Genomic DNA, 57,186 nt, shown 5'->3' on the forward strand with positions numbered 1-57,186 from the left:
GACGGCAAGAAGCGAACCTCGTGTGCGGCGATTGTCTCGCATGTACTTTCGTGATAGTACACGGTTGTTCATAAACCTACCGACGAGTGGCAATCGTTGCTGACGGATGTCCACCGATCGTGGTAACTCAACTCATGGTTCGTAGACCACGATAGCGGCGTCGAGGCGGCCATAGGGGATGTCGTAGCGTTCGACCGGTTCCAGCGGCAGGAATTCCGGTTTCGTCGTGAGCGCAACGGCGCGGTCGACCGGCCCCTCCACCAGTCGGTCGGCGAAGGCCTCGTAGAGGTTCCGCAAATCCTCGTCGACGCGGACGCCGAACGGGAGGTTCGTGACGACACAATCGGCATCCAGCGTCGCCTCGCGGGCGTCGGCCTCGACGACGGCGATTTCGTCCCCCAGCCCGGCGGCATCCCGATTCTTTCGGGCACAATCGAGCCACTCCTCGCGCCGGTCGCGGGCCTCGATATCTAGCGTCGATACTCGGAGTTCGTGGGCGTCTCGACGCTCAGCGAACGCCTCGGCGTCGTATCGCGGGAGGACGCCGAAAGCCGGGTCGTGGTCGGGACACGGCGGCCGGGCGGTCGCCGCCAGCGCGGCCTCGATGGGGATGGTCCCCGACCCGGCCATCGGGTCGATGAGGCTATCGTCTGCCGAATAGCCGGCAATGCGAAGCATCGAGTAGGCCATCGTCGGCCGAATCGGCGACTCGTGCTCACAGACGCGATACGGACGTTTGTGAAGCGATTCGCCAGTCAAATCCACCGCGAGCGTGAATCGGTCGTCGTAGAGATACGCCTCCAGTCGAACCGTCGGGTCGTCGAGGTCGACCGGCAGGCGCTCGCCGGTCGCCTCCCGATACTCGTCGATGACCGCCTGCCCGACCCGTTCGCTAACGTCCATACTCGTGAACTCGTGGTGGCCGTGGCGCGTGCTGACGACGCCGAAGTCCTCGAAGGGGAGGTGGGTGGCGACGTCGATTTCGCGGGTGCGGTCGTAGACGTCTTCGAGGTCGTCGATGGAGGCGTCGACCAGCACCTCCATGAATCGGTGGCAGGTCCGCGAGCGGTAGTGGAGGTCGTAGACCGCCTCCCGGTCGGCCTCGAACTCCACGACGCCGCGGTGGTGGCGCTCGGCGTCGGCGCCGGCGAGTTCGTCGAGTTCGCCGGCCGTCACCGACTCCAGTCCGCCGTTCGTCGTTGCCAGAAGATGCACACGCTCGCTTGTGTTGGTGGGAGGAAAAGGGTAGCGTGGCGAGGGTCGGAGCGACCGTAGGGAACGAGAGCCAGAGTTAGCGGAGAAAACCATCCAAAACATCTCACAACACCTTGAGAAGTTTTGTGAGTGGTGCGACGAGTGGCACATCGCCACGTAGGGTTCATTTTACTGGCAGTTGATTGTTGCTCCATGTATGAGGAGACACCAAACAAAGAAGAGATCGACTGGTTAGCCGAGCGGGTGAGAGAGATCTATGACTACGAGAGATTGAAGGATTGTGACATTGATTACCTCTATAATCAAGAGTACGGGATGCAGGCTGACGCTAAAATATTTGAGATGTTATTTCCAGACGACGAGAGCGCCCTCCAAGGCCCTATGCGAGCATTCATAATGGACGAAGAGAACGCCGACAGAGAAGCACTAACCCAGGCAGAAAGAGTTCGTCTACAAATGCTGAAGAAGGAGGCTGAAATAGAGATTCACCGCGCTTTTGGACATCGGAAAGAACTCCACCGAAAGCACAGAAGCAAACTTTCTAATGCAGTCTCAGATGCGCTAAGCGCCCTCGAATCGATATTCTCTTGGGGCTAATCAGGGATAAGGTGAGGCAGCGAAGGTTTTTATCGGTGGTATTCCACCGAAATACAAATGGCGGATAGGGGTGTCAGAGAGCGAGTTGATGAAGACATCAACAATCGTATAGATACTACAAGAGAACGGATACACTTGTTCTACAGTGCAATCAAACGGATGCCAGAGGGCCCACTACGGGTAGCACGTTGGAGCAAGAAAAATATATACAAACTCGGAAATGATTTGTCTGCTTTCATAAGCTCGATAGTTATTGTAACACTTCCTATAGGATTTCTATTCATAGGAGGGGCCGTGCCTATCTTAATATTTGACTTTCCGATCCCCGACTGGTTTGAGACAGTTTTTGGACACTTTAAACTCTTCACAGGAATCGCTTTATTCGCGGTTGCTGGAATATATGCAGTCAGAACATGGAATCGGATTCGCAATCTACTCACATCACCCGCGGAAGCCAAACAGCCAAGATTTCAGACAGAACAAGATTATGAAATAGAGGATTTAGAACATTCAACGGGAAATCAGCTCCAGTTGAAATATCGATACTGGCTCTGGGGAATTCTCTGCCATTTTATTTTCATTACTGTCTTCGATAGGCTCCAACAATGGGGATATTCAGTAACAGAGTGGAGATTCCCATACTCCATTCCCTCATTCGTAGGCAGTTTTACAAAAGAGATGAGCGTAATCTGGATTGTCGACGGTCTTCGTGCGGTAGCGACTGGACTTACACTTGGTCAAGCAATCGGCATTCTGCTAATCTTCGCTATTCCCGCAGGCCTCATTGCATATGGTTTACAGATTCACATAGAATACTTGAAATCAAGAGAAGATTGGAATATCATTGATGGGATTTTCGAACTTGGAAAATTACTCTGGACAACTGGCTTCGTAATAGTTGTATTAGCTTCGTAATATCTTCTTGAATCTCCAGGCGTCACTTGATTATTGACTCAGTATATCACTTCTAATCGTCTATGTTCTCGATATTCACGGGAATCGCATGACGGAGCGGACTAGTGGCACGATAGATGCCGAATACACATCCCCGAAAGCCCCGTGTTTATCAGAGGATTCTGAAGATTCGATTATCGTCCACCATCAAAATCGCCCTACACTGCCAACAACAGCACCAGCGCGATCGCAATCCAGAGAATCTTCAGCGCGGTGTTGACCACGACCACCTTCCCACCGAACTCGGCGCCCCAGATACCGAACTGGAAGGGAATCGACCGCTTGAACGTTGAGACGGTAAAGGAGACGATACCGCCGACGAGCATCGTCGCGACCGCGGTCCGGGCGGTGAAGATGCCGTCCTCGATGAGCGGTGCAATCGTCAGTGCGCCACTGGTCGTATCGAAGGCGTAGACGACGATGACGGGCACCGCGGCGGCGGGCAGGCCCGTCAGGCTCTGCAGGGGGTCGGCTGCCCCACCAGTCATCGACTGGATGTCGTAGTAGGTCGTCGCCACGACGACGAGCGTGTAGACGACCGCAAGTCGGGGCAGAATCTCCCACGTCTTTTCGAGGGCCGACCGGACGGCCTCGCGAATCTTCTCTTCGGCAGTCTCCGCGTCGCCGCCGTCGGGGCGGGCCTCGGGGTCGGATTCGACCACCGTGTCGGGATTCACGTTCCGGTCGGAGAGCAACACCGCACCCGCGAGGACGCCCGTGATGGTAATCGCCAGCGAGACGCCTGCACGGACGCCGACGTACAGCAGGCCGACCCGGAGTCCGAGAATCGGGATGAGCACCGGCGCGTAGAAGGTGAAGATGTGCTGGACGAAGCCGAAGAAGGTGTTGATGGTGACAGCGACGAGCGTCGCCCGGTCGTCGAGCAGCCCCGAATCGCGGTATTCGGCGAGCATCCCGTAGCCCGCCGTCGTGGAGGCCGCCGTCGTCAGGATGGCGCTGCCCACCTCGTCGGGCAGGTTCGCCGGCCGCGTCAGCGGCTTGGAGAGCGCCGCGATGTACTGGATGGCGCCGAAGGCGACGAGAATGTTGGCGAAGGCGACACCGCCCGCGATGGCGAGGGCGATACCCAGAATACGGGGTAGCACCTCGCCGACGAGCAGGCTCCCGAGCGACGGGTCCATCGGCGGAAGGAAGGGCCGCCGGCAGGGAAACGGTTTCCCTTCCGGTCAGTCGTGGGTGTCGAAGGCCCGCCAGTAGTCGGAGTCGTCCGGGATGCCTCGGGTCCGGAGTTCGGCGCTGTCGGCGCCCTCCCGGACCTCGATGCGGCCGTCGCAGAACTGGCTGGCGGTGCTGATGGTGCGGTCGTCGTGCATTCCGGGGTCGATGAGGAACAGGCCGATGCCGCCGGTCTTGCCGATGCGACCCGCCAGCGTGTGGACGAACCGCGAGGCGGTCTGCAGGTCGCTGAAGGAAAGCAGCGTCGACAGCGAGAAGACGCCGGTTCGGACCCGCTTGATATCCTCGCTGGCGAACTTCCGGTAGGCGTCCGAAAACCGGATGCCGATACCAGTGAGGTCCTCGGGGCCGGAGACCGACAGCACCCGCGCCTCCGCGACATCGCCGCTGCCGTCCGTACAGTCGACGATGGAGAGTGTATCCGGGCCGACGTCGGCCCCGGAGTCCCGGTAATCCCGGACCAGTCGCTCGGCGCTTTTGTTCGTCGTCACGACGATGGCGCCCTCGCCGTTTGGACTGCGAATCATCCGGCTGGCGAGGTCGCGGACGCCGCCGTGTGTCGGCCCCGCCACCAGCAGACTCGTCCCGGGAGCGATATCCGGCAGCGGGAGGTCCGGAAAGACGTAGTCGTCGCTCATGCGGTCTCACCTCGGGCCTGCTGCTGGAGTTCCATGCCGGCGATGGCTTCGTCGGCCAGCGTCGAGAGCAGTTCGCGGTTCCGCTCGGAGAAGGACCGCGGTTCGGAATCGTACAGACAGAAGGTGCCGATGGCGTGGCCCTCGCTGGTGACGAGCGGCGCGCTGGCGTAGAAACCGATGTCAGCCTCGATGAGCCCCTCGTTCCCCTCGAACCTGGGGTCCGCCTGCACGTCCTCGATGACCGTCACGTCGTGGTCGAGCAGCGCGTACGTACAGATGGTCTCTTCGCGGTCGATTCGGCCGAACGACCGACCGCGACAGGCGACGAACTGCTCCTCGTGGGCATCGACGAGGCCGACCGCCGCCGCTTCGAGGTCGAACAGTTCGGTCGCGATTTCGGTCAGTCGGTCGACGGAGTCGCTGAATGCGCCCGGGTTCTTCGCGTACGGTTCGAGGGCCTCGATTCGCGCCTGCTCGTCGTCGGGCAAGGGATAGGCCGTCTGAGTTCGACTGACGGCGCTGAACTCGACGAAATCCACGACACCATCCGGGCCCGCCTCCTTGGGGAGGTATTCGACGACGACATCGCCGAACGCCTCGGTATCGATTTCGGCGAACGACGCGTCAGTATAGAGCGCACAGGCCGCATCCGGCGACGTATTCCGTGCGTGCTCGACGAGTTCCAGCCCCGTGCCGTCGGGCAGTTCGTGTTCGGTGACGAGACAATCGACCGGCCCCCACGAGTCGAGCGTGTCGCTCGCTTCCGCGAGGGACTCCGCCTCCCGAACCGTATATCCGGCATCCCCCAGAGCCTCCCGAACGGCGGTCCTGTCGCCGGGAGACGGGTCGGCACAGAGAATCTTCATATACCTCGCTTGGAGGTTGCCACGAAAAGCCTGACGGAGGTTTCACGGCTAATAGTGGGTCTCCGACCCGAAAAGGGCCGGCAGGAACCGCCGACACCGCTATGGGGGGGCGCCAACACGAGTGCCGCATGGACGTTTCGGAGGCGGCCGAGACCGCCGAATCGGTCCTCGAATCGGTCTCGGGCGCCGTCATCACGCGGGAGTCGTTCCTCGAAACACTCGTCACCGGCGTCGTCGCCGGCGGCCACGTCCTGCTGGAGGACGTCCCCGGCACCGGCAAGACGCTGACCGCACAGTCGCTGGCGACCGCGCTCGGTCTGGAGTTCTCGCGAGTGCAGTTCACCCCCGACCTCCTGCCGGCGGACGTGACCGGTTCGTACGTCTACAACGAACGGGACAGTTCCTTCGAGTTCCGCGAGGGGCCGGTCTTCGCGAACGTCGTGCTGGCCGACGAAATCAACCGCGCGCCGCCGAAGACACAGGCCGCCCTGCTCGAAGCGATGTCCGAAGAGCAGGTCACCGTCGACGGGACCACCCACCACCTGCCGGACCCCTTCATCGTGCTGGCGACGATGAATCCCGTCGAACAGGAGGGCACCTTCCCGCTACCGGAGGCCCAGCGGGACCGCTTCTGGCTGAAATCCTCCATCGGCTACCCCGAACCCGACCGCGAACGGGAGTTGCTCGACCGCCGGGCCGAACGCGAGACGAGCACGCCCTCCGCCTGGAAGGTACTCTCGCCCGATGCCGTCCGGGAGTTACAGGCCGTCCCCGAGACGGTCTCGGTCGATTCGGACCTCCGCGGCTACATGACCGAACTCGTCCAGCGCACCCGGCGCCACGAGGCCGTCGAGGTGGGCGTCTCACCCCGCGGCCTCCAGCGGCTTTTCGAACTCGCCCGTGCCCACGCGACCATCGAGGGCCGCGCGTACGTCATCCCCGCCGATATCGAGCGCGTCGCCGTTCCCACCCTCTCCCATCGGCTCGTCCTCACGCCGGAAGCCCGCGTCGGCGCGACCGACCCGGCCGACGTCATCGAGTCCGTCTTCGAGTCGGTTCCCGCGCCGACGGTTCAGCGATAGCGAGAAGCGGCACCGGGCTACCGCATCGCCAACCCGAGCGCGACGACGCCCGAAAGCAACAGCGCTCCGCCAAGACCGGGGTCGGCCGCCGGCACCCTGCCCGAAAGCGCCACCACAGCGACCGCGCCGACGCCGACGGCGCTGGCCGTCACGCCGATACGGGCGAGTTCCGTCCGCGGCGGTGGCTCGATTCCCTCCGTCGGCGCGAGCAACACCCACGCCAGCACCGCGAGCGACCCGGCAAGGGCTGTCACGGGCGCCGACTCCCCCGCAAGTGCGACGGCGACCAGCAAACAGCCGACGCCGACCCCGGCCGGCCGCCCGGCAACCGCGCGGCCGAGAACCGGCGTCCGAATCGGGACGACGAGCGCCAGTGCCAGTCCCGCGAGCGTCACCGCCGCGACGAAGGACCGAGCGGCGTCGCCCGGTGCCGTCTCCGCAATCGCGCCGACCGCACCGCTTGCGGGCGGCACTCCGGCGAGTATCAGCCGAACGAGAACACCTCCATCGAACGCGACGACGACAGCGAGCACCGTCGGGCCGGTCGCCACCGCCGCCCACATCGGCGGCCGTCGGTATCGGTGGTCCGTCGCCGCGACGGTTGCGGCGAGTGCGGTCGCCAACAACGCCATCGTCGCCGCCCACACCAGAGCGTAGGCGAGCGGCGCCGTTGCCACGATACCGGCGAGCAGCGCGTCGATGTTCGCGCCGTCCGCGGCCAGCATGGCCGCCCCGCCCGCCAGCGCGCCCGCCGGAGCGATGGTGAGCAGCAACGGCGGAAGGTCGGCATCCCGCCAGCCGCCGACCGCGACGGCGCCGGCACCGGCCGCGAGGATGCCAGGGACGACCAGAGCCACGAACCCGGGGCCGAGCCACGTAAGGCGGGCGCCGAGCAGGCTCCCCGCGGGTTGTGCCGAGGCGACCGATACCGCGAACCAGCCGACCGGAAGCAGACACAGCGCCGCCCACGCGCCGACGAGCGCGCCGACCGAGCCGCGCTGCCCGTCGCCGACCGCTGCGGCGAGACAGCCAGCGAGGCCGATAGCGGCCACCAGTGCCGCGAGGGTTCCGGCCGCCGTCGCGGCGCTCGGCGCGCCGAAGGCTGCCAGCAGAACCGCCGCCGAAAGCGCCAGACTCGCCGCCGCGGTCCCGGCAGTCCCGCGGTTGGCACCCCACGCGGCGACCGCACCGAGACCGCCAGCGGCGATGGCCGGGAGCGGCACACCGAGCAGCAGTACCGCGCCGACCGCCGCGAGCGTCCCCGCGGCGGCCGTAATCCGCCTCACGTCCACGTCTCGAACACCTCCGCGACGGCGCGTTCGAGCGGCGCCTCGACGTCCCAGTCGACGACCCGGATGCCGGCCCCCGAGAGCCGGTCCAGCCGTCCGGCGCGCTCGGCGCGTTCGATGACCGCACCCGGAGAATCACCGCCGATGGCGGGCGATAGCAGGCCGATATCGCCGCCGCTGCCGTGGACCGACTCGACGAACTCGACCGGCCGGTCGTCGAGGCAGGGCGAAAGCAGCACGACCCGACCCGTTCGACGAAGCCGCTCGGGAAGGCCGCCATCGGCCGTTGGTACCTCCGTCGGAGCGGAAACCTCGCCGTCACCCCACGGGAACGCGCCGTGTCGGTCGAGGAGTCGGCGGACCCGCTCGCGGTGCGGGCGTCCGCTTCCGGGCGGCACCGCGACCGGCGACTCCGGATACAGGCCGATACCGACCTCGATGCCACGGTTCGTCAGCGCCGCCGCCAACCGCTCGGCGGCGTCCGCACAGTAGGCCACCGCGGTCGGTTCGGCGGCGCCGCCCCGGACCGCACACAGCGGGCGCGCGTCCACGAGCAGGTGCAGCGACTCGGGGGCGTCCTCGCGGAACTCGACGGTCGTCAACTCCCCGGAGCGGGCGAATCGGCGCCAGTCGATACGCCGCTGGGAATCCGAGGGCCGGTATTCACGCACCGAGTGGAACTCGACGCCGCTGCCGGCAGTGTCGCTGCTCCGGTCGCCGGCCCGTCGGCGCACCGTCGGTCGCAGCGACAGCGGTCGGCTCTCGGGCCGACACCGAAACGTCGTTTCGACGGCCTCGGAGACCGACGCGTCGGCCGTCAGCCCCCGCGACGTGACCGTCACGTCGCCGAACGCGTACGTCCCGCGGCGAGCGACGACAGTGTATTCCAGCGTCGCCGTCGCCCCCGAGGGCAGGCGCACGCTCGTCTCAGTCGCGTCCAGCGCGCCGATAGCCGACGGCAGGTCGTCGGCGATATGGCAGTCGGCTATCGACCGCCCCTCGTTGGTGACCGCAACGCGGACGGTCACCCGCTCGCCGAGTTCGGGCGAGTCCGTCGAGAGCGTTCGCGAGACCGAGACGCTGGGCGTCCGCGGCGCCGTCAGCGACCCGGCAGCGAGGCCGGCAAGCGGTACCGCCGCGAGCAGAACGACGGCCGGCCGCCCGACGAACGCACCCACGCCGGCGATGCCGAGCGCCGCCGCGAGCAGGCCACTCCTCATATCATCCCCTCCAGCACGCGCGCAGTGTGTCTGGCACGCGAGACGGTCCGCGGCGTCGCCGACAGTGCCTCGCGCCACCGCACCGACGCCGGAGCACGCGGCGACCCGAGGAAGGCGGCCGCCACGGGGTCGTCGGTCCATTCGCCGCTGTCGACCCGACTGGCGGCCGCCTCCCGGTCGAGTCCCTCCCGTCGAGCGGTGGCGGCTATCGCGGCCTCCCGAAGGCGCTGGCGGACGTCTTCGGGCGCCTCGGAGCGCCGCAGTTCCGTGCTGCTCATTCGCTCGATTCGTGCCAGCGTCTCGTCGAACTCCGCGCCGAGCAGGTCGCCCGGCGGCGATTCGGACGTCGGGGACGCCTCCCCAGGGTTCTCGGCGTCCAGCGAGAGACCGAGGACGCCCGCGAGTGCGACTACACCGCCGAGTGCCGCGAGCATGGTCGGCGTGACAGCCGACGAGAATCCGCCGCCGAGGGACGGCGAAAGTGAGAAAACGGTGCCGGCGACCACCAGCGTCGCGCCAACGGCAGCGAGGTCCGTTCTCATGTCGCCTCCCGGATGTCCTCGATGGCCTCGCGAGCGCGCCGTTCGCGTTCCTCGGTCGGGTCGCCGTCGCCGTATCGTACCTCACGGAAGAGGGTCGTCAGTTCGGCCACCGCGTCGGCCGGCAGCCCGTGTTCGAGCGCCTCCTCGGCGACGGCCGCGGGCGTCCGTTGGGTACCGTCGAGACCGTCGGCGAGGGCCGCCCACGCCTGATACACGTCGTTGTCGTCGGCCGGTTCGACGAGAAACGGTCCCGTCACCTCGGCCGCCTCGTCGGGGCGGGGCGTCGGTGATGTACCCGCATCCCGCGTGGCGAGCAGGTCCGCGAAATCCGCGGCAAGCGTTTCGAGCGCGTCGCCAGCCGCGGCGAGGAGATGCCGCGGGTTTCGGGCGACGGCTCGAACCGACCCGCGCGTGCCGAAGACGGCGACGGCGGTGCCACAGACGATGAGCGCGAGCAGCCAGTAGACGGCCGGATAGCCGGCATGCGCCGACCCCGAGGCCGCGCCGCGTTCGACTGCGATAGTGAGTGACCCCGCCCTCGGGGGCACCCCCACGGTCGCCTCGCCGTTCGCGTCCGTCGTGCCGACGGCCTCACCGCCGGCCAGTATCGTCGCGTTCGCGACGGGCGCGCCGCCGAGCGTCGCCCGAACGTCGACGGTGCCGCCCGGATAGGCCAGCCCCCGGGTTTCGACAGCGATGTCGGTCGGCAGCACGGGCGTCAGTTCCGCGCGGGCCTCACCGCGCTCGACGACCACCGTAGTCGTTTCGGCGTAGGGTAACCGGATTCGGGCACCGCCAAGGGCGTCGGTTTCGGTGACGACCCCCCCGTCGATGGAGACCGTCGCGGCGCGCAGCGGGTAGTCGCCGACGCTCGCGCGGAGTCGGACGGACAGGCCCGGAACCGGCTCCGAGAGGTCGATGGAAGCCTCATCAACCCGCGGGCGAATCGGCCGAGAGGCCTCGAAGTCACCGCGCTGGACGGTGAAGCGGCCGGGGCCGTACGGCGCCGGAATCCGCGCCCGGCCGTCCGCGTCGGTCGTGGCCCGCTCGACGCCGTTGGTCACCGTCGCGTTCTCGACGGGCGCGCCCTCGACGGTCGCGGTGACCCGCCACGAGGCGCCGGGAGCCGGTTCGCCCTCGAACGTGGCGTCGAGCCGTCCCTGAACCGAAATCGATACGTTGCCGGAGGCGGCCCCGCGTTCGACGCGTATCTCGGCCGGGCGCTCGTAGGGGGTCGGGACGACCGCGACGCCCTCGGCGTTCGTCGTTGCCTCGGATTGGCCCGCCAGCACCGTCGCGTCGGCGACGGGTTCGCCTTCGATGGTGGCTTCGACCCGAAGCGGGCGGCCGGGCAGCACATCGAAACGTTCGTCGAATCGGACCGTCCCGTTCTCCTCGCGGCCGGGCGTCAGGGCGACGTCGATGGTCGTGTTCAACGCGAAGGTCCGCTCGCTACCGAGCGTCGCCGTCGTGCTCGCCCGTGGGTGTTCCCCGATGAGTGACGCCGCCACCGGAGTCGCGTCGTCCTCGGGCGTGCCGACCGCGCCGTCCTCGACCGGGTCGCCGCGCCGGACGACCGTTCCCTCGGTCACCGTCGCGCGGAAGAGCACCTCGTCGGAAAGGGCGGTGATGCTTCCCGAGAGACGCGCGTCGGGGCCAGCATACCGGAGGTCCTGAATGCTGTTCGAGCCGCCGGTTGCCGTCCCTGCCGAAGGGTCGCTACCGACGACCGGCGGCGGGTCACCCTCGCCCTCGTAGACGTAGGCCGCGACGGTGAGGTTCTCGGCGTAGGGGACCGTGGCAGTGACCATCCCCTCCGCGTCCGTCCGCCCGACCGGGTTCCCGTTGAACCGCACCTGCGCGTCCGATATCGGGTCGCCGGTCTCGGGGTCGCGGACGATGACCGTCGTTTCGGTACCGGGAACGAGCGAGCCATCGACTTCGATAGCGACGTCGAGTTGCCGCCAGCCCGATGACTCCTCGCCTTCCTGTGTCAGCGTCGAGAACCTGCCGCGGAGCGCCGATTCCTCGTCGGCAGCGTCTTCGGCGGTCGCGACGCCGCGGGCCGCCGCGCGCTCGGTTTCGGGCGTGGGGTCGAAGGGGATCCAGCCGACGCCCGGGAAGTAGACCTCGACCCACGTGTGGGCGTGCTTGCCCCGGATGACGTGCTCGCCCGCCCCGACCTGTTCGTACGGCGAGTAGCCGGTGACGTAGCGGGCGGGCACGCCCTCGGCGCGCAGCATGGCGGCCATCGTCGTCGCGAAGTAGGTACAGTAGCCGGCATCCATTTCGGTCGCGAAGGCCGTCGCGACGTCGCTTCGGGGACGGTCGACCGACAGCGAGTAGTTCTTCTCCTGCTGGAGCCAGCGGTTGACCGCGACGGCTTTCGCGTAGGGCGTTTCGGCGTCGGCTGTCGCCTCGCTGGCGACCGTATCGAGTTCCGCGGGCGTGTCGTCGGGGAGTTGCCGATACCGTTGGACTTCGGCAGGATAGTCGGTGCCCGCGTTCCGGAGGTCGCCCTCGGTCCAGACCGGCCGCCGCGAAGTGACGGTAAACTGGTCGCCCGGTTGCAGTTCCGCGACTGGTTCGGGCGCGCCGGCGAAGACGGCGACTTCGGGACCTTCGTAGGCCGTCGGTCGCCACAGTGCCGGTGTCGTCCGAACGGGCGCTTGCACCTCGTATCGGATAGTCACGCGGTCAGATTCCCCGGGCGGCGGGCCGAGCGCATCGGTCGTCGATGGCCCGCTGGTCCGTTCCCATCCCTGCCCGGTATAGCGGTCGTAACTCGCCACCCGGAAATACGACCCCTCGATAGGGCCGTAGTCGGGGGCGGCCTCGTCGTCGTCCTCACCGAAGGTGGCCGATAGCGGCGGCTCATCGGTCGCTATCTGCGGCGCGGCGAGGGCGAGTGCTGCGACACAGAGACCCACGACGACGAGCGAGGCGAGTCGCACTACCCACGTTGGGTTCACGGATACCCAAAGTGGTTACCCCGGGAAAGCGCGGGGAACGAAGTAGGCCCGCGGCTGGTCGGGGAGGAAACGGCTGCAGAAATGAGGGTCGAAGGGTTCCGCTTGTCGTTAGTCAGCGCCGGCACATTCGCGCCAGCCGCAGTCCGCACAGTAGCGGTTACCAGCGATGAACGCGGTCGGTGCGCCACAGCGGAGACAGGCCGCGACTTCCGTCGAGACGGCCATCAGTCGTCCTCGGTCTTGATGTCCGCCGAGAGACCCTGTGCCATCTCGATATCCGAGGAGTTGTTCAGCGTCCACGCCGTCCGTTCGGTGACGGCCTCGATGACCTCACGCGCGGAGGGGTAGCCGTTACCGGACTTCTTGACGCCGCCGAACGGCAACTGGACCTCGGCACCGATACACGGCAGGTTTCCGTAGGCGAGGCCGAGTTCCGCGTGGTCGCGGTAGTAGTTGATCTGCCGGTAGTCCTCGCTGATGATGGAGCCGGCGAGGCCGTACAGCGTCGCGTTCTGGAGTTCGACGCCGCGCTCGATGTCGCCCTCGTACTCGATGAGGGCGACGTGGGGGCCGAAGACCTCCTCGTGGATGCAGCGGAGGTCCGGGTCGTACTCCGTCTCGTAGACGAACGGGCCGATCCAGTGGCCGTCCTCGTGGCCGTCGGGTATCTCGTCGGCGCCGAGGTCGGCGCGGTCGACGAGCACGTCGACGCCCTCCTCGCGGGCGAGGTCGTTGTATTTCTGGACCTTCTCGCGGTGTTCGGCCTCGATGAGCGGCCCCATGAAGGTGCCCTCGTCGAGGGGGTCGCCGACCGCGACCTTCTCGGCGGCGGCGACGAAGCGCTCCTTGAACTCGTCGTAGACGTCCGTGTGGACGATGAGCCGTTCGCTGGAGACACAGCGCTGGCCGGTCGTCTTGAAACTCGACAGGGTCGCGGCGGGCACCGCGAGGTCGAGGTCCGCCTCGTCGGTGACCAGCACGGCGTTCTTGCCGCCCATCTCGCAGGCCGCGAGTTTGCCGGGCGTGCCGCCGACCTCGTCGGCGATGCCGTGGCCGACTTCGGCGCTGCCCGTAAAGAGGACCGTCTCGACGTCGCTGTCGACGATGGCGGCGCCGGCGTCGCCGTAGCCCTGAACCATGTTGAAGACGCCCTCGGGAATCCCGGCGTCGACCATCAGTTCCGCGATGGCGTGGGCGCACTTGGGCGTCTGTTCGGCGGGCTTCCAGACGACGGTGTTGCCCTCGACCAGCGCGACGGCCATGTGCCAGAAGGGGATGGCGATGGGGAAGTTCCACGGCGTGATACAGCCGACGACGCCGCGGGGTTTGCGGCGCATGTAGGCGTCCTTGCTCGCGATTTCCGAGGGGACGACATCGCCGTGGGGGTGGCGGCCGTTGCCGGCGGCCCATTCGACCATGTGGGCGGCCTCGACGATGTCGGCGCGGCCCTCCGAAATCTCCTTGCCGCACTCGCGGGTGACGAGTTCGCCGAGTTCGTCGGTGCGGGCCTTCAGTTCCTCGTAGACGTCCCAGAGGTACTCGGCGCGGTTCGGGTAGGAGAGTTCGCGCCATTCCTCGAAGGCCTCCTCGGCAGCGTCGACCGCCGCGGCCACGTCGTCTTCGGTCCCTCGTGGGAACTCCCCGAGCGACTCGCCGGTCGCCGGGTTCGTACTCTCGAAGGTCTCCTCGCCGGATACCCACTCGCCGTCGATGTAGTGTGCGTGTTGCTCCATACGGTGACGTCGTCTCGGATGACCCAGTATCCCATCCCGCCCATGGACGGGTGGAACCAATCCGACCACAGTGCGCCGAAAAGCCTCGAAAGTAGCACCACCCTACCATGGTCGGGCCGATTTTGAACCATCGGCAACCTCATACTGGTTGATACCCTTTCCAATACGATGAGTAACGCACAGTCCGGGTCTGGAACACGGCTCACGCTCGATTTGTGGCATCCGAACTGTTGGGCCTGCGAGTCGACGTCGGAGGTACCGGGCGGTGTGCTGGCACACGCGATTTATAATACGCCGAAGGCGGACATCGAACGGGACTCCGTCAACGGCCTGTTTACGGCGTTTGCCGACAGCACCGAGGAAATCGAGGAGTTGCTGTCGACCATCGAATCCTCGCCACACAGCGGCGAGTTGCTCGAACTACAGGAGCGATTCGGCACCGGCCACGCGGCGCCGGGCAACGTCGTCCGGGAGTTCTTCCTCGAATACGACCCCGGCGACATGGTCTGTCCGGTGTTGCTCGAACACGGTTTCGTCCACAGCCAGCCGGTCCGCATCCAGAACGGCCGCGAGTACTGGCAGGTGAGTTTCGCCGGCGAGCGCGGCGACATCCAATCGGCCCTCGACGGCGTCCGCGAGGACGCGAGCGCTGAGGTCACCATCGAACGCATCGCCTCCGCGGGCGAGACCGGCAGTCGTGAGCGGAACCGCCGCCTCGACGCCCTGACGCCGACCCAGCGGAAGGTCTTCGACCTCGCACGCGAGATGGGCTACTACGAGTGGCCCCGTGGCTGTTCGACGCGCGACTTGGCGGACGAACTCGACGTCTCGAAGACGACGCTTCTGGAACACCTGCGAAAGGCCGAAGCGAAACTGCTGGACCCGTCTAGCGACCGATAACCGCACGCAGTGCGAACAGCGCGTTCGATTTTCGCTCCCGAATTCGCCGGTAGAAGTAGGAGAACCACTTGTTGCCGTAGGGGACGTACTGGTAGGTGGGAACGCCCTCGGCGGCGAGGTTCCGCTGGGCCCCCTCACGGACGCCCATCAGCATCTGGACCTCGTAGGGGGTGCCGTGTTCTTCGTGGAGGTCCGCAGCATAGTCGAGCATCGCGGGGTCGTGGCTGCCGACGGCGACGCCATCATCGAACTCCTCGAAGGCGTATTCCAGCAGGTCGCGGTAGGCAGCATCGACGTTCTCGCCGCCCTTGTGGGCGACCGATTTCGGCTCGTCGTAGGCGCCCTTGACGAGTCGCACTTTGCCGGGCAGGTTCGCGAGGCGCTCGATGTCCTCAGCGGTCCGCTTGAGGTTCGCCTGAATGCAGACCCCGACGTCGCCGTCGGTCGCCAGCGCGTGTTCCTCGAAGGCATCGAGGGTCACGTCCGTCGTCGTGTGGTCTTCCATGTCGATCCAGACGAAGCAGTCGTGTTCCTGTCCGACTTCGACGATGCTCGCGAGGTTCTCACGGAAGGCCTCGTCGCCGACGTCGAGACCGATTTGCGAGGGCTTGACGGAGACGCAGGCGTCGACGCCCGCCTCGTCGATATCGCGGATGAGGTCCATGTACGCGCGGGCGTCCGCGTCGGCCGGCGCGCGCTTGTCGTAGTGTTCGCCGAGTAGGTTGAGGATGGCCCGAACGCCGTCGTCGTTGCAGTCCCTGACGTGGTCGATAGCCGTCGCAGCATCTTCGCCCGCGACGAAGTTGCTAGCGATAGGTGGGAGCATACTCGTAGTCGGTTGGCCAGCGGCCTCAAGCCCGTCCCGACCATGGTCGGATGGCCAAAAGAGCGCCGGAAGTTCCGGAATCCGGCGGTTAGCCGCCGAGATACAGCTGTGAGACTTCCTCGTTGTCCAGCAGGTCGTCGGCGGTGCCCTCGAAGCGGACGGTCCCCTGGTCGAGGACGTAGCCGCGGTCGGAGATGCCGAGACCCTTGGTCGCGTTCTGTTCGACCATGAGGATTGCCGTGTCCATGTCGTTGACCGCCTGCACGTCCTCGAAAACCTCGTCGGCCGTGTTGGGCGCAAGCCCGGCCGACGGCTCGTCGATGAGCAGCACGTCGGGTTCCATCACGAGCGCGCGGGCGAAAGCCAGCACCTGTCGCTGGCCCCCCGAGAGGGTCCGCGCCTTCGCGCTCTTCTTCTCGCGGAGGATCTCGAAGCGGTCGTAAAGGTCTCTCATGACCGATTCGAGGCCGTCCTTCCGGGCGACGCCGCCCATGCGGAGGTTCTCGTCGATGGTCAGCGACCCGAACACGTTGTCGGTCTGGGGGACGTAGCCGATGCCCTCACGAACGATGTTTTCGGGCGCCATCCCGCTGATGTCGCGGCCGTGGTAGGTGACCGACCCCTCCCACGGCGTCAGCATGCCGAAGGCCGTCTTGAGGACAGTCGACTTGCCGGCGCCGTTCGGGCCGATGAGACAGACGATTTCGCCCGCATCGAGATGCAGGGTGAGGTCGTCGAGAACCTGTACCTCGCCGTAGCCGCCGTCGACGTCCGACAGCGACAGTACGTGGTCGGCGCTCACGTGCCACCTCCGAGGTACGCCTCGATGACACGGGGGTCGGACTGGACCCGCTGGGGCGGCCCCTCCATGAGGACGCTGCCCTGGTCGAGGACGACGACGGGGTCGGCCAGTTTCATGACGAACTCCATGTCGTGTTCGATGAGCAGGAAGGTCGTGCCCTGCTCGTTGAGGCGGCGAATCTGGTCGGCGAGTTTGTTCCGGAGCGTCGGGTTGACGCCGGCGACTGGTTCGTCGAGCAGGAGGATTTCCGGCTCGGCCAGCATGGCGCGGGCCAACTCGACCAGTTTCATCTGCCCGCCGGAGATGTCAGTGGCGGGCTGGGTCGCGAGGTGGTCGATTTCGAACTCCTCGAGGATGCGCTGGGCGTCTTCGAGGTTCTTCGATTCGTGTTCGCCGACGGCGCCGGGCGAGGTGAACAGTTTGATAAAGGACTCGCCGGGCTGGCTGCGCGGGCCGACGAGCATCGCCTCGCGGACGGTCATCCCTTCCAGTTTCCGCGGCGTCTGGAACGTGCGGATGAGGCCGTGGTCGGCCACCTGGTAGGGTTCGGCGCCGGTGACGTCGGTGCCGTTGACGGTGACGGTGCCGCCGTCCGGTTCGTAGAACCCCGAAATGAGGTTGAAGATGGTCGATTTGCCGGCGCCGTTCGGCCCGATGAGGCCGGTAATCGTCCCGCGTTCGACCGAGAAGGTGGCGTGGTCGGTCGCGACGAGGCCACCGAAGCGCTTCTGGAGGTCCTCGACGTGCAGGACGACGTTGTCGTATTCGGAATCAGTCGATTCGTCGGTGTCATCGAATTCGGACTCACTCATTGTCTTCACCTGCCTTCACGTCACGAACGCCGGAGTCGGGTCGTTCCGGCGCGGCGTCGTCGATGGAACTCGGCCAGATGAGTTCCCGCTGTGGCGGCAACACACCCTGCGGTCGGAACCGCATGACGAGGATGATGATGACGCCGATGAGCAACAGGCGCAGCGGCGCGACGTCGAACGGCAGCGGGACGTATCGCACCGGCGAGATGCCGACGGGAATCATGATTTCGTTGAGGAACCGCGTGCCCTCGCGGATGGCGACGACTATGATGCCGCCGAAGAGCGCGCCGCGGTTCGAGCCGCTGCCGCCGAGGATGACCGCGACCCAGACGTAGAACGTCGTAATCGGGTCGAGGTCGCCGGGGCTGACATAGAGGTTCAGATGCGCGTAGAAGACGCCCGCAAGCGCCATGATGAGGCTCCCGAGGACGAACGACTGCATCTTGAACGAGTAGGTGTTCTTCCCGAGCGCTCGCGCGAGGTCCTCGTCGGAGCGAATCGTCCGGAGGACGCGCCCCCACGGCGAGCGGTGAGCACGCTTGAGGACGGCGTAACTGCCGCCGGCAAGCGCCAACACGAGCGCGACGTTCAAAAGCGCGCGCCAGAACGAGGAATCGAGCACGATGGGCGACCCGGGGATGATGAGTATCTCCAGGCCGGGCATCGCGCTCGGGAACGTCGCCAGAAGCGGCCACCCTTCGAAGAAACTCGGGATGCCGCGAACCCCGGCGCTGCCGTTGGTCCATTCGCGCTCGTTGAGAACGACGAGGCGGACGACTTCGGCGAGGCCGAGCGAGGCAATCGCGAGATAATCCGCGCGGAGTCGCAGCGTCGGCACGCCGATGAGGACCGCCAGCACGGCCGCAAGAATCAACGCGACGACGAGGCCGAACACCGGCAGGTAATCGCCGGCAATCGGCGAGGTGTTCCCGCTCATGAGGGCCGCACCGTAGGCGCCGACGCCGAAGAAGGCGGCGACGCTGAAGTTGATGAGGCCGGTAAAGCCCCACTGGGAGTTCAGGCCGAAGGACAGCAGCGCGTACATCCCCGCGAGACCGACGACGTACAGGAAGTACGTCGGGCCGAGCCAGCCGGTCACGAGGCCGATGAAGAGGAGGAACGCGAACGCGCCGATGAGGACGGTGACGCCCTGTTCGGGTTTCGTGAGATTCCCCCAGAACTCGCCGGGGGCGGAACGGAGACTCATCTCAGGCCCCCTCCCCGTCGCCAGCGATACCGTTCGGACGCACGAGCAGGACGGCCACCATGATGACGAACGCGATGGCGTTGGCGTACTCGATGCCGATGGTGATGCCGACGCTGTCGGGAACGTACGGGACGTACGACCCGAAGTCGGTGAGAAGCCGGATATCGGAGAGGATCGGTGTCAGTTGGTTTATCATGCCGATGAGGAAGCCGCCGAGGACGGCCCCGTAGACCGATCCGATACCGCCGAGGATGACCGCCGCGAAGATGATGAGCAAGAGGTTAAAGCCCATCCGGGGAGCCAGCTGGTTGAAGAGGCCGAGGAAGACGCCGCCGGCACCGGCGAGGCCGGCGCCGATGACCCACGCGACGAGTTTGACGCGGTCGGTTCGGATGCCGCTGACCCGCGCGAGGTCGGGGTTGTCGGCCATCGCACGCATCTTCCGGCCGAGGTCGGTATGCTGCAACAGCAGGTGCAGGCCGACGACGAGCACGGCCGCCGTAATCACGATTGCGACGTCGTGTTCGGTGATGCGGATGCCGTAGGGAATGAGCCACTCGATGGGGCGTAGCGTCGGGAGGTCGTACCGCGTGAAGTCGGCGCCGAAGCCCATCTGGATGATGGCCCGATAGACGAAGGCGACGCCGATGGAGGTGATGAGCATCCCGATAGAGCCCACGTCGAGCGGTTCGTAGATGATTCGGTCCGTAATCACCGCAACGACGACGGCGACGACCATCCCGACCAGCAGCGCGATGAAAAAGCCGAGCGGGAGGCTCAGGATGCCGCCGGTGATGCCGCCGATGGCGCCGAAGGTGACGAAGGCCCCGTAGGCGCCGACGGTCATCGTGTCCCCGTGGGCGAAGTTGGCGAAATCCGCGATGCTGTAAATCAACGAGAGGCCGATACTCCCGAGGACGATGATGCTGCTGAACACCAGGCCGTTCGCCAGATATTCGAGAAGGGCCATTGGTGGATTACGACTCGATGAAGCCGGTGCCGACGTAGTCGTGGTCTTCCACAGTCAGGATTTGCAGGTAGCCGACGGGGTCGCCGTCCTCGTTGAAGTCGATGGGACCGCTAACACCCTGATAGTCGACGTCGCTCGGGGTGCCGCCGTCGGCGAGAATCTGGCTTGCGGCCTCGAAGGAGGTCACTTTCTCGCCCTCGGGACGGGAGACCTCCCGGACGGTCTCCTGCAGCGCGGCGCCGGAGAACTCGTCGGCGGCCTGAATCGCCAGCGCCGCGTTGACGACGCAGTCGTAGGCGTAGGCGGCCCACGCGGTCGGCTGCTGGTCGTATTCCGCCTCGAAGGCGCTGGCGAACTCCTGGTAGTTCTCCTGGTCGACGGGCGCGGAGGGGACGACGATTTTCATGCCGTCCATGCTGCCTTCGGGGGTGTTCTCGAGGACGTTGTCGCCGGAGACGGAGTCGGCGCCGTAAAACTGGGCCTCGTAGCCGCTGGAGTAGGCCTCGTTGACCATCGTCGCGAACTCCGCCTGATAGGTGATGAACAGCCACGCCTCGGCCCCGGAGTCGTTCATCTCGGAGATGACGCTGGAGTAGGACTGCTGTTCCTGGTCGTGCGGGGAGTTGTAGACGACGTCGCCCTCGTAGGCATCGACGAAGGCGTCGGTGAGGCTCTGGCCGTAGTCGTTGTTGACGTAGGTGACCGCGATCTCGTCGTAGCCGTCCTCCGCGATGATGTTCGAGAGCGCGAGCGACTGGGTGCGACCGGTCGGTGACATCCGAAGCAGGCCGGGGAACTCCGTCAGATTGAGCCCCGTAGAGTTCTGGCTCAACTGGACGACGTCGGTGCTCTCGATGACGCTCTCGTAAATCGCCAAGGAGACGCCGGACCCGACCGCGCCGATGAGGAACGGCACGTCGTCCTGATTGACGAGTTTCTGGGCGGCCGAAACCCCGCCCTGACTCTCGGATTCGTCGTCCTCGACGGTAATCGCCAGTTCGCGGCCGTCGATGGTGACGTCGTTGACGCGGCCGAGCGCGAGGTCCTTCCCCCGCTGGTTCCGTTCGCCGAAGGCCGACAGCGACCCGGTCAGCGAATCGACCATCCCGATGGTGTAGGGGCCCGTCCCGTCACCGTTGCCGTTTCCGTTGCCGTTGCCCGTCTGACTGATACAGCCAGCCAGCGCCGCGAGGCCGGCCGCACCGGACGCCTTCAACAAGGTCCGTCGGTTCGTACTGCTAGTGGTATCCTCACTCATGGTGTATCTACGAGTACAGTAGGACAACAAGCAGGGTCAATCCGCACCCTCCCATGGTCGGGGTGGGCCGTAAATCAGGGGAAACCGCCCGCAAACGGCCGATTGCGGCAGGTCACCCATAGCGCAGAACCGCGACCCGGGTCGCGGGCAGTCCGAGAACGGTTACTGTGTGGCGTCCAGTCCCGAGACGGCCGCCCGAATCGCGTCGTCGGAGGCGTCGACCATCCCGATGAAACTCGCGAAGCCGTGAATCATCGACTCGTAGTGGGCGTGGAAGACGTCGACGCCGTCGGCTTCGAGCGCCTCGGCGTACTCGATACCCTCATCGCGCAGCGGGTCGAACCCGGCGGTCACGACCGTCGCCGATGGCAGCCCCGAGAGGTCGTCGGCCAAAAGCGGCGCGAGGTACTCGTTGCGGTAGTGGACCGCCGACTGGACGTACTGGTCGTGGAACCACTCCATCGTATCGCGTTCGAGGAAGTACCCCTCGGCGTTCTCCTCGCGACTCGGATACTCCTCGAAGGGCGACCCACAGACCGGATAGAAGAGCACCTGATGGGCGATGTCCGGACCTGTCTCCTCGCTCGTGACGTTTCGCTCGACGTCGCGGGCCATCAGCGAGACGCCCGTCGAGAGGTTCGCGCCCGCGCTGTCGCCGCCGACCGCGACCGTCCCGTTGCCGTTGGCGATATCGGGGTTTTCCGTTATCCATTCGGTCACCGCGTAGGCGTCCTCCAGCGCCGCCGGGAACGGGTGTTCCGGCGCCAGCCGGTAATCCACCGAAATCACGTTCCAGCCGCTCTCGTCGGCCAGTTTCTGACAGATGTTGTCGTGGGTGTCCAGTCCGCCGACGACGAACCCGCCACCGTGGAAGTAGACCACCACCGGCCGTTCGCCCTCGCCCGCGAGATAGACGCGCGCGTCCAACTCGCCGTCGGCGCCCGGCACCCGCGTATCGAACTCGTCGTAAACCTCGTGGGAGGGCGTGAACGCCGATACCGCGTCGAACTGCTGGCGTGCCATCTCGACGCCGACCTCTTCGAAGTTCGGCGTGTCAGAGACCATATCCAGAATCGGCTTCAACTGCTGGTGTGGCTCGTCTGCTTCGTTTGCCATGGTTTCGCGTGCTCGTGGAGCCACTTGAGCGTACTCCCATCCGCAGAAACGTCTTTTAATAAGCGCAGGTCAAACCGGCCGAGGGCTTCGAAGGTCGTGGCCCCGTTCGAGGACGAAATTCGAAGAGAGAATCGCCGAATGCCCGGTCAGAAAACTTCGTCGGCGATAAAGCGGTCGTCGTCGGTGTGGCCGCGGACGGTGACTTCCTGCCCGAGGTGGACATCGGCGTCGGTTTCGACGTGGACCGTCTCCTCGCCGGTGTCCAGAATCACGGGGTCACCGGGCTGGACGACGGTGCCGGTGACGGTCTCCTCCTCGACCTCGGTCGCGCCGCCGCTCTCGCCGTCGCTGCCGCTGGAACTCGACCCGCCATCCGAACCCGAAGAGGGCGAGGAGCCGTCGGCGAACTGGTCGAGGCCCGCCGAATCGCCGCCGCGGTCCGGTTCGGCGCCGTCGATGACCGTCACCGTCGAACGCCAGCCGGCGGAGGCTTCGAGGTCGTCCTGCCAGCCCTCCTGAATCTCGACGTCGGCACAGAACACCTCGTCGCCGGGACCGAGGTCGATATCGGCCTTGTCGCCCCACAGCGCGACGCGGATGTCGCCGGTCTGGTCCTGCACGCGGATGTTACGGACCTGCCCCTCCGAGCCGTCGTCGCGGTCGAAGGTGCGCTTGGGGTCCGCCGAACGGACGACCCCCGCGATGTCCGCCTCCTCGTCCAGTTCCAGCGAGCCGATATCGGTAGCGTCGGGGACGAACTCGACGGCCTCGTCGAGTTCGTCGATTTCGCTGCGCTCGCCGACGTGGAGTTCGAGGTTGCCGTCCCGCTCGCGGACGTAGCCGTCGATAATCTCGATGCTCTGTCCGGCATCGAGTTCGTTCGCGAGGTCGGCCTTGTCGTCCCAGAGGGTGACGCGCACGCGGCCGGTCTCGTCGCCCAGCGTGACGTTCGAGACGCGGCCCTCGCTGCCGTCGTCGCGGTCGAAAGTTCGGATGGAATCGGAATCGAGGACGACGCCGCGGAGATTCACGTCGGACTGGCCGAGGGTCAACGAGTCGATGGTCGACTCGCCGTCGAGGTCGATATCGATGTCGGCCTCCTCGTCCGGTTCGACGCGGTCGGCGTTGACCTCGACGCCGTTGTAGCCGTCCTTGGGGCGGCCCTTGATTCGCATGACTTGCCCGCGTTCGAGTTCTTCCTTGGCGGCGACGGCGTCGTCGTCCCACAGCGCGGCCCGGATGGTGCCGGATTCGTCGGCGAGTTCGAGGTTCAGAACGTGGCCGTCCTCGTCGTCACCGTCGCGTTCGAACGTTTTCAGTTCGCCGACGCTGACGATTTTGCCGAGGAACTTCACCTCCTCGAGGCCGGCTTCGATGTCCGCGATGGTGTCGACCTCGCCGCCGTCGAGGTCGTGTGCGATGAGCATCGCGGCGGTTTCCTCGTCCGCCAGTCCCCCCATCTGTTCGACCTTCGCCTCGACGGCCTCGCGGAACTCCTCCTCGGAGACGTCGGCCTCTAGGTCCGCATAGATGTCCTCGATAGCGCCCATTGCTACGGAAGGCAAGCACGGGCTCCCGAAAAGCGTTGTCGTTGTCGGTGCGACAGGGTGGGTTCGATAGTCGGCATACGCTCGTTGGTCGCGCTATCGGTCAAAAACCCTCGGGCGACTATCGACCGCTGATGGACCAGCTGCCGTCCTCGAACTCCGCGATGGCGTCGAACAGCGAGGTCAGCGTTGCCACGGCCTGGTCGTCGTGGGCGCCGGGGTCCATGTGGTAGTAGGCCGTCGCACCGACCGTCTGGACGCGGTTGGCGAGCACGTGGAGAAAGCGGAAGGCCCGCTGGAGGTCGACGTACTGCAGCAGAACCGTCAGCGAATCGAAGGTCAACACGGTCTGGTCGGTTCCCTCGTCGGCGAGATACTCGCTTATCGTAATCCCCAGCCCCGTCAGGTCGGTCGGGCTCTTGAGGCAGGCGACCGTGTTCGGCCCCCGATGGGCCGTCCGGGGCGAGTCCCCGGAGACCGACCGCGTCGTCTCGTCGACGCTGACGATGGTACATCGTTTCGGCCGTGCGCCCATCCGTCGGTCCCACTCGTCGAGCCACTGGTCCGGCGACTGCCGGTAGTCGATAGCCAGTACGTCGAGCGATTCAGGCGGCCCCGGTAGTAGCGTCTGGTAATACGACGCCCGTGCGTCCCCGTCCATCGTCGACGAGAGGACGAGCACGTTCGATGCCCCGTCAAGGCCGGTCTCTCCCCCCGAATCGACCGGTTCACTCACTGCATCCCCCCTAGCCATGGCCTTATTTGACGTGACTACATTTATAAATATATTGGCTTTAATGGCAGCCCCCAGATACGTTTCGGCGGGCCGTTCGAACGTATCCCCCGGCGGTCGAATCGTAACCCCTATACGTCAATCCGGGTTAGGGATGAATGAGTCCGGATAGGGTAGTGGACTATCCTCTTGGCTTGCGGAGCCAGGGACCGGAGTTCAAATCTCCGTCCGGACGTATGACGGCTTCGCCGTCCCGCGGTTTTCGGCTGTGACAAGACAAACAGAACGTCATGTCGCAAGCCAAGCACCAATACGAATACTCTCGAATAGACCGCCGTCTGGCGATTTCTAATTCCTGTCAGACCAAGCAAAAGCACCAGCGCCGTGTGCCGATTCCCGAACGGAAGCCAAGGAACAGGGTTCTCGCATGAGTCTCGATGGAGGCGAAATGGAGGGTATCATCCTCCTTCCCGAACCCTCGCGCGCGGTCCTTAGCGAACGCCAGCAAACCGACTACATCGACCATCGGGAAACGCTGATTGAGTGGTTACTGGTATTCGGTAAGAACCCCGACAAAGCAGAGGGGTACGCACGCGCGACCACCAAGAACACCGCAGAGCGGCTTGACGCGTTCTACAGGTGGGTGTGGGCCGAATATGATGGCTACACGACCAGCATATCCCACGACCACGCGAACGCCTACATGAAAGAAATCGCACGCCGTGACGAGGGCAACTACTCACGGAACAACACACAGAGTTCCCTCAAGCGACTGTTCAAATGGCACAAGCACGAGCGCGGTGGGGAACTGTGGGAGCCTGAAATCGTCTTCTCGGAGCCATCTGGGACGGGAGAGCCACGCGATTACCTGACGCGTGAGGAGCGCGGTCAGATACGTGAGGCGGCTCTTGAATACGGCTCAATCCCGTCCTACAACAATCTCTCGACCAAGGAGCGAGACAAATGGAAAGCCTACCTTGCACAGCGATTCAGCAAGCACAAAAAGAACGTAACGCCCGATGATTGGGACCGAGCGAACAGTTGGAAATTCCCGAGCTTGGTATGGGCAAGTCTCGATGCCGGTCTACGACCAATCGAGGTCGAGCGTGCCCGGACAACATGGGTAGACGTTGATAATGCCCTGCTTCGGATTCCTCGGGGTGAGAGTTCGAAGAATGACGGGAACTGGACAGTCAGTCTTCAAGACCGCACAGCGAAGGCTCTGGAACGGTGGTTGACCGAGCGCAAGCAGTACGACCTCTACCAAGGTACAGACCGGCTGTGGCTTACCCGGTTCGGGAACCCCTATCAGACGAATTCGCTTCGTCAAGTCCTAAACCGTCTGTTCGAGAGCGCGGGTATCCCGACAGAAAACCGGAAGGTATCGTGGTACATGATTCGGCACTCCGTGGGGACATACATGGCCCGTGAAGAAGGCTTGGCAGCGGCCCGAGCACAGTTACGCCACAAGTCGGTTCGTACGACTGCGCGCTACGACAACGCCCCACCAGAGGACAGGAGGGATGCTTTAGACCGAATGGGCTGAAAATAGCCTAACAAAACGTAAAGCGCCCAACACGCTGAATTAGAGTCGAGCGTTCCGATACATCGAGGGGTATTTTGTCTTATACATAATCATGCATACTCATCCATACGACCCGTTCCATCATCCTCGACGCGTGAGATTTTGGACTCTAACTCGGATTTTAGACGAAGTCTGATGGACTAACCCCCGGGGTTGAAGCGCGGAAATAACCTCCAAATTTCGAAAGAATCACGCCTTCTACTGGCGGTTATCGGCACTCTTATGGTTCTGGACCTTGTTTATAGAGTGAAGGCAGATTCTCGCGGGACTCCCTTTCGAGCAGTCGTGGCTATCGCGTTATTCTCGGAGTGATTCGCCACATCGAGGGGGATGATACCACGGAGAATTCTTCATTTAGCTCAGATTATGACGACAGACTCAATCTCAAATAGCGACGGCTACAGCGAATCGACGGACAACTCCCATCAAGTGACCACCGATGAAGCCCGCGACCGGCTCGAAGGTGCCATATTCTCAGCGCTCGAATCCGGAGAAAACACCCTCATCAAGGCCCCGACCTCCCTCGGGAAATCGTATCAAATCGCGACGACTCCATGGCGCGAATACCCGGAGGTCACAGGTGGCGACCTCGTCATTCACATTCACCAAACTCGGGATGCACGGGACGAAGCTGTGGCGGAAAGCAAGGCCGCTGATGGTGTCTCATGTCGTGTTTACGAAGGCCGAGAGGATACCTGTCCAACTGCTGCCGGCAAGTACGATGATGCCCTCACAGCGCCACACGGCTACTCTCCGTCTGAGTGGTTCGAGTGGATGTGTGACGTGCGGAAAAACGGCTTCTACTCTGCTCACCTCGAACTGGAGAAATACTGTGATACGCCATGTACGGAGAACGGAGACTGTCCAGCCCTCAAGCAGTGGTGGCAAACGCTTCGAGACGACGACGGTAATCCAACGGTCGATGTGGTTCACACGACCGCGAACTTTGCTCACGTAGAAGCCCTCACCGAGGACGCAAACTTGGTGTTCGATGAACGCCCTGATTACGCGCTAAACCTGAAGGATTCGGAACGCCAACAGGTCCGGGATTCAGTCTCGAACCTCCTTGAGTATCGCTCAAATGGCGAGTATGCTATCGCAGACCTAACGACCGCTAACCGCCACGGAAACACCGAAAGAATCCGAGAGCTACGGACCTTGCTCGACGAGGATGTAAGCCGGGACTGGTATTTCCGCCGGGAGGAAACGCATCGTCTCGCCTCAGAAATCGGATTGGCGATACTCAACGCAGAGGAAATCATCGAAAACCGATGGGCGGGTGAAGACGTGAACCTGTCAGGCCGAAGAATGGGCCAGTATCAAGGTGTCAAAGTCGTGCTAAACAGCAAGGGAAAGCTTCGACACATCCAGTATAACCCTTCTCTCTCCGACGCACGGTGTATCATCGGACTTGATGCGTTCCCCTCCGAGTATCGCTGGCAACTCAACACCATGGACGACCTTACGTGTGAGAACGTCTTGCCACCGGCAGACCGGCGTCGATGGCGTCAGGAAGAACGCGGGCTAACGGTCGTTCAAGTCGGAGATAAGACCCGTTCGTACACGTCCGGGTGGGACGGAGCAGGGGACGAACGTGCAGAAGGACTTATTCGCGCGCTCAGGCGGAAACATGGTGATGAGTTCCGGACGTGCATCACTGCGGGGAGCATCGAGGACGATGTACGCCGATTCATGCAGGAGGCAGGTATCAAGTCTCCACCACCGCTTGATGGAAAGAGCGTAGAGCCAACCATGCACTACGGCGGGCAGAACAGTCGGAACGACTTCGAACGCGAAGTGTTGGGGTTGCTCATTGGGTGCATCGACCCCGGCGACAAGAACATTCTCGACTTGCTGGCTCTCGGTGGCCGGTCTGCATGGCCGGAGATGACGACTACGGAAGATGGGGAGAGAACTCGAAAGACAGGCCGTTCATTCGAGGGTCCAGATACGGGTACTGCGCGGGAGATTCTGGTATCTGTTCGTGAGGCGAATATCGCTCAAGGGGCAGGACGGTATGCTCGCAATCCTGACTCGTCGGATTCTTCGGCACTGGTGTACGTCTGGTCCGATGTTTGCCCGTCGTCGTTGACGGATGAGATTCTCGGGGTTAGCTATCATTCAATCTCAGGCAAGCGAAAGTCCGTGATGCAGTTGCTTCAGGAGGGCTATCGAACGCGGCGTGAAATTGAGGAGGCGTCTGGTGCGGATAAGTCCTACATCCATGAGTGCCTGAATTCGTTTCGTGAGGAAGGGCTTGCTGAGGAGAGTGAGGGGACCGAGAAATATGGTGCAAGTGGGTGGAGTTGGGTAGGGCCAAGATGTGGGAGTGAACCATCAGATACGCTCGTTGAACTGGATTCCTGAAATCGTTGGGTGTTACACTTAGGGTACTTATGTGGAAGACCCAACGGTCTTACCGACTGCTCCAATTCATCGAGGGAGTGTTGAACTGAACAGGCGAGGGCGTAGCGGCACGCCGTTCAGATGTAACTAATACAGTCTCGCGGCGTTCGGGGAGGTCGTGGGCTATCTCACTAATACCCCGATGTGTAACTCCCTATGACCTACTCGGAGCGTTCAAATGCATCGAGGAGGATACGGCACGAAGTTCCTATCGAGCATTTCACTCGACGTTTAGCCCCCAACCCATTCGCTGCCTCACCCTCCTCGATGCAGTCGGACGCTCGGAGTCGTTCGGAGAGCCTCGCCACGTCGGTCTTCATTCGACGGCTTCCGTTGGGCGTACTTCTTAGGGGAAGTATCACACATGGTTATGTTTTTATGTTAAGGACATGGCTATGAATAGAGAATGGCGAGGGAAGACACGGACCTTGCAACAGGGGATTTGTTTGGGCCTGCGCAACTTGATGTATCTGACAACGATAGGTCCGAGCTACCAGTCGTCCTCGAACTCGTGAAGGAGTACGAAGGTCGCCCGTCTGATTTCGATGATATGGTAGCAAAGCGATTTCTATCAGATAGTAAGAATCCTGAAGACCGCAAAGGGAACTTGCGGTATGGGTTAGGGTCGAATTCAGGATATGGACTCGTGGATGAGAACTTCTACTTGACCGATACTGGTGAAGAACTGTACGAGCTTCGGGACGATGAGGAGGAGTTGTACGAGCGGTTTGCGAAGTACATCTTGTTAGAGTGTGATGGCCTGAAACTCATCGAGATAGTGGATGATATGCAGGCAGCCGGAGAAACCCCGACTTTGACATCGATTGCTGACGCCTTCGAGGAGCAGTACGATATACATCTCCACGGGACAACTTCTGAAGTCAGTCAGATGCGTGCTTGGCTGAATAAGGCGGGCGTAATCGGAACTGGGAGAGACTATGACATCGACTGGAGTGTCGTTGAAGACTTGATAGGGATTGATTCTGAGGGGCTGCTCGAATTATCCGAAGTTACCACAGAGCAGCGCGCGTTCCTCAAAGCACTCGCACGAATCGACCCAGATGAAAGGATTCCCCAAAATATCGTTCGCGAGATTGCGGAGAATGCCTACGGAGTCAGCTTAAACCCGAAAAGCATCGTCAAGAATGTTCTGACGCCTCTACAGGAAGATGGCTATATCGAGTACGTGAATCCATCAGATGTATCGGGGAAAGCAAATCTGGTGATAGTCACAGACAAATTCGAGAAGGAAGTTCGCGCACCGATACTGGATAATATAAGTGAACGAACGGGAATTCCTCGACACATCCTCCGTACCTCCTTCGAAGACATCAGGGAGCAGATGGATGCTGACTCAAAGCATGAGCGGGGGCTGGCTCTCGAAGTATTAGCAGTAAAGCTCGGAAATCTGCTCGGCCTCGATTTCGAAGGGTGGCATATTCGAGGTCGTAATACCGGAGGCGCGGAGGTAGACGTTATTATGGACTCAACAGATGTGTCATTTACGCGCTGGCAAATCCAATGTAAGAACACGAAGAAGTCTCTCAGGACGAAACATGTGAAAGAGGAGGTTGGAGTTGCCCGGATGCTCCAAACAAATATCATCCTGATGGTCGCAAGGTCTGGAGTATCTTCGGACGCTCGACAGTTTGCCAGTCGAATAATGTTCAGAGATAACCTCACGATTCTATTTCTTGAAGGGGATGAATTGATGCGGTTCGACGAGAATCCAGCAGAGTTGCTGAATTCACTACGGCAAGAAACGAGACGTGTTGGGCGTCTAAAACAACTAACTGAGGATGATATGGTTGAGGTCGCGGAAGACGATGAGCGTGTTAACCGAGAAGAGGAGACACTAAAAGAATATCAGGCGGTCATAGAGGAATACCGCGGTTCAGGTGAAGACGAAGAAAAACAGGAGCAGTTGACAGACTTCAGCGAAGATTAATCGTCATTTGGCTCAACGGTAGCGAAATCACCGAAATCAGATTGGTCGTTATTGACCATCTGCTCGATAGTTCCCATCTCCATGAACCTGAACTGGGACGTTTGAACGTAGTTTTCCTGCCTTTCGAACGCTAACCAGTTGCGACCGAGGTCGGAAGCAACCTTCCCTGTCAGATTCGAACCGGCGAAGATGTCCAAAACGATGGGGCGTTCTCCGTCTTCATACGGTGGGTTCTCCGTAAGGAACTTCACAAAGAACTCAGGAAGCTTTCGCGGGAAACGGGCAGGATGGGGTTCGACATCAAGCGCACGGCAAGCTTTCAGATAGTGAGTATTCGATGCTGTATTAGCGGCTTCAATAAGGTTGTCTGGGATTGACCCTTCTCCATTCTCAGGCTCGTCGAATTTATCGCTGATATCGTGGCCAGAGGGTCGCTTCTTGTCCTCGTACCCTTCTTCCATCAGCTTCTTTTGTGAATCGGAATACTCCTGCAAAACTCTGGTATTGTCGGCTTCTGGTCGTTCTTCCTCACCCTTCGAAAGCCACCAGACGTGGTTAACAGCATCTGTGATGCGGATGCGCTCGATAGTCACCCATTGAGCGGGTGTCGGAAGCTTGGCAGGATTGTACCAATAGCAGTCCTGCGCCAATTCAAAGGGCCCGTCACTACCGGCAAGCGCCGTCAGGAGTTCGAAGTGGTACGTTGAACGATAGGGTTCTCCTTTCTGCCACCCTCCGCCGATGTCTACAACGAAAGACCCGTCAGGTTTCAAGACCCGATGAACCTTCTCGGCGAATTCCATGAACCACTCCTCGTAATCCCCGGCGTCCTTGTTGCCATAGTCCTTCTTTCTATTCAGAGCAAAAGGAGGGGACGTGACTACGAGGTCAATAGACTCATCGGGGAGTTCATCGAGAAGCTCGCGGCTATCACCGTGATAGCTTGCGCCTCCTTCAGCGGTATAATACGCCTCGGAGTCCATCAAACTCGTTACTTCGGGTACTTCTTCCATCAACGATGTCCTCTCGGGTTCAGTAGTAGAATGCGCCATATCTAACTTAAGGTTTCGACATCGGGTTCATCGTGCTTACATCCCGCAATTTCCGGATAAATCACCCGAGTCAATCTATCCATTCAATTGAGCTGTTTTTGGATAAGTGTTTCTTTCTTGAGCTGACACACCGGCCTGTTGACACTTTCCTGAGCTGTTTTACGCGCTAACCGTTCGGTAGAAATCTGACTCTCAGGAAGATATTTCGCAGAGGGAGCCACCATATATACGCGCTTGCGGGCGCACTTAATGTTCTAACTGGGTGTTCCCCTTCATCGAGGCGGTTGTCTCCTTCCTCTCCCTCGATGCGGTGTTACTCCGGTTGCTCACACACAGCATCACGTAGCTCGTCGTAGAGGTCGGGATGATATTCGCGGAGTAGTTCCACGTCGGTCGTGAGTTCCTCGTTGATTTTGCGCCGAACACGAGAGACAGCCTGATAGCGGAGGTCGTCATCAGCATCTTCCCCCTCCTCGATGAGTTCCCGTTCCCGGTCGGTCAGTAGGGCGCGTCGGGCCATGTCCGTATCCACGCGGGGATGACACTTAACAGCCCGCATTTGGGAATACTCCCATATATGGGAAGTACTAAGTAGGTGGCCGACATACTACTGAGTACGAAGCGCGGTGTCGCCATCGCAGAAATGGCCGTGTGCTGGAACACACGACCGGGCTTCGTGGGACGCACGAAGCATGACAGAACACGTATCTACGGCTGATAAGCGCATCGTTGCGGAACTAAACTTCGGCTCGAAGACTGCCAAGCGCGTCGGATGGGAAGCATGGGAATTCGCCGTTGAGGGGCCTCATCTCGTTCGCGTGACGAATGCCTCCTACGGCTGCGAGAAAGCCGACCACAGCTACGTCGTCGGCGTAGAAGACCGTGAGGGCCTTCTTGTCCCGGCTGAGTGTGAGTGTCCGGCCGACAAATATAATGAAGCGTACGCGTGCAAGCACCGGGTGGCTTGTGCGACGACCGCCGGGCCGGTGGTCCTCCAAGCTGCCGTGGACTTCCCCATCGAGGAGGGGGAGCAGTCCGAGGCTACGACCGTCGCCGACCGGCTTCGGGCTGACGGGGGAAAAGTTACGGAGGGCTGCCCGGAAGGGAACGAAACCTGTGATGGCCCCGATGGAGAATCCTTCCCCTGCTATGACTGCTACGACGTGGAGGAGGGCCAATAATGGCGCTCCAATCCGACCCCGCACACCTCGGGGATATTGGCGACGAGGAACCTGAGGAGGAGCCTGACCCCGACCGTATCTACGAGCGTCAGATGGACCAACGACGGGAACGCCGGGAATCGTAGCCTGTCGCCACAGCCAGCGGTATGGGTTTTAAATACCTTCGACCCTTCCTATTGGTTGTCACAGTCCGGAAATCCTCGTCAAAACCGTGACACGGCCCGGGTACTAAAGGGACTACCTGTGCGCCGAACGAAGTGAGGCGAGGCTTGCGGAGCCAGGGACCGGAGTTCAAATCTCCGTCCGGACGTTCACTTCTTCGAGGCGCTCCGCGTTGCGGAGCGCCTGCTTCATCGTTCACGTCCGGACGTGCCCTACGCTCGCTTCGCTCGCGTAGGACTCCGTCCGGACGTTTCTATCGACGCTGATCGCGGTGTAGCGCCGACAAACTCCGTGCAGATGTTCCGTCGGCTATTGACGCCCGGACGGGTGAGACGCCCGCTTAAAAGACGAGCCTAAATGTCCAATCAGGAATACCTAAAATATTGGCAAGGCCCCTTATTGCATTCTCGGACCGCCTGTAAGTGAAGGCGATGACGCAATCCCCACCCGACCGGATGACCATCGACTGCACCGAGTGCCCTTTCTCGAAAACGGAGAGTACGGACGGAGACCGACTCCCAGCGGACGTTCTCCAGGAGCATGGGCGACAGACGGGCCACATACTGTCGCTCTCCCCCGCTCACGAGGACTAACCGAGACAAGGTTGTGGGCAGCAATCGCTCGGTGAGCGAACGCTTCGCGTGTCCGGTTCAGCAGCCACTCGCCACCATCGAAATCCGACGTAGACGGCAATGAAGGGAAAACTCTGGATGCTTTCCGGTATGTACGCGGTCGCTGTCGCCGGGTTTCTCTATTCGATAGCGAACAACTCGCTCGAACGGGTCCTCATAGTGAGTTCCGTGATATACGCGTCGACCATCCCGATTCTGTATCTCGTTTACAAACAGGACCGGCGCGATAACTGATGGTCGGAACCGGGATTTTCGGGGGCTACCCGGCTCTCAGTCGTTCGAGGCCGTCATTTCGGCATCCTCCGCCTCCAGACCACCCGATCCGGGGCCGGGCGTCCCGCGGACGTCGCCGTCGCGCCAGGTCCCCCGACGGAACCACAGCCACGCGATGACGGCGCCGGAGACGTTCGAGACGAAGAACGCCATCCAGATGCCGCGAACGCCGAAGAGGTACTGTGAGGCGATATAGGCGATGGGCAGGCGCACGCCCGCAAGCGAGATGACCGAGATGGCGGCGGCGATAAGCGTCTTGCCGGCACCCCGGAAACCGCCGGAGAACGACCGCATGATGCCGATGAAGCCGAACGAGAGGGCGACGACTCTGAGGAACTCCACGCCGACGTCGATGACGGCCGCGTCGTCGGTGAAGACGGCCACGATGGGGCGCGGAACGAGGAAGATGAGGACGCCCGCGGCGCCGAGGACGACGAACATCACTTTCGCGGCGAGGTAGTTGGCCTGCTCGGCGCGGTCGTATTGTCCGGCGCCGATGTTCTGGCCGCTCATGGTCTCGACGCCGCGCGCGACCGCGATGGCGGGCAGGAAGATGACCGAGAAGACGCGGGTCCCGATACCGTAGGCGGCGACGACGGTCGTCGAAAAGAGGCCGACGACGATGAGCAGGGCGTTAATCGAGAGCGCCCGGCCGGTCCCCTCGACGCTGGCCGGAATCCCGATTTCGAGGATTTTCCGCAGGTACTCGAAGTCGGGCCGCATGTCGCGAAGCCGGATGCGGATGCCGCGAGAGCCCGAGAGCATGATGGCGATACCGACGGCCATCGCCAGAAACCGGGAGAAGACCGTCGCGACGGCCGCGCCCTCGACGCCCATCTGGGGGAACGTGACGGTCCCGACGAACGGCGCGCCGCTGACGACCGTCCAACCGTTGATGAGGAACGGGTCGAGGATGACGTTGATGATGACGGTCCCGAGCATGACGAACATCGGCGTGACCGTGTCGCCCGCCCCGCGCATCAGCGAGATGAACACGAAGAAGCCGAACATGAACGGGAGACCGAGCGCGATGACCTGCATGTAGGCGGTGGCGCCGGGCAACACCTCGGGAGACGCCCCGAGGAAGGCGAGGAACGGCCGGACGAACGGGTAGCCGAGCAGGCCCAGCGCGGCCGACCCGATGAAGGCGAACGAAACCGTCTGTGAGGCGGCGTATTCAGCCTTCTTCGGTTCGCCGGCGCCGGTGTGCTGGGCGACGAGGACGCTCCCAGCGACCGAGATGCCCATCCCGAGAGAGATAAGCAGGAACACCATCGGGAACGCAAAGGAGATGGCCGCCAGCGCCTCCGTGGAGTAGCGGCCGAGCCAGAAGGTGTCCGCGAGGTTGTAGGCCGTCTGCAGGAGGTTCGTGACGATGATGGGCAACGACAGGAAGAAGAGCGGCTTGAGGATGCCGCCCTCGGTCAAATCGAGTTCCTCCGGGCCCTTGAAGAAACTCACGTCGACACCTCCGGCGCCCACCCGAGTCGCTGTTCGAGGTAGGCTTCGATGAGGCGTCGCGTGTCGGCCTGGCTCTCGCGGAGGACGACCTCACGGACGTATCCGCCGTTGATGGTCGTGACGACGAACAGCGCGATTTCGTCGGGGTCGACCGCCTCGAAGTGACCCGCCTCGATGCCGTCACGGACGGCCTCGGCGACCGTCGCTCGCATCCGCTCGTCGACGGCGACGAACCGTTCGCGGTAGGTGTCGTGGTGCGGAGCCTGCGATTTCAACTCCATCAGCGCGATGGCGAAATCGTCGTCGGGGCTCTCGGCAGGGGTGAACACCACGCTCAAGAACGTCTCCAATCGCTCCCGCGGGTCGTCGTTCTCGCAGGCCAGTTGCCGCTCGAACTCGTCGATAAAGTAGTCGAGAAACGCGTTCAGCAGGTCCTCTTTCGTGTCGAAGTGATAGTGGATGGCCGCAGACGTCATCGACGACTCGTCGGCGATGCGCTGCATCGTCAAATCGGCGTACCCGTGCTCGCAGAGGGCGCTGCGGGTCGCCTCCAGTATCTCCTCGATACTCTCCGTTTCCATTCGTTATCGGATGATAGTGGTCGGGCACGGAAGAGACTTACTGACTAGTCAGTCAGCCTCGGAATCGAGGCGACGACGGCGTTTTATCGCCCGCGACGTTACCCCGGATATGGACCACCTCCGTGCCGGGGCGGCGCTTTTCAACGCCGGCCACTATCTGGCGGCCCACGAACCGCTGGAGGAGCGGTGGCTGCAGGCACCCCGTAGCGAGCGCGACGACTGCCTGCAGGGGTTGGTGCAGGCGGCCGCGGCCGTCCACAAGGCCCGGACCGGCAACTGGTCGGGCGCCGTCGGCCTCGCCGAAAGCGGGGGTGCGTATCTGGCCGACTGCGGCCACGAGAGCCTGCGAGCGTGGCTCGACCGGCTCGCTTCGGACCCAGAACTCGCCGAGCGCGAACGGCCGCCCCGCGTTCGCGTCGACGGCGACGTCGTCACGCCCGCCGACCTGCGGTTTCCCGCGGCGGGCATCGCCGCCGAGGCGCTCGCCGAAACGCGCGAAGACGGCCCTATCGTGCAAGCCGTCGAATACGCCGAGCGGGACATCGCGGCCGGCGACGAGACCAGCGATTTCGTCACGCTGACGCTGGCGTATCTCCGCGACGAGGGGCCGGCCGTTCGGGACCGACTCGTCCAGCACGTCGAGCGGCGGCGCGCCAAGGAATCGGACGTACAGGGTCTTTTCGAGTAGCCCCTGGCGCTCCTCGCCGCGTGCGCCCCGAGTGATTTGTAGCCTCGCCGAGAACACCCGCTATGCGCGGACTCGTCATCGGCCGCTTCCAGCCGTTCCACCTCGGCCACCGCTTTCTCATCAACCGCATCGACGAGGAGGTCGACGAGGTCATCGTCGGCATCGGCAGCGCCGGCCAGTCACACTCCCTCAAAAACCCCTTTACCTCCGGCGAGCGCGTCCACCTCGTTCAGGACAGTCTCGACCAACTCGACGCCAAGACGTATCTCATCCCCATCGCCGACATCGACCGGGACGCGATGTGGGTCAAACACATCGAAATCCTCTGTCCGTCCTTCGACGTCGTCTACTCGAACAACCCCTTCGTCGAACGCCTCTTCGAGGAGGAGGGCTACGAGGTCCGAGAGACGACCCTCCACAACCGCGAGGAGTACTGTGGCTCCGAAATCCGACGGCGGATACTCGACGGCGAGGAATGGGAACATCTCGTCCCCGACGTCGTCGTCGAGGCCATCGAGGAAATCGGGGGCGTAGCGCGCCTACGAAAAATCGACGAAACGGACGAACCGGACGGCGAGGACCCGCGGACCCGTTAGTTCTCGTCGTCGATGTCCGCTTTCCGTTCGCCCTCGAAGGTGAACTCCGCGGAGTTGTCCATCGGTTCGTAGCCGAGGGCTTCCTTGGCGCGTTCCAGCGAGTAGTATTTTCGGTCGTTATCCGAGATGCCGTAGACGATTTCGTAGTCGTAGTCGGCCTTGAGCGCTCGGTCGTGGAGGTGGGCACAGTCCCGGTAGGAGAGCCACATCGCCTGTCCGCGCTCGTACTCCTTCGGCGGGTGGTTCTTCGTCAGGTTCCCGATGCGGATGTTGCAGACGTCGATGCCGTACTCGTCGTGATAGTAGCGGCCGATGATTTCGCCGGTGGCTTTCGAGATGCCGTAGTGGTTGCCCGGCCGGGGTAGTTCCGTCCCGTCGAGTCGGAAGTCGTCGTCGGTCCGGTAGAGGTCGGGTTTGCGCTCGGTTTCGAAGTGGCCGACGGCGTGGTTCGAGGAGGCGAAGACGAACGTCTCGATGCCCTCCTCGATGGCAGCGTCGTAGATGACCTTCGTCCCGTGGATGTTGTTCTCCAGAACGGAGTCCCACGGCGCGTCACGGCGGGGGTCGCCGGCGAGGTGGACGATGGCGTCCATGCCCTCGCAGGCCTCGGCCATCAACTCCTCGTCGATGACGTCGCCGACGAGATAGGGGTGTTCGGGCTCGAAGGGCGGCGGGTTATGAAAGAGGTACCGCCAGTCGTACTCGTCTCGGAGGCCCTCGCGGATGGCCGTCCCGACGGACCCCTTCGCCCCCGTGAGTAACACGCGCTCTACCATTTGCGTGATGGAACGTGGGAAACGCGTAAGAAACGTGCGGTTCGCTCGCCGCTTACTCGGCCAGTTTGGCCGCCATCTCCAGCTCGAAGCCGCCGGTGTCGCTGGACTCGAAGCCGACCTTCTGATAGAGGGAGACGGCGGCGTTGTTCCAGCGTTCGACGGTCAACCAGACCCGGTCGATACCGGCTTCGCGGCCGGCTCCCAGCAGCCCTTCGATGAGTTCGGTGCCGATACCCGCTTCCTGATACTCCCGGAGGACGAAGATGGCCAGTTCCGAAGCGCCGTGCTCGTCCGAGACGAGCGTGGCGTGGCCGACCGGGTCGTCGTCGTGCCACGCGACGACGTTGACACAGTCCTCGGCGAGCAGGGCATCGAGCCACTCCCGGATGCCCTTCTCGGGGGTCGGCGGAATCCCCTGTGCCCGGTCCTCGGGGTTGAAATCGAGATACATATCGACCAGCGCTTCGAGTTCGCCGTCGTACCGTCTGACCTCGATTTCGCGGTCCTCGCGGTCGGTGAACGAACGGGGTGGGGCCTCGTACGGACCGGCCACCTCGTCGGGATATTCGCGGCTCATCGGATGAGCGTCACCGTCGTCTGTGCGTTCAACAGGACGAACTCCGCGATCGACCCGAGCTGTACCTTTCCGAGCGGACTCGTTTCGCCGCCGCCCAGCACGATGCGGTCGTAATCCTCGCGTTCGGCGAGTTCGAGCAACTGACTGCCCGGATGGCCCGACAGTTGCCGGACGTCCGCCTCAAGCGCAGCCTCGTCGAGTACCTCGTCGACCCGCTCGCGGAGGTCGGACGGCTCCCGGGTCGATTCGGGGTTCTCGACGATGCCGATAGTCAACTCGTCGCCCGCTTCCTTCGCCCGGTCGACGGCCTTCTCGAGGGCGCGAAGTGAGTCCTCGCTTCCGCCGATTCCCAGCAGGACCTTCATAAATGGCATCTCGGTGCGGGGCAGCAAAAGCCTCCCGGCTATATTTCTCTGTAAGGCCGAACTGCCGTTCGTTTTTGGTGGGCCGCGCAATCCGCGGTCAGCCGACAATGCGGCTTACGGTTCGCTGCCCTCACCGTTTCGACCGTAGGGAGAACCACGCGGCTCGCGGGTCGTCACTACGTTCCTCCCCGCTCGCTCGGCGGGAGACGCTCACTCCGTTCGCGTCTCCCGTACGCCACCCGTCAGACATCGCCGACACGCTTTTTCGGCACGGGAACGGTACGCTCAGTATGGACGACGACACGCAGGCGGCGGACGGGGAGGAACCGACGCCCGCGGTCAGGCGCGTCTCCGAGGAGGCAGCGGACGAGGGGGTCTCCGACGACGTACAGGACGTCCCGGAAGACGTCCGTGAATACACGCGGTTCTCGAAGATCGACGGCGCCACCTACGACCGAGCCAACGAGTTCCTCCGCGAACGCACCTACATCACCGCCCGCGAGTGGGCAATCGCGCGGCTCTGTGCCGACTTCCGCACCGAGACCGGCGTCGAGATGACGAAAATAGGCGAGAACCTGCCGGAACTCGTCCCCTTCATGACCGACACCTACAGCCCGCAGGCAGTCAATCAGGCCCGCTCCTCGTTCGACGAGAAGGTCCGCAAGGCGGGTGCGACGTTCCTCTACGGCGCGATGTGTGATTTCTACACCGCCGAGGAACTCGACGAACTGATGTACGAGATTACGGAGATTGCGAAGTTCCTGCTGGAAGTCGAGGGCGTCGAACTCACCGTCGACGAGGAACTGCAAGCCGAAGAGCGCATCTCCAGCGTCATGCGCGAGGTCCGGGAGTCCTCGGCGGCGCTTCGCCACGACGAATGTCCCCATTGCGGCCACGACCTCGACGGTGCCGAGGGCCACGCAGTCGACGAACCCGCGGACGACTAGGCGCGGACGTTCTCGCCGTTTCCTTCCGCGAACTCGCCGTCGTGGTAGACGACCGTCCCGCGAACCATCGTCAGTTCGGGGAAGACCGCATCCCGGCCGTCGAACGGCGTCCAGCCACACTTCGAGTGGAGTTTGCCGCCGCGAATCGATACTGACGCTTCCGGGTCCACTAACACGAGGTCAGCGTCCCTTCCCTCCTCGATGCGACCCTTCGATGGCAGGTCGAAGATTTCGGCGGCGTTCGCGGCGGTCACGTCTCGAACCCGCTCGTAGCTGAGCGTCCCCTCGCGGGCTTCCTCCAGCAGAAGCGGGAGGGCCGTCTCGACGCCCGGCACGCCGCTCGGTGCGTCCCAGATGCTCGCGTCCTTCTCGTCGCGCGTGTGCGGCGCGTGGTCTGTCGCGACGATATCGACGGTGCCGTCGGCGAGTCGCTCGAAGACCGCTTCGCGTCGCTCCTCGCTTCGCAGCGGCGGGTTCATCCGACCGAGCGTCCCCAGTTCGTCGAGGTCATCCCGGGAGAGGAAGAGGTGGTGCGGCGTCACCTCGCAGGTCATTCCCGCCTCGGCGGCGATATCGACGCCCTCCGGCGTCGACGTGTGGGCGATATGGGCGTCGACACCGACTTCGGTCGCCGTCTCGCAGGCGCGCTCGACGGCGGTGGCCTCGGCCTCGGCGGTCCGGTAGGCGCTCCAGGCGTCGGCGTCCTCGCGCTCCTTGGCGGCCTCCTCGAAGAGGTCGGCGTCCTCGGCGTGGACGGTGACCGTCACGCCGGCGTCGGCGGCGCGTTCCAGCGCCTCCTCGAAAAGGTCGACGTCGATACCCATGTCGCCCGTCGAATCCGCGAGGAAGACCTCACCGAGGGCGGCGAGCGGTTCGTCCAACAGTTCGTCGGGCTGCCAGTCCTCTGTGACCCCGCCGTTGATGCCGTAATCGACCGACGAGACGGACGCAAGGTCGGCCTTCTCCTCAAAACTCCGGGCGTCGACCGTCGGCGGGTCGGTGTTCGGCTGGTCGAAAACCGTCGTCACGCCGCCCGCGGCGGCGCTCCGGGAACCGGTCGTCCACGTCTCCTTATGTGAAAACCCGGGTTCCCGGAAGTGGACGTGTGCGTCGATCATGCCCGGCAGCAGGCGTTTCTCGTCGGCCTCCAGTACGTCGCCGTCGCCGTCGAGGTCCGTGCCGATTTCGGCAATCGTCTCGCCGTCGACCCGAACGTCTCGTATCCGGTCGTCGGCCAGCGTCGCGTTACGAATGAGCATTACCGAGCGTGCGAAGGGAGGCTCCCTAAGCCTCACGGTGCCGAGTCATCGGACTCCAACAGCGCTTCGGCGGCAACCCGTTCGATAGCGTCCCCGTCGGCGAAGGCGATTTCGAGCGCGTCGATGACCGTATCGGGGTCGCTCGGGCCGCCGGCTCCCTCCACGCTGCCGACGCTTTCGGGGTCGAACGGCACGTCAAGCGCAGCATAAATCGGGTCGAGGACATCGCCGAGGGCGCGTTCGTCGGCCTCGCTGACGACGAGACAGCCACCGACGACGGCAGTCTCGCGGCGCACACGCTGGGCGATGCCAGCCAGTTTGCCGTCCTGCTGCAAGGAGTGGTCGCCGGGACAGAAGGCGGCCTCGGGTTCGCCGCGGTCAACCGTCGCGCCGAGGCGCTCCAGCACTCGCTTCAGTCGCGCCGTCGTCCGCTCGTATCGCGACTGAATGCCGTCGTCCCCCTCGTTCGGGACGACATGCGAGAAGGCGAGTACGGTCCCCGTATAGGCGACTGCTCGACCGCCGACCTGTCGCTCGATGGGCGTGTAGCCGCGTTCGCGGGCCTCCGTACAGGCGCGGTCGTAGCCATCGGCGGCCGTATCGCGCCGTCCGAACGCGACCTGTCGGTGCGGCGTCCACGCACGGAACACGGGTTCGCCACGTTCGGAGAGGAGGTCCGGCAGGGCGTCGGTGACCGCTCTATCCGCGTCGATATCGGCCGGCCGACCGCGGACCACGAGCATACCCTCGCTTCGTGCCGACGGGGCTAAAACCGACCGGGCCGAACCGGAGGCATGGTCTCGCTTCCGGCCGACGTGGTCGCGCGCTACGAGCGATTCTCGCTCTATAACTCGCCGTATCCGGCCCACGACGCCGGCTGTGCGGTCGATCTGTATCCGGGCGACGACGATGCGCGTTCTCCCGTCGCGGGCGAGGTACTGGAGACGCGGACCGTCAGCTGTCCGCCGAAATCCTACGCCGTCTCGGAGGACCATCTGATTCTCGTCGACTGCGGCGACGTGGTCGCTCGGGTTCTGCACGTCGACCCCGCCGTCGAGGCCGGCGATACGGTCGCCGTCGGCGAGTCGCTCGGCACACTCGTCCGGTCGGGCTTTTTCGGCCAGTGGGTGGACAACCACATCCATCTCGGCTTTCGGCGCCACGACCAGAACCTCCAGCGAGCATCGGGGTCGCTGCCGCTGTCGCCCGGCGTGTCCGTCGATGGAATCGAGTGGAACGGCACTGGCGAGGTCGTCGAAACCGGGCCGACTCATATCCGACTCGATGCGCCGAGCCACGACGGTGAGGGCTTTGCGGCCATCGCCAGCGATGAGGGCGTACCGATGGATGGCGGACTAATCCACTACACCGGCGGTGGGGCGCTGGGAGGGGCCGATGGGAAGGTGTCCCTGCTGGGAACGACAGTGGGGACAGCTGATGACGGCGACGTCACGTGGTCGGACGTGGCCGTTTACGCGAACGACGAACGCGCGACGGGGCTATCGCTGTTCGCCTCACAGGTGCCGTTCGGCGCGAAGGTAGTCTTCCACGAGGGCCACGACTTCTCGATAGGCGACCGAATCGAGGTGGCCATCGAACCGACCGACGAGCCGGTTCAGTTGGGCTGACAGCCGGCGAGTTGCGTGGTTCGACGGAGGAGAACCACGAGATCCCGCGGCGGTGCGCCGGACTCCCGCCTCGTTCGCCGCGGACGCGTCTCACGTCACGGGGCAGGATGGCCTCGGTTTGATATTTAAATCTCAGCCGTGTCGCTCGCGGATTAGACCGGCACGTTCCGCACGGTGAGCCAGCCGGCGATACCGAGCAGAACGACCCCGGAGACGCGCTGGAGCCACGGCCCCTCGGGGGCGATGGTTCCGGAGAGGGCCCCGACACCGCCAAGGTAGAGGGCCGTAATGGCCGCGTATATCGCCCCCAAAACAAGCATTCCGACAGCGGGTGCGCTGTCGGGAGCGAACCCCGGCAGAAAGGCGAGGAAGAACAGCGCAACCTGCGGATTGAGGACGTTGACGGTAAGCCCCTGGACGTAGGGGTTGCCCTCCGCTTCGTGTGCGTCGGTGCTTTCGGCGGCACGGAGGGTCCGCACCCCAAGATAGGTGAGGTAGACGGCGCCGAAGGCGACGACGGCGGTGCGTGCCTCGGGGACGGCCCGGAACAGCGCCGCGAGGCCGACCGCAGCGGCGACGGTGTGGACGAGAATCCCCGTCGCGACGCCGAAGGCCGAGAGGACGCCGGCGCGTTTCCCTTCGCCGGCTCCGCGGGCGAGGACGTACGCCGTATCCGGGCCGGGCGAGAGGATGAGCGCGACGGCCGCAGTCAGGTAGACGGCCAGCGTGGCGGCGTCGAACACGTGCCGTCGTTTTCCGTTCGGCGTGAAACCTCTGTCGGCGCCCACAAAACCGACGCCATTGGGAGCAGGGGCGTTGAGAATGGCGGAACGGTCCTCCGAGCCAACGAACAAAGCCTTTACCGGCTGGACCATCTACGAACGGTAAATGGTACTCGACGACTTGGGCAGTTCCCTTCGGGGAACGCTCGACAAATTACAGGGGAAGACCCGCCTCAGCGAGGAGGACGTCGAGGAGATCGTCAAGGAGATTCAGCGCTCCTTGCTTTCCGCCGACGTCGACGTCGACCTCGTCATGGAGCTGTCGGATTCCATCCGTCAGCGCGCCCTCGAAGAGGAGCCGCCCGCCGGCACGACCGCGAAGGACCACGTCCTCAAAATCGTCTACGAGGAGATGGTCGACCTCGTCGGCGAATCGACTGACCTCCCGCTGGAAGACCAGACGATCATGCTCGCCGGCCTGCAAGGGTCCGGTAAGACCACCTCCGCCGCGAAGATGGCATGGTGGTTCTCGAAGAAGGGCCTCCGGCCCGCAATCATCCAGACGGACACCTTCCGGCCCGGCGCCTACGACCAGGCCAAGGAGATGGCCGAACGCGCCGAGGTCGACTTCTACGGCAACCCCGACAACGACGACCCCGTCGAAATCGCCCGGAAGGGCCTCGAAGAGACCTCTGACGCCGACGTCCAGATTGTCGACACCGCGGGTCGCCACGCGCTGGAGGACGACCTCATCGACGAACTCGAACAGATAGAGCAGGTCGTCGACCCCGACCGCAACCTGCTCGTGCTGGACGCCGCAATCGGCCAGGGCGCCAAGGACCAGGCCCAGCAGTTCCACGAATCCGTCGGCATCGACGGCGTGATGATTACGAAACTCGACGGGACCGCGAAAGGTGGCGGCGCCCTCGCGGCCGTCGACCAGACCGACTCGTCCATCGCGTTCCTCGGGACCGGCGAGGAAGTCGGCGACATCGAGCGCTTCGAGCCGTCGGGCTTCATCTCCCGACTGCTCGGCATGGGCGACCTCAAACAGCTCTCCGAGCGGGTCGAACGCGCCATGCAGGAGACCCAGGAAGAGGAGGGCGACTGGGACCCCGAGGACCTGATGCAGGGTGATTTCACCCTCAAGGACATGCGGAAGCAGATGAACGCGATGAACAAGATGGGGCCGCTCGACCAGGTGATGGACATGATTCCGGGTCTCGGCGGCGGCATCAAGGACCAACTGCCGGACGACGCCATGGACATGACCCAGGAGCGCCTCCGGGACTTCGAGGTCATCATGGACTCGATGACCGAGGACGAACTGGAGAACCCCCGCTCCATCGGACAGAGCCAGGTCGAACGCATCGCCCGCGGCTCCGGCAAAGAGGAGGAAACCATCCGCGAACTCCTCGAACAGCACAAGATGATGCAGAAGATGATGAAGCAGTTCCAGGGCATGGGTGACGGCGACATGCAGCGGATGATGAAACAGATGCAGGGCGGCGGTGGCGGCGGCGGTGGCATGGGCGGTATGGGCCCCTTCGGCGACTAGAGAAGATCGGATTTTCTGGGCTTTATTTAAAAACATCAGTCCCGCTCGTAGCTCTTGGTTTTCCTGCAGACTAGCACTCAAAAGGGACCGCAACCCCCGAAGCCCTCGGCCGGCTCGACTCGCGCGGCTCGCTGCGCGCCTCGGTCGCTCCGCTCCCTGCGGTGCTTGCGTCGCCGTGCTTCGCCGACCCGGCCTCGCCCTTCGAGTCCACCAAGGAACCGCACCGTACCTGCCCTTCCCCGGGTCGCGAGGGTCGCCAAGGGCGACCACTCGCTCCCGGCCGAGCGTTCATTTATAAATGGCGCGCGCTGGCCGACCGCCGCGAACATCTCGTGAGCGGCGGTCGGACGGAGCCGTGCGAGGGACGACCGAGCGAAGCGAGGGAGTCGGTTGGGGAGGTTCGTGGTGCGGTCGCGGTCCCTGGAGGAATGAAAGGGCGAGGGCCGGTGGCGCTTGTTTAGTCGCTAAGCGGGCACTATCCGACCGTAGGGAGGATATCCCGCTCAGCGACCGCACGCGAGGGTCGGAGCGACCGCCGGGAGCGAGACCCTCGGAGCGGGAACGGCGACCGAAGGGAGCCGTGACCGCCAGCGGGCCGAGGGCTTTCCGGCTGTTTGCGGTCAGGGGGTCGCCAAACTCTGTTTATAAAAGAAGGAAACGCCCTACGAACAGTTCACCTAGTCGTCACTTCCACCGCCGACCTGTTCGTGCTTGTGCAGCAGCGCCATCCGGGCTTTGAGGTCGACGCCCTTCTTCTCGTAGGCGCGGATGCGGTAGAAGTAGAGGCCGGCCGACAGCACCATCCACGCGAGGACGACGAGGAACGCGGAGGGGGCGCTCTGGACGACCAGCAGCGTGAACAGCAGCGAGACGACGACGTTGCCGACAGCGACGACCCGGAGGACGGGCATCGGGAGCTTGTAGAAGGAGTACTCGTAGCGCTGGGGGAAGACCTTCGGGAGGTTCCACAGCGCGACGCCGCCGATCATGAACGCGATGAAGATGCCGGTGACGACGATGACGACGAGCCAGTCCAGCACGTCGGGGCCGGTGATGGCTTCGAGTGGCCCCCGGAAGGGCGCGGCCAGCAGGGGTGGGATGCCGAACAGCAGGACCGCCCGGTGGGGCGTGTTGTAGTCGTCGTGGACCTTGGCGAAGACGTCGGGGAGGACCTCGTCACGCGCGGCGCGCATGACCGTCCGCGAGTAGGAGGTAAACAGCGTGTTGACCGTCGTCGCCGCAGCGATGAGTGCAGAGATGCCGACCACCAGCAGGACCGGAGCGGGGAGGATGCCCTCGCCGACCGCAGCGAGGCCGCCCTGGACGGGTTCGCCGCCCAACTGGCCGCTGACAGTCATGTTCTCGATGGGAATGGCGCCGATGAGCGTGAAGACGATGGCAATCGAAAGCACCGTGACGATGGCCATGCCGATGGCGAGGACACGTGGGATGTTCTCGACGGGGTTTTCGAGTTCCTCGCCGATTTCGATAATCATCCCGAAGCCCTGGAAGGGGATATACAGCGTCACGACGGCAAGCAGGAACGGTGCGAAGCTATCCGCAAAGGGTTGGCCCTGCTCGGCGGGGAACACCGGCGTGTAGTTCGCGGCGTCGATATGGGGGATGCCGCTGAGGACGAACGCGAGCATGCCGACGATGAGCATGAGGACGAAAGCAATCTGGACCTTCGTGACGATCTGGACGCCGACGTAGTTCAGAATCAGAAAGAGGCCGAGCAGGCCCCAGACGGCCGCGACGCTGGGGACCGACGCGCCGAAGCTTTCGAGAATGCCGTTGAGGTAGTCGGCGAAACCGAAGGCCGCGAAAAGCAGATACGACCAGACGGCCAGCACGGGCACCGAAACGCCCAGCATTCCCCAGAAGGGGCCGACGAGGCGTGACCCGTAGACGTAGATGCCGCCGGCGACGGGTATCGCGCCGCCGAGTTGCAAGAGGAGCAGCACGCCCAGCGTCATCGGGACGATTGAGACGAGAATCGCGATGGTGATGCTCGGGCCGGCGGCAGCGGCCATCTGGGTCGGGACGATGAAGATGCTCATCCCGAGTGCGGTCCCCACGAGCAGGGCGACCGCGCCCCAGAGACCGACCTGTTCGTCGATTAGCTTGTAATCATCGGCTGACATGGTGAGATATGCAAGACGGTGCCCCTAGAGTACCTTTAACGTATCCCCTGTCACAACCAGCCATTTACAAGTAGCCCCACGATACCGTGATATTTTAACAGAAACGGCGGAGAATCGCGGTACGATTTACGGGAAACGAAATGACACCTTAGCGACCGAACAGTCGTTCCCGGAGCGACCGCGAGGAGGGGCGTTCGGCGAGCAACACGGAGGTATCTAACTCCTCCAGCACCGAGAAGGCCAGCGAACCTGAGACGATGCGGGAGAGCAGACCCTTCTCGGTCGCGCCGATGACAACCAGCGTCCGGTCGGCGGCCGCGGCCTCGATGTTCGCCTCGACGTCGCCGGTCTCGACGATGATTTCGGCGTCAGCGAGGCCGTGGTCGGCGGCCCACTCGCCGATGAACTCGTGGGCCTGGGCCCGCTCGCCTTCGTCGGCGACGTAGAGGACCGATATTTCGGAACCGAGGGTGTCCCGAAGCGCGCGGCCGACCGCCGCCGAGAGGTCCGACGAGTAGCCGCCAGCGGTCGGCAGCAGGACCTTCGAGGGGTCGAACTCCCGGTCCTTGAGGACGAGGAAGTCACAGGGCAGGTCGTGGGTGAGTTCGTCCAGCGTCGTCTCGGCACGGCCCCCAGCAAAGCGGGCGCCGCCGTGGCCCATCACGACCGTGTCGACGTCGTGGGTGCGCGCGGCGTCGAAGACCTCTTCGAGGCCGCGATGGGAGAGGATAGTTCTCGTCTCGACGTCGACGCCCATCGCTTCGGCGTCTTCCTTCGCGTCGGCGAGCAGGCGCTCGGATTCGGCAGTCAGGTCGTCGTTGTCGGCGGCGGCCGAAAGCGGCGTCTGGTCCGGTACCTGCACGATGTGGGTCGCCAGCACCTGCCCGCCCTGGGCCTTCGCGAGCGCGCCCGCGACGGTCACGAGCGCCCCCTCGGTTCGCGGGTTCGCCAGCGCGAGCATGACCGTCGGGCCGTCGTTGGGTGTCACGGAGAAGCCTCTACGTGGGCTTGCGGACAGGACTACGAAAACGTATCGGCGGTCGTCTCAGTCGCCGTCGTCGCCCGGGAGCGCGACGACCGGGATGGTCGCCTCGCTGACGATGCGGGTGGCCGTATCACCGGACAGCAGACGGACGAGGCGGCCGCCCTCGCGGGAAACGAAGGCCACCGACGTGGCGTCGGCGTCATCGGCGGCCCCGAAGATACCGTCGACGACGTCGGTATCGTAGACGACGCGCGTATCGACGGTCACCTCGTCGCCGAGGCGGCCCTCGACGATGCCGAGAATCTCCTCGGCGTCTTCCTCGCGCTTCGCCAGCGGTGCTTTATCGACAGCACCGCCGGCCTTCTCGATGACGTGGACGGCGACGACCACGTCGACCTCGTCGAGATGCGGTTCGAGTGCTTGACACGTCTCCTGTGCGTCCTCCGGCGTGGCGACGGGGACGACTATTCGTTGTAGGATGGACATATGAGAAGCCTCCAATTACGCCCGACACGGCGAAAGGGCGGTTGTCCGGCGGTGCGGGCCCTCGGCGGACGGGTCGCTGTGCATACGAACCGTTACTCCGGCCGTTCTGTTAAACCTTTAGCAGCCACCGCCACCCCCACATCCAACGTCGGTTTCGGCGAGTTTCGTACACGAACTATCGCGGGGGGTCCACGTGATAGTCTCTCGGTCGGCGACGGAGATGCGCGGATATAAAATGGAGGCCGCGCAAAGAGGCGGTATGTCACCTCTCGGACCACAGACGCATGTACGTGAGTCGACCGACGGTCGGTGTCGCCTTCGGGTCCGATGAGCGACGAGGAACTCGCCAAGGACCTCGGCCCTCTCGCGGCGCTGACCATCGGCGTCGGGACGATGATCGGTGCCGGCATCTTCGTGTTGCCCGGCACCGCCGTCCTCCGGGTCGGCCCGCTGGCCGCCGTCACGTTCGTCCTTGGCGGCGTCATCGCCCTCTTTACCGCGCTGTCCGCATCGGAACTCGGCACCGCGATGCCGAAATCCGGCGGCGCGTACTTCTACATCAACGAGGCGCTCGGCCCGCTGTTCGGGTCGATTAGCGGCTGGGCCAACTGGCTCGGACTGGCCTTCGCCTCCGCGTTCTACATGTACGGCCTCGGCGAGTACGTCAATACGCTCGTCGGCGCACCAGCAGTCGCGTTGGGACCACTCTCGCTGGAAGCGGCCCAGATAATCGGCCTCATCGGCGCGCTGTTCTTCATCGCCGTCAACTACGTCGGCGCCAAGGAGACGGGCGGCCTCCAGATAGTCATCGTCCTCATGCTGCTCGGCATCCTCGGGATATTCACCTTCGTCGGCCTGCTGAACGCCAATCTCGACTCGCTGACGCCGTTCGCACCGCCCGGCGCCGTGGGCGACGTGCTTCCGGTCACCGCCATCGTCTTCGTCTCCTATCTCGGGTTCGTCCAGATTACGTCCGTCGCCGAGGAAATCAAAGACCCCGGCCGGAACCTGCCGCGGGCCGTCATCGGCTCGGTTCTGCTGGTGACCGTCGTCTACGCGCTGTTCCTCGTCGTTCTGCTGGCCGCGGTGCCGAACGAACTCGTCGCCGGCAACGATACCGCCGTCGTCGACGCCGCCAGCCTGCTGTTCGGTCAGTATTCGATTTTCGGCTTCGACTTGAGCCTCCTCGGGTGGGGGCTGCTGCTGTTCGGCGGCCTGCTGGCGACCGCGTCCTCGGCGAACGCCTCCATCCTCTCGTCGTCGCGCATCAACTTCGCGATGGGTCGAGAGAAAATCATCACGCCGAACCTCAACGAGATTCACCCGCGGTTCGGGACGCCCTACCGGTCCATCGCGGTCACCGGCGCGCTCATCCTCGTGTTCCTGCTGCTCGGGAACCTCGAACTGCTGGCGACGGCCGGGTCCGTCCTCCACCTCATCGTCTACGGCCTGCTGAACCTCGCGCTTATCGTCATGCGCGAGGCCGAACCGCCGGGCTATGACCCCGACTTCACGGTGCCGTTGTATCCCTTCGTCCCCATTATCGGCGCGATAACCTCCTTCGCGCTCATCATCTACATCGAGCCGCTTGTCATCCTGCTTTCGGGCGGACTGACACTCTTTGCGGCGCTGTGGTACTTCCTGTACGCCCGCCGGAAGGTCGAGAACGCGGGCGTTCTGGCGGAGTGGATTCTCAGCCGTTCGGATGAACTGCCCGAGACGGCCGTTTCGGCGGCCACCTCGGTTCGTCCCGAGGGCGACGATTACCGCGTGATGGTGCCGCTGGCGAACCCGGCGACCGAAAAGCATCTCATCACGCTCGCCTCGGCCATCGCCCACCAGTACGACGGGACGGTCGTCGCGGTCAACATCGCCAACGTCCCCGACCAGACCTCCCTGGAGGCGGCCCGCGAACGCGGCGCCCACAATGCCGCCCACGACCTGCTGGAGCAGGCCCAGTCCGACGCCGAAACGTTCGGCGTCAACGTCGAGACCCACGTCGTCCTCTCCCACCGGACCTTCGAGGAGGTCTTCGACGCCGCCCGCACCTACGGCGCCGACGTGACCGTGATGGGATGGGGCGAGGACTCCCACGGCGCACCCGGCCGCGCGGAGTCGGCCATCGACGAACTCGCCAAGTCGCTACCCTGTGACTTCCTCGTCTTCAAGGACCGCGGCTTCGACGCCTCGCGGATCCTCGTGCCGACCGCCGGCGGCCCGGCCTCGGACCTCTCTGCGGGCGTCGCGCGCGTCCTGCAGGCCGAATTCGACGCCGAGGTGACGCTGCTGCACGTCACCGACGACGAGGAACTCGGCCAAGAGTTCCTCACCGAGTGGGCCGACGAACACGGCCTCTCGGACGCCGAACTGCTGGTGGAGACCGGCGACGTCGAGGCGAACATCGCCCGGGCGGCCGAGGACGCGACGATGCTCGTCATCGGGGCAACCGAGACGGGCCTGCTCTCGCGGCTGGTTCGCGGTTCGCTCGTCCTCGAAGTGCTCTACGACGTCGACTGTTCGGTGCTGCTGACCGAACGGGCGCACAAACGGGGCCTCTACGACCGGCTCTTCGGCAGCAGCGACCGGTCGACGGACACCGCGGCGACGGGCGTGACCACCGAGCCGAAAACGCCGGACCTCTGTAACCCGGAGGACACGCCCAGAACCGACGACGAATAAAAAGGCCGCTACGACGTCGTGAAGCCGGCCGATTCGTCGTACTCTTCGAGGACCCATTCGAGTTCCTCGATGGCCCGGAGGATGGCCACCTCGGCGGTGTCCTCGAACTCCGAGGACGGCGGGTCGTAGTCGTCGTACTGGGATTCGAGTTCCGCGATGCGCTCGCGGATGTCGGATTCATCGCGCATACACGAGTCTTCGTGGGAGCCAACTTTGTCCTTGCGGCGATGGCCGGGCGAAAGTACTTTCTCTCAGAATACCAACACCAGTTAGTACGATGGCCGATGCTGCTCTCGAACGCCTCCTCGACGGGTTCGACTTCAGTGTCGCCTTGCTCGATGCCGATGGCGACATCCTCGCGACCAACGAGGCGTGGACGGAGTTCGGACAGTTCAACGGGCTGGAAGGCCCGCCAGATTCTATCGGCCAGAACTATCTCAGCGTCTGCGAAACCGCCGAGGACGACCCCTTCGCACGGACGGCAGCGTCCGGTATCCGGGCCGTCCTCGACGGCGAGCGCGGATCGTTCCGACTGGAGTACCCCTGTCACTCCCCGGAGGAAAAACGCTGGTTCCTCATGTATGCCGGCCGCATCGACCTCTCGGATGCTGCCGCACTTGTCGCACACCTGAACATTACGAGCCGAAAAGTCTCGGAGTTGACCGTCCAGCGTCGGAATCAAGAGCTAGAGACGCTGGCGAGCATTCTCAGCCACGACCTTCGGAACCCGCTGTCGGTGGCGTCCGGGTGGACCGAAATCCTCGAAGACGAAGACGAACACGACGAGCGGGCCCTCGAGGAACTCCGGAACGCCCTCGACCGGATGGAGGAGATAATCGAGGACGCGCTGACGTTCGTCAGGGCCGGCCGCGAACTCGACGAGCGAACCGAAGCCGACCTGAAGGCCCTCGCCGAATCGGCGTGGGACAACGTCCGAACGCAGCAAGCGACCCTCATCGTCGAGGATTCGATGACGCTTCGATGCGTCCCGAGCCTCCTCGAAAACGTCTTCGAGAACCTCTTTCGAAATTCAGTGGAACACGGCGGCATCGACGTCACCATACGCGTCGGCACCACCGAGGACGGCTTCTACGTCGAGGACGACGGCCCCGGCATCCCGCCGGAGGACCGCGAGAGAATCTTCGAGTTCGGCTACACGGGCAGCGACGGGACGGGCATCGGACTCGCCATCGTCCGGACCATCGTTCGGGCCCACGGCTGGGAAGTAAGCGCCGAGAGCGCCGACGACGGCGGTGCCCGATTCGTCATCACGACCCGTCCCGAACTGCCGCGAAACGCGAACGGAGAGCCGAGCGTCGACGGCCAGTAGCGCCGCAACGGGCAAACGGATGGCGCCCCAAGTGGGTGTATGGCCGATACCAACGAGATTCCCGAAACCGACGAGGAGTGGCGCGAAGTGCTGACCGACGAGGAGTACGAGGTGCTCCGCGAGCAGGGCACCGAACCGAAGTTCTCCGGCGACTATCTCGGCAAGGGCGACGACGGCATCTATCGCTGTGCCGGGTGTGGCGCCGAACTGTTCGATTCGGAGACGAAATACGACACCAACTCCGGGTGGCCGTCCTTCTACGACGCCAACGACGGCGCCGTCGAGTTGCGCGAGGACCGCAGCCACGGCATGGTCCGGACCGAAGTCGTCTGTGCGGAGTGTGGCGGCCACCTCGGCCACGTCTTCGATGACGGCCCGGAGCCGACGGGCAAGCGGTTCTGCATGAACTCCGTCGCGCTGGATTTCGACGAGGAATGACGGCTATCGGTGGGTCCCAGCCTTCGGGACGAAGTGGCAATCCTGATATAAGTCGCCGCGCAAACTCCGACAATGAGTTCCAATGACTCGTCCGGTCTGAGCCGTCGCGGCCTGTTCCGCGCCGGCGCGGGCGCGGCAGCAGCGGTCGCGGCGTCCTCCGCGGCATCGACGGCCTACGCACAGGAGGAGTTCGACTACGGCGGTTGGTTCGACAACGTCCCGAACTTCGAGGGCACTGTCGACATGACCGGTCAGGACGAAGTCGTCGTCACCGTCGGCCCCGGCGGCGACCTGCTTTTCGCCCCGCCGGCGATTCACGTCGACCCCGGCACCACCGTCGTCTGGGAGTGGGAGCAGGGCTTCCACAACGTCGCCGAGAAGGAAACCGGCGAGCGGTACGCCAGCGAACTCACCGGCGAGGTCGGCACCACCTACGAAGTTACCTTCGAGAGCGACGGCATCTCGACGTACGTCTGTGAACCGCACCGTGGCCAGGGGATGAAAGGCGCCGTCGCCGTCGGAAACGGCGAGGGTACCCCCGACATCACCGAGGGCGAAACCGTCGTCGGCGGCCCCGAGGACGGCGGCAGCGACGGTGGAAGCGAGGGCGGCGAAAACGGCGGGTCCGAGGGCGGCGAGGGCTCCGACGGCGGCGAATCCGGCGGCGGCAGCGAGGAGCAACCCCCGGCGCTGCGCGTCGACAGCGACATCATCGCGCTCTACGGTCTCGCGGGCGTCATCGCCTTCCTCTCACCGTTCGGCCTCATCTTCCTGATGTACCGGAACATGCAGGACGAGCAGGTCTAATCGAGACGTTCCGAGAGTTTCTCGGGGGCGTCCTCGCTTGCCTCCCGGCGGTAGCGGTAGGCCCGTATCGCGCCGCCGAGGAAGACCACTGCGCCAAGTATGACGAGCGTATCGCCCGGCACGCGCGCCCACAGCAGCGTCTGGACGAGCGACTCCTCGTAAAAGGCAATCGAGCGGGCGGCGGCGTACCCCTCGGTGAAGGACCGCTCCAGTTGCAGAAAGCCCAGCGGCGTCAGCGAGACGAAGACCATCACCGCGAGGCCGGCGTTCCACAGCCAGAAGGCCGCCCTGAACGGTTCCGGCCACCACTTTTCGGGCCGGGTCGTCACCTGCAGGGCGTAGACGGCCAGTCCCAGCGCCAGCAGGCCGAAAGCGCCGAAGGTGGCCGCATGCGCGTGAGCGACGGTGAGGTAGGTGCCGTGCTGGAAGTAGTTGATGACGGGGAGATTGATGAACATCCCCATCGCGCCGGCGCCGACGAAGTTCCAGAAGCCGGAGGCGACGACGAAGCAGAAGGGAAGTCGGTAGGCGAAGCCGTCGGTGGCGACGAGTTCCCGGTAGCGATTGACGGCCTCGAAGAGGACGAACACGAGCGGGATGAACTCCAGCGTCGAGAAGACCGTCCCCAGCGGCAGCCACACCTCCGCGTGGCCGGTCCACCAGTAGTGGTGGCCGACGCCGACGACGGCGGCGCCCATCACGAACAGCGCCTGAAAGGCGACGGCCTTTTCGGCTGACTCCCGGGAAAGCAGCCCCATCGAGACGAAGAGCACGGCGATGACGGCGACGACGAAGAACTCGAAGGCGCCCTCGACCCACATGTGGACGACCCACCAGCGCCAGAACTCCGTCATCACCATGCTCGTTTCGGGCGTGTAGAGCATTCCGGCGACGAACAGCAGGCCGATTGAGCCGCCCGCGAACAGCGTCAGGTGCGCGAGGCCGAACCGTTCCTCGCGTTCGAGCAGGGGCCGGAAGCCACGCGCCACGAGCAGGAGCCACCCGACCATCGCCCCCAGCAGGGCGACCTGCCAGAGGCGGCCGACCTCCAGATATTCGAGGCCCTCGTTGCCGAGCAGCCACCAGTTGTCGATGAAGCCGTGTGAGCCCAGCCAGATGCCCGCCAATCCGCCAACGACGACGGCAACGAGGCCGCCGAGCAACCCCGTCACGTATCGACCCTGTTTCGGCGGCTCGTAGCCCGTTAGAAGCGGCGCGAGGAAGAGGCCCGCACCGAGCCATAGCGTCGTAATCCACATGATTGCGAGGTCGATGTGCCACGTTCGAGCGAGCAGGAAGGGGAGCCACTCGAAGAGGTCGATGCCGGTCGCCTCCGCGAGGCCGAAAAAGCCCGCCCGCTCGACGTAGTAGTGGGAGATGAGCGCGCCGAGGAACGTCTGGGCGGCGAAGAGCCCCGCCGCGACGAGGACGTATTTTAGGGCCGCGAGTTGGCTCGGTGTCACGTCGACGTCGCCGGGTGGTGGCGCGCCCGCGGCCGTGCCAGAGTCGACTTCCGGGAGTTCGACCGACCGATACAGCGCGACGCCGGCACCGAGGGCCGCGACGAGCAGGAAGACGCTGACGACGCTCCAGGTGAAGGTGGTGCCTGTCGGTTCGTTGCCCGCCGCCGGGTCGTAGGGCCAGTCGTTGGTGTAACTGCCGTCGGCGCCCGCCCGGTCGGTGTGTGAAATCCACGCCGTCCACAGCGCGAAATCGGCGAACCGCTCGGCGGCCTCGGCGGTCGGTATCGTCCCTTCGGGCACGCCGCGGCGCTCACTGCCCTCGTGATACCGGGCGACGTAGGTCGCCCGAACCTGCTCGTGGGCGTGGACCTCAGCGGCCGAGTACGACCGGGTATCGAGGTCGGCCCGCACCCGCTCGTCGATGGTCGCTTGCTCGCCGGCTGAGAGGTCTGCATACGCCGCCCCGTACTCGCGGTCGGCGTAGAACGCGCGCATGAATTCGACCTTCAGCGAGAGCGCGTCGGCGGTGAAATCCACGCCGAAGTAGGCGCCGTTGCCGAGAATCGAACCGTGGTTCATCAGGCCGTTGCGCTGGAAGACGGCCTTGCCCGCCTGAATCTCGGCATCAGTAACGACCGGCCCCTCCGGTCCCTCGATTTCCTCGGGGACCGGCGCCGCGTTCTCGTAGGCGTGAAGCGCGCCGGCACTCATCACGACGAGGTTGACGACGAACACGACGGCCATCGCCTTCGCCAGCGTCGCCCGCCGGAGTTCCATGGCCGTCGCTGTGTCCGCCGCGGACTTATAGGCTGGCCGTCAGGATTCCGGGGCGCGAAAAGAAACCGCAAACAGCGAACGGACAGTTGGGGTCGACTGCCCGGCGAGTGGACAGCGAAGGCGTTAGACGTCGGCGCCGACGAGGATAACGTCGTCCTGACCGGCGAATTGGGCTTCCTCGCCAGCGTACTCCTCGTCGTCGACGATATCGGCGATAGCGGGGCCGTAGTTCGTGACGTTGGAGTTCTCGACACCGCTGGGCGACTCGACGAAGTACGTGAAGGTGACTTCGTTGTTGTCGCCCTCGACTTCAGTATCGTCAACCTCGCGGAACTCAACGACACCGTCAGCAACTTCCTCGCCCTCGCCGAACGGCAGGAGGCGCCACTCGGACGGGAACTGGTCGCGAATAACCGCGTCGTCGTCGAGGTCCGAGACGGTAATCTTGACCCGGTTGGCCTGATTACCGCTCACGACGCTGCTGTCGACCTGACGGGTCCCGCTAGCACTAAACGTCGGTTGCGGGAACTCGTCGGCGGGCGTGAATTCGACGCCAAGTTCGAAGTCGGCCTGCACGTCGAACCCGTTGACGACGCCGGGGACGTTGACGAGTTTCGCGACGACGAACAGCGTCCGGTCCTCGGTGGGTTCGTCTTCGGTACCGCGGTCGATGCTGACCGACACCTCGGCGGTCCCGTTGGCTCCGACGGCGCTGTTGAGGATGGTGGGTTCGCCGACGTCGGTCGGGTTCTCGGCGTCATAGACGAACAGGTCGATATGAGGGTCCTCAGCCGCCATACCGGCGTTGCCACCGCCGTAGGAATCGAACTCGACGGAAGCGGTCAGTTCGCCGCCCGGAACCTGCACGTATCCGGCGACCGCTCGGGAGTCGAAGGGCACGTCGAGGCCGACCGTCTCCTCGTGGGTGACGCTCTCGGTATCGCCGCCGAGGCTGATATCCGTGTCGAGCAGGTCGCGAGTGACCGCGTCGACGGCGGCGTCGGGATTGACCCGGCCGTACCCCTCGTAGGGGTCGCGTTCGCCGTGGGTGTAGGTCGCCGGACTCGGCACCAGTTGGGCGTTGTGGTACGGTGCGGCGGTAAAGGCCGTCGTCGACGCCGTCGAGAGTATCGCCTGCTTGAGACGCATGGTCTCCTCGTGTCCCATCTCCTCGGAACCGGGTTCGGGCAGTGCGATGGTGTCG

51 protein-coding genes, 1 tRNA gene and 1 pseudogene (1 of these 53 running past the window's edge) are annotated in these 57,186 nt (G+C 63.9%); 19 read left to right on the forward strand and 34 right to left on the reverse strand.

Annotated elements, in window-relative coordinates; translation table 11 throughout:
- Positions 1–132 precede the first annotated feature (132 nt).
- A complete protein-coding gene (locus HWV23_RS07210; RefSeq protein ID WP_178289742.1) occupies positions 133–1,215 on the reverse strand; it encodes a THUMP domain-containing class I SAM-dependent RNA methyltransferase in 1,083 nt (360 codons plus the stop codon).
- 192 nt (positions 1,216–1,407) lie between these two features.
- On the opposite strand from HWV23_RS07210, the gene HWV23_RS07215 reads away from it, so the two are divergent.
- Together HWV23_RS07215 and HWV23_RS07220 are read left to right on the forward strand one after the other, a co-directional pair.
- Positions 1,408–1,812 (forward strand): hypothetical protein, encoded by a 405-nt coding sequence (locus HWV23_RS07215; protein WP_178289743.1) that lies wholly within the window; start codon positions 1,408–1,410, stop codon positions 1,810–1,812.
- Positions 1,813–1,869: 57 nt separating this feature from the next.
- Positions 1,870–2,727 carry a hypothetical protein gene (locus HWV23_RS07220; RefSeq protein WP_178289744.1) on the forward strand — a complete coding sequence of 286 codons (858 nt, stop codon included), beginning with the start codon at positions 1,870–1,872 and terminating at the stop codon, positions 2,725–2,727.
- Positions 2,728–2,924: 197 nt separating this feature from the next.
- Here HWV23_RS07220 and HWV23_RS07225 read toward each other — a convergent pair whose 3' ends face one another.
- From HWV23_RS07225 to HWV23_RS07235, 3 genes are read right to left on the reverse strand one after another with little or no spacing between them, the layout of a single operon-like run.
- The gene (locus HWV23_RS07225; RefSeq protein WP_178289745.1) at positions 2,925–3,908 is read right to left on the reverse strand and encodes a nucleoside recognition protein; all 984 of its coding nucleotides are present in this window, start codon (positions 3,906–3,908) and stop codon (positions 2,925–2,927) included.
- A 45-nt stretch (positions 3,909–3,953) separates the two neighbouring features.
- Entirely contained in the window at positions 3,954–4,601 is a 648-nt protein-coding gene (locus HWV23_RS07230) for a DUF7504 family protein (RefSeq protein ID WP_178289746.1), read from the reverse strand.
- Positions 4,598–5,467: a GAF domain-containing protein gene (locus tag HWV23_RS07235; protein WP_178289747.1), complete on the reverse strand. Its 870-nt coding sequence runs from the start codon at positions 5,465–5,467 to the stop codon at positions 4,598–4,600. The genes HWV23_RS07230 and HWV23_RS07235 overlap by 4 nt, the downstream gene beginning before the upstream one ends.
- Positions 5,468–5,595: 128 nt before the next feature.
- On the opposite strand from HWV23_RS07235, the gene HWV23_RS07240 reads away from it, so the two are divergent.
- A complete protein-coding gene (locus HWV23_RS07240) occupies positions 5,596–6,549 on the forward strand; it encodes an AAA family ATPase (protein WP_178289748.1) in 954 nt (317 codons plus the stop codon).
- 17 nt (positions 6,550–6,566) lie between these two features.
- Here the strand turns inward: HWV23_RS07240 and HWV23_RS07245 are convergent, their stop codons facing one another.
- The 5 genes from HWV23_RS07245 to HWV23_RS07265 all read right to left on the reverse strand — a co-directional run bounded on the left by HWV23_RS07245 (position 6,567) and on the right by HWV23_RS07265 (position 14,305).
- Positions 6,567–7,841, reverse strand: coding sequence for a hypothetical protein (locus tag HWV23_RS07245; protein WP_178289749.1), 1,275 nt, complete (start codon positions 7,839–7,841; stop codon positions 6,567–6,569).
- A complete protein-coding gene (locus HWV23_RS07250) occupies positions 7,832–9,058 on the reverse strand; it encodes a DUF58 domain-containing protein (RefSeq protein WP_178289750.1) in 1,227 nt (408 codons plus the stop codon). Before HWV23_RS07250 ends, HWV23_RS07245 begins: the two co-directional genes overlap by 10 nt.
- A complete protein-coding gene (locus HWV23_RS07255) occupies positions 9,055–9,600 on the reverse strand; it encodes a DUF7269 family protein (RefSeq protein WP_178289751.1) in 546 nt (181 codons plus the stop codon). Before HWV23_RS07255 ends, HWV23_RS07250 begins: the two co-directional genes overlap by 4 nt.
- Positions 9,597–12,554, reverse strand: a complete 2,958-nt coding sequence (locus HWV23_RS07260) for a transglutaminase domain-containing protein (protein ID WP_178289752.1) — start codon at positions 12,552–12,554, stop codon at positions 9,597–9,599. The genes HWV23_RS07255 and HWV23_RS07260 overlap by 4 nt, the downstream gene beginning before the upstream one ends.
- Before the next feature lie 242 nt (positions 12,555–12,796).
- Positions 12,797–14,305, reverse strand: coding sequence for an aldehyde dehydrogenase family protein (locus HWV23_RS07265; RefSeq protein ID WP_178289753.1), 1,509 nt, complete (start codon positions 14,303–14,305; stop codon positions 12,797–12,799).
- 168 nt (positions 14,306–14,473) lie between these two features.
- On the opposite strand from HWV23_RS07265, the gene HWV23_RS07270 reads away from it, so the two are divergent.
- On the forward strand, positions 14,474–15,205 hold the full coding sequence (locus HWV23_RS07270) for a helix-turn-helix domain-containing protein (RefSeq protein ID WP_178289754.1): 732 nt from the start codon (positions 14,474–14,476) through the stop codon (positions 15,203–15,205).
- Here the strand turns inward: HWV23_RS07270 and HWV23_RS07275 are convergent.
- The 9 genes from HWV23_RS07275 to HWV23_RS07315 form a co-directional block, all read right to left on the reverse strand.
- Positions 15,192–16,031 (reverse strand): proline dehydrogenase family protein, encoded by an 840-nt coding sequence (locus tag HWV23_RS07275; RefSeq protein ID WP_178289755.1) that lies wholly within the window; start codon positions 16,029–16,031, stop codon positions 15,192–15,194. The two genes, HWV23_RS07270 and HWV23_RS07275, sit on opposite strands and share 14 nt — an antisense overlap.
- Before the next feature lie 88 nt (positions 16,032–16,119).
- Positions 16,120–16,833, reverse strand: coding sequence for an ABC transporter ATP-binding protein (locus HWV23_RS07280; RefSeq protein ID WP_178289756.1), 714 nt, complete (start codon positions 16,831–16,833; stop codon positions 16,120–16,122).
- Positions 16,830–17,645, reverse strand: a complete 816-nt coding sequence (locus HWV23_RS07285; protein WP_178289757.1) for an ABC transporter ATP-binding protein — start codon at positions 17,643–17,645, stop codon at positions 16,830–16,832. Before HWV23_RS07285 ends, HWV23_RS07280 begins: the two co-directional genes overlap by 4 nt.
- The gene (locus tag HWV23_RS07290) at positions 17,638–18,852 is read right to left on the reverse strand and encodes a branched-chain amino acid ABC transporter permease (RefSeq protein WP_178289758.1); all 1,215 of its coding nucleotides are present in this window, start codon (positions 18,850–18,852) and stop codon (positions 17,638–17,640) included. Before HWV23_RS07290 ends, HWV23_RS07285 begins: the two co-directional genes overlap by 8 nt.
- A 1-nt stretch (position 18,853) precedes the next feature.
- Positions 18,854–19,822, reverse strand: coding sequence for a branched-chain amino acid ABC transporter permease (locus tag HWV23_RS07295; RefSeq protein WP_178289759.1), 969 nt, complete (start codon positions 19,820–19,822; stop codon positions 18,854–18,856).
- 7 nt (positions 19,823–19,829) lie between these two features.
- Positions 19,830–21,080, reverse strand: coding sequence for an ABC transporter substrate-binding protein (locus HWV23_RS07300; RefSeq protein ID WP_178289760.1), 1,251 nt, complete (start codon positions 21,078–21,080; stop codon positions 19,830–19,832).
- A 162-nt stretch (positions 21,081–21,242) separates the two neighbouring features.
- Positions 21,243–22,196, reverse strand: coding sequence for an alpha/beta hydrolase (locus tag HWV23_RS07305; protein WP_178289761.1), 954 nt, complete (start codon positions 22,194–22,196; stop codon positions 21,243–21,245).
- A 146-nt stretch (positions 22,197–22,342) separates the two neighbouring features.
- On the reverse strand, positions 22,343–23,746 hold the full coding sequence (locus tag HWV23_RS07310; protein ID WP_178289762.1) for a single-stranded DNA binding protein: 1,404 nt from the start codon (positions 23,744–23,746) through the stop codon (positions 22,343–22,345).
- Between the two features lie 118 nt (positions 23,747–23,864).
- Complete coding sequence (locus tag HWV23_RS07315; protein WP_178289763.1) at positions 23,865–24,497, reverse strand: DUF7504 family protein; 633 nt, start codon at positions 24,495–24,497, stop codon at positions 23,865–23,867.
- A 141-nt stretch (positions 24,498–24,638) separates the two neighbouring features.
- On the opposite strand from HWV23_RS07315, the gene HWV23_RS07320 reads away from it, so the two are divergent.
- The 4 genes from HWV23_RS07320 (at position 24,639) to HWV23_RS07335 (ending at position 30,415) form a co-directional block, all read left to right on the forward strand.
- A tRNA-Arg gene (locus HWV23_RS07320) sits at positions 24,639–24,711 on the forward strand.
- 192 nt (positions 24,712–24,903) lie between these two features.
- Positions 24,904–26,022: a tyrosine-type recombinase/integrase gene (locus HWV23_RS07325; protein WP_178289764.1), complete on the forward strand. Its 1,119-nt coding sequence runs from the start codon at positions 24,904–24,906 to the stop codon at positions 26,020–26,022.
- Between the two features lie 405 nt (positions 26,023–26,427).
- Positions 26,428–28,428: a hypothetical protein gene (locus tag HWV23_RS07330; RefSeq protein ID WP_178289765.1), complete on the forward strand. Its 2,001-nt coding sequence runs from the start codon at positions 26,428–26,430 to the stop codon at positions 28,426–28,428.
- 445 nt (positions 28,429–28,873) lie between these two features.
- On the forward strand, positions 28,874–30,415 hold the full coding sequence (locus HWV23_RS07335; protein ID WP_178289766.1) for a restriction endonuclease: 1,542 nt from the start codon (positions 28,874–28,876) through the stop codon (positions 30,413–30,415).
- Here the strand turns inward: HWV23_RS07335 and HWV23_RS07340 are convergent.
- Positions 30,412–31,428, reverse strand: coding sequence for a DNA-methyltransferase (locus HWV23_RS07340; RefSeq protein ID WP_211693332.1), 1,017 nt, complete (start codon positions 31,426–31,428; stop codon positions 30,412–30,414). The two genes, HWV23_RS07335 and HWV23_RS07340, sit on opposite strands and share 4 nt — an antisense overlap.
- 352 nt (positions 31,429–31,780) lie before the next feature.
- Entirely contained in the window at positions 31,781–31,987 is a 207-nt protein-coding gene (locus HWV23_RS07345; RefSeq protein ID WP_178289768.1) for a hypothetical protein, read from the reverse strand.
- A 172-nt stretch (positions 31,988–32,159) separates the two neighbouring features.
- On the opposite strand from HWV23_RS07345, the gene HWV23_RS07350 reads away from it, so the two are divergent.
- Together HWV23_RS07350 and HWV23_RS17175 are read left to right on the forward strand one after the other, a co-directional pair.
- Positions 32,160–32,648, forward strand: coding sequence for an SWIM zinc finger family protein (locus HWV23_RS07350; RefSeq protein WP_178289769.1), 489 nt, complete (start codon positions 32,160–32,162; stop codon positions 32,646–32,648).
- On the forward strand, positions 32,648–32,773 hold the full coding sequence (locus tag HWV23_RS17175) for a hypothetical protein (RefSeq protein WP_281362695.1): 126 nt from the start codon (positions 32,648–32,650) through the stop codon (positions 32,771–32,773). Before HWV23_RS07350 ends, HWV23_RS17175 begins: the two co-directional genes overlap by 1 nt.
- Before the next feature lie 939 nt (positions 32,774–33,712).
- Here HWV23_RS17175 and HWV23_RS07355 read toward each other — a convergent pair.
- Both HWV23_RS07355 and HWV23_RS07360 read right to left on the reverse strand, forming a co-directional pair.
- Complete coding sequence (locus tag HWV23_RS07355) at positions 33,713–35,176, reverse strand: MATE family efflux transporter (protein ID WP_178289770.1); 1,464 nt, start codon at positions 35,174–35,176, stop codon at positions 33,713–33,715.
- Complete coding sequence (locus tag HWV23_RS07360; protein ID WP_178289771.1) at positions 35,173–35,757, reverse strand: TetR/AcrR family transcriptional regulator; 585 nt, start codon at positions 35,755–35,757, stop codon at positions 35,173–35,175. Before HWV23_RS07360 ends, HWV23_RS07355 begins: the two co-directional genes overlap by 4 nt.
- Positions 35,758–35,866: 109 nt before the next feature.
- On the opposite strand from HWV23_RS07360, the gene HWV23_RS07365 reads away from it, so the two are divergent.
- Both HWV23_RS07365 and HWV23_RS07370 read left to right on the forward strand, forming a co-directional pair.
- The gene (locus HWV23_RS07365; RefSeq protein ID WP_178289772.1) at positions 35,867–36,445 is read left to right on the forward strand and encodes a DUF309 domain-containing protein; all 579 of its coding nucleotides are present in this window, start codon (positions 35,867–35,869) and stop codon (positions 36,443–36,445) included.
- Between the two features lie 62 nt (positions 36,446–36,507).
- Complete coding sequence (locus tag HWV23_RS07370; protein ID WP_178289773.1) at positions 36,508–37,041, forward strand: nicotinamide-nucleotide adenylyltransferase; 534 nt, start codon at positions 36,508–36,510, stop codon at positions 37,039–37,041.
- On the opposite strand, the gene azf is transcribed toward HWV23_RS07370, so the two are convergent.
- From azf to HWV23_RS07385, 3 genes are read right to left on the reverse strand one after another with little or no spacing between them, the layout of a single operon-like run.
- Positions 37,038–37,817: an NAD-dependent glucose-6-phosphate dehydrogenase Azf gene (gene azf / locus HWV23_RS07375; protein WP_178289774.1), complete on the reverse strand. Its 780-nt coding sequence runs from the start codon at positions 37,815–37,817 to the stop codon at positions 37,038–37,040. The two genes, HWV23_RS07370 and azf, sit on opposite strands and share 4 nt — an antisense overlap.
- 52 nt (positions 37,818–37,869) lie before the next feature.
- A complete protein-coding gene (locus HWV23_RS07380) occupies positions 37,870–38,394 on the reverse strand; it encodes a GNAT family N-acetyltransferase (RefSeq protein WP_178289775.1) in 525 nt (174 codons plus the stop codon).
- Entirely contained in the window at positions 38,391–38,759 is a 369-nt protein-coding gene (locus HWV23_RS07385; RefSeq protein WP_178289776.1) for a universal stress protein, read from the reverse strand. Before HWV23_RS07385 ends, HWV23_RS07380 begins: the two co-directional genes overlap by 4 nt.
- Positions 38,760–39,049: 290 nt before the next feature.
- Here HWV23_RS07385 and HWV23_RS07390 point away from each other — a divergent pair, with 290 nt between their 5' ends.
- The gene (locus HWV23_RS07390; RefSeq protein ID WP_178289777.1) at positions 39,050–39,706 is read left to right on the forward strand and encodes a DUF5806 family protein; all 657 of its coding nucleotides are present in this window, start codon (positions 39,050–39,052) and stop codon (positions 39,704–39,706) included.
- Here the strand turns inward: HWV23_RS07390 and HWV23_RS07395 are convergent.
- Both HWV23_RS07395 and HWV23_RS07400 read right to left on the reverse strand, forming a co-directional pair.
- On the reverse strand, positions 39,703–40,965 hold the full coding sequence (locus HWV23_RS07395; RefSeq protein ID WP_178289778.1) for a dihydroorotase: 1,263 nt from the start codon (positions 40,963–40,965) through the stop codon (positions 39,703–39,705). The two genes, HWV23_RS07390 and HWV23_RS07395, sit on opposite strands and share 4 nt — an antisense overlap.
- Positions 40,966–40,997: 32 nt before the next feature.
- Positions 40,998–41,708 carry a lipoate--protein ligase family protein gene (locus HWV23_RS07400; RefSeq protein ID WP_178289779.1) on the reverse strand — a complete coding sequence of 237 codons (711 nt, stop codon included), beginning with the start codon at positions 41,706–41,708 and terminating at the stop codon, positions 40,998–41,000.
- 51 nt (positions 41,709–41,759) lie between these two features.
- Here HWV23_RS07400 and HWV23_RS07405 point away from each other — a divergent pair, with 51 nt between their 5' ends.
- On the forward strand, positions 41,760–42,593 hold the full coding sequence (locus HWV23_RS07405; protein ID WP_178289780.1) for a DUF8155 domain-containing protein: 834 nt from the start codon (positions 41,760–41,762) through the stop codon (positions 42,591–42,593).
- 152 nt (positions 42,594–42,745) lie between these two features.
- Here the strand turns inward: HWV23_RS07405 and HWV23_RS07410 are convergent, their stop codons facing one another.
- Complete coding sequence (locus HWV23_RS07410) at positions 42,746–43,336, reverse strand: LysE family translocator (protein ID WP_211693334.1); 591 nt, start codon at positions 43,334–43,336, stop codon at positions 42,746–42,748.
- 145 nt (positions 43,337–43,481) lie between these two features.
- On the opposite strand from HWV23_RS07410, the gene HWV23_RS07415 reads away from it, so the two are divergent.
- Positions 43,482–44,873 (forward strand): signal recognition particle protein Srp54, encoded by a 1,392-nt coding sequence (locus tag HWV23_RS07415; RefSeq protein WP_178289782.1) that lies wholly within the window; start codon positions 43,482–43,484, stop codon positions 44,871–44,873.
- 677 nt (positions 44,874–45,550) lie between these two features.
- Here HWV23_RS07415 and HWV23_RS07420 read toward each other — a convergent pair.
- The 3 genes and pseudogenes from HWV23_RS07420 to HWV23_RS07430 form a co-directional block, all read right to left on the reverse strand.
- Complete coding sequence (locus HWV23_RS07420) at positions 45,551–47,017, reverse strand: APC family permease (protein WP_178289783.1); 1,467 nt, start codon at positions 47,015–47,017, stop codon at positions 45,551–45,553.
- 148 nt (positions 47,018–47,165) lie between these two features.
- Positions 47,166–47,996 (reverse strand): annotated as a pseudogene (locus HWV23_RS07425) (universal stress protein); the annotation flags it as partial.
- Positions 47,997–48,062: 66 nt separating this feature from the next.
- Complete coding sequence (locus HWV23_RS07430; RefSeq protein WP_178289784.1) at positions 48,063–48,488, reverse strand: universal stress protein; 426 nt, start codon at positions 48,486–48,488, stop codon at positions 48,063–48,065.
- 327 nt (positions 48,489–48,815) lie between these two features.
- Between HWV23_RS07430 and HWV23_RS07435 the strand changes: the two genes are divergently transcribed.
- Positions 48,816–51,167 (forward strand): amino acid permease, encoded by a 2,352-nt coding sequence (locus tag HWV23_RS07435; RefSeq protein WP_178289785.1) that lies wholly within the window; start codon positions 48,816–48,818, stop codon positions 51,165–51,167.
- Between the two features lie 8 nt (positions 51,168–51,175).
- Here the strand turns inward: HWV23_RS07435 and HWV23_RS07440 are convergent, their stop codons facing one another.
- Positions 51,176–51,355 (reverse strand): hypothetical protein, encoded by a 180-nt coding sequence (locus tag HWV23_RS07440; protein ID WP_178289786.1) that lies wholly within the window; start codon positions 51,353–51,355, stop codon positions 51,176–51,178.
- Between the two features lie 89 nt (positions 51,356–51,444).
- Between HWV23_RS07440 and HWV23_RS07445 the strand changes: the two genes are divergently transcribed.
- The 3 genes from HWV23_RS07445 to HWV23_RS07455 all read left to right on the forward strand — a co-directional run bounded on the left by HWV23_RS07445 (position 51,445) and on the right by HWV23_RS07455 (position 53,742).
- Positions 51,445–52,497, forward strand: a complete 1,053-nt coding sequence (locus HWV23_RS07445; RefSeq protein ID WP_178289787.1) for a sensor histidine kinase — start codon at positions 51,445–51,447, stop codon at positions 52,495–52,497.
- Positions 52,498–52,536: 39 nt separating this feature from the next.
- Complete coding sequence (msrB, locus tag HWV23_RS07450; protein ID WP_178289788.1) at positions 52,537–52,935, forward strand: peptide-methionine (R)-S-oxide reductase MsrB; 399 nt, start codon at positions 52,537–52,539, stop codon at positions 52,933–52,935.
- A 72-nt stretch (positions 52,936–53,007) separates the two neighbouring features.
- Positions 53,008–53,742: a halocyanin domain-containing protein gene (locus HWV23_RS07455; RefSeq protein WP_178289789.1), complete on the forward strand. Its 735-nt coding sequence runs from the start codon at positions 53,008–53,010 to the stop codon at positions 53,740–53,742.
- Here HWV23_RS07455 and HWV23_RS07460 read toward each other — a convergent pair.
- Entirely contained in the window at positions 53,739–55,982 is a 2,244-nt protein-coding gene (locus HWV23_RS07460) for a nitric-oxide reductase large subunit (protein ID WP_178289790.1), read from the reverse strand. The two genes, HWV23_RS07455 and HWV23_RS07460, sit on opposite strands and share 4 nt — an antisense overlap.
- Positions 55,983–56,105: 123 nt before the next feature.
- On the reverse strand, positions 56,106–57,186 hold the 3' end of the coding sequence (locus tag HWV23_RS07465) for a S8 family serine peptidase (RefSeq protein WP_178291623.1). Its footprint extends 2,081 nt past the window's final position; only the last 1,081 of its 3,162 coding nucleotides appear in the window; its start codon lies off the right edge, out of view; its stop codon occupies positions 56,106–56,108.

The sequence above is a fragment of the Natronomonas halophila genome (assembly GCF_013391085.1).
GTDB lineage: Archaea > Halobacteriota > Halobacteria > Halobacteriales > Haloarculaceae > Natronomonas > Natronomonas halophila.

Coding starts and splice junctions, on each gene's coding strand:
- HWV23_RS07330 (WP_178289765.1), top strand. CDS start 26,428: ATGACGACAGACTCAATCTCAAATAGCGACGGCTACAGCGAATCGACG.
- HWV23_RS07315 (WP_178289763.1), bottom strand. CDS start 24,497: ATGGCTAGGGGGGATGCAGTGAGTGAACCGGTCGATTCGGGGGGAGAG.
- HWV23_RS07215 (WP_178289743.1), top strand. CDS start 1,408: ATGTATGAGGAGACACCAAACAAAGAAGAGATCGACTGGTTAGCCGAG.
- msrB (WP_178289788.1), top strand. CDS start 52,537: ATGGCCGATACCAACGAGATTCCCGAAACCGACGAGGAGTGGCGCGAA.
- HWV23_RS07325 (WP_178289764.1), top strand. CDS start 24,904: ATGAGTCTCGATGGAGGCGAAATGGAGGGTATCATCCTCCTTCCCGAA.
- HWV23_RS07350 (WP_178289769.1), top strand. CDS start 32,160: ATGACAGAACACGTATCTACGGCTGATAAGCGCATCGTTGCGGAACTA.
- HWV23_RS07240 (WP_178289748.1), top strand. CDS start 5,596: ATGGACGTTTCGGAGGCGGCCGAGACCGCCGAATCGGTCCTCGAATCG.
- HWV23_RS07285 (WP_178289757.1), bottom strand. CDS start 17,645: ATGAGTGAGTCCGAATTCGATGACACCGACGAATCGACTGATTCCGAA.
- HWV23_RS07400 (WP_178289779.1), bottom strand. CDS start 41,708: ATGCTCGTGGTCCGCGGTCGGCCGGCCGATATCGACGCGGATAGAGCG.
- HWV23_RS07225 (WP_178289745.1), bottom strand. CDS start 3,908: ATGGACCCGTCGCTCGGGAGCCTGCTCGTCGGCGAGGTGCTACCCCGT.
- HWV23_RS07365 (WP_178289772.1), top strand. CDS start 35,867: ATGGACCACCTCCGTGCCGGGGCGGCGCTTTTCAACGCCGGCCACTAT.
- HWV23_RS07255 (WP_178289751.1), bottom strand. CDS start 9,600: ATGAGAACGGACCTCGCTGCCGTTGGCGCGACGCTGGTGGTCGCCGGC.
- HWV23_RS07230 (WP_178289746.1), bottom strand. CDS start 4,601: ATGAGCGACGACTACGTCTTTCCGGACCTCCCGCTGCCGGATATCGCT.
- HWV23_RS07290 (WP_178289758.1), bottom strand. CDS start 18,852: ATGAGTCTCCGTTCCGCCCCCGGCGAGTTCTGGGGGAATCTCACGAAA.
- HWV23_RS07455 (WP_178289789.1), top strand. CDS start 53,008: ATGAGTTCCAATGACTCGTCCGGTCTGAGCCGTCGCGGCCTGTTCCGC.
- HWV23_RS07460 (WP_178289790.1), bottom strand. CDS start 55,982: ATGGAACTCCGGCGGGCGACGCTGGCGAAGGCGATGGCCGTCGTGTTC.
- HWV23_RS07445 (WP_178289787.1), top strand. CDS start 51,445: ATGGCCGATGCTGCTCTCGAACGCCTCCTCGACGGGTTCGACTTCAGT.
- HWV23_RS07270 (WP_178289754.1), top strand. CDS start 14,474: ATGAGTAACGCACAGTCCGGGTCTGGAACACGGCTCACGCTCGATTTG.
- azf (WP_178289774.1), bottom strand. CDS start 37,817: ATGGTAGAGCGCGTGTTACTCACGGGGGCGAAGGGGTCCGTCGGGACG.
- HWV23_RS07305 (WP_178289761.1), bottom strand. CDS start 22,196: ATGGCAAACGAAGCAGACGAGCCACACCAGCAGTTGAAGCCGATTCTG.
- HWV23_RS07360 (WP_178289771.1), bottom strand. CDS start 35,757: ATGGAAACGGAGAGTATCGAGGAGATACTGGAGGCGACCCGCAGCGCC.
- HWV23_RS07265 (WP_178289753.1), bottom strand. CDS start 14,305: ATGGAGCAACACGCACACTACATCGACGGCGAGTGGGTATCCGGCGAG.
- HWV23_RS07300 (WP_178289760.1), bottom strand. CDS start 21,080: ATGAGTGAGGATACCACTAGCAGTACGAACCGACGGACCTTGTTGAAG.
- HWV23_RS07250 (WP_178289750.1), bottom strand. CDS start 9,058: ATGAGGAGTGGCCTGCTCGCGGCGGCGCTCGGCATCGCCGGCGTGGGT.
- HWV23_RS07420 (WP_178289783.1), bottom strand. CDS start 47,017: ATGTCAGCCGATGATTACAAGCTAATCGACGAACAGGTCGGTCTCTGG.
- HWV23_RS17175 (WP_281362695.1), top strand. CDS start 32,648: ATGGCGCTCCAATCCGACCCCGCACACCTCGGGGATATTGGCGACGAG.
- HWV23_RS07395 (WP_178289778.1), bottom strand. CDS start 40,965: ATGCTCATTCGTAACGCGACGCTGGCCGACGACCGGATACGAGACGTT.
- HWV23_RS07335 (WP_178289766.1), top strand. CDS start 28,874: ATGGCGAGGGAAGACACGGACCTTGCAACAGGGGATTTGTTTGGGCCT.
- HWV23_RS07345 (WP_178289768.1), bottom strand. CDS start 31,987: ATGGCCCGACGCGCCCTACTGACCGACCGGGAACGGGAACTCATCGAG.
- HWV23_RS07415 (WP_178289782.1), top strand. CDS start 43,482: ATGGTACTCGACGACTTGGGCAGTTCCCTTCGGGGAACGCTCGACAAA.
- HWV23_RS07295 (WP_178289759.1), bottom strand. CDS start 19,822: ATGGCCCTTCTCGAATATCTGGCGAACGGCCTGGTGTTCAGCAGCATC.
- HWV23_RS07310 (WP_178289762.1), bottom strand. CDS start 23,746: ATGGGCGCTATCGAGGACATCTATGCGGACCTAGAGGCCGACGTCTCC.
- HWV23_RS07385 (WP_178289776.1), bottom strand. CDS start 38,759: ATGAAGGTCCTGCTGGGAATCGGCGGAAGCGAGGACTCACTTCGCGCC.
- HWV23_RS07275 (WP_178289755.1), bottom strand. CDS start 16,031: ATGCTCCCACCTATCGCTAGCAACTTCGTCGCGGGCGAAGATGCTGCG.
- HWV23_RS07370 (WP_178289773.1), top strand. CDS start 36,508: ATGCGCGGACTCGTCATCGGCCGCTTCCAGCCGTTCCACCTCGGCCAC.
- HWV23_RS07435 (WP_178289785.1), top strand. CDS start 48,816: ATGAGCGACGAGGAACTCGCCAAGGACCTCGGCCCTCTCGCGGCGCTG.
- HWV23_RS07390 (WP_178289777.1), top strand. CDS start 39,050: ATGGACGACGACACGCAGGCGGCGGACGGGGAGGAACCGACGCCCGCG.
- HWV23_RS07440 (WP_178289786.1), bottom strand. CDS start 51,355: ATGCGCGATGAATCCGACATCCGCGAGCGCATCGCGGAACTCGAATCC.
- HWV23_RS07220 (WP_178289744.1), top strand. CDS start 1,870: ATGGCGGATAGGGGTGTCAGAGAGCGAGTTGATGAAGACATCAACAAT.
- HWV23_RS07430 (WP_178289784.1), bottom strand. CDS start 48,488: ATGTCCATCCTACAACGAATAGTCGTCCCCGTCGCCACGCCGGAGGAC.
- HWV23_RS07405 (WP_178289780.1), top strand. CDS start 41,760: ATGGTCTCGCTTCCGGCCGACGTGGTCGCGCGCTACGAGCGATTCTCG.
- HWV23_RS07235 (WP_178289747.1), bottom strand. CDS start 5,467: ATGAAGATTCTCTGTGCCGACCCGTCTCCCGGCGACAGGACCGCCGTT.
- HWV23_RS07380 (WP_178289775.1), bottom strand. CDS start 38,394: ATGAGCCGCGAATATCCCGACGAGGTGGCCGGTCCGTACGAGGCCCCA.
- HWV23_RS07340 (WP_211693332.1), bottom strand. CDS start 31,428: ATGGAAGAAGTACCCGAAGTAACGAGTTTGATGGACTCCGAGGCGTAT.